General features: G+C 44.8%; 46 protein-coding genes (1 of these 46 running past the window's edge). 22 read left to right on the top strand and 24 right to left on the bottom strand.

The annotated features are described in order from the left end of the window. A protein-coding gene (gene arfB / locus WD077_08235) for an alternative ribosome rescue aminoacyl-tRNA hydrolase ArfB (GenBank protein ID MEX0967213.1) crosses the window boundary here: on the top strand, nt 1-308 show its 3' portion. Its footprint begins 91 nt before the window's first position; 308 of the gene's 399 nt are visible here — the last part of the coding sequence; its start codon lies beyond the left edge, outside the window; its stop codon occupies nt 306-308. 456 nt (nt 309-764) lie between these two features. Here the strand turns inward: arfB and WD077_08230 are convergent, their stop codons facing one another. Continuing rightward, complete coding sequence (locus WD077_08230) at nt 765-7,205, bottom strand: immunoglobulin-like domain-containing protein (protein MEX0967212.1); 6,441 nt, start codon at nt 7,203-7,205, stop codon at nt 765-767. Nucleotides 7,206-7,592: 387 nt separating this feature from the next. Here WD077_08230 and WD077_08225 point away from each other — a divergent pair, with 387 nt between their 5' ends. Beyond that, a complete protein-coding gene (locus WD077_08225; GenBank protein ID MEX0967211.1) occupies nt 7,593-8,837 on the top strand; it encodes an S-adenosylmethionine:tRNA ribosyltransferase-isomerase in 1,245 nt (414 codons plus the stop codon). 93 nt (nt 8,838-8,930) lie between these two features. Here WD077_08225 and WD077_08220 read toward each other — a convergent pair whose 3' ends face one another. The 3 genes from WD077_08220 to WD077_08210 are packed head-to-tail and all read right to left on the bottom strand — an operon-like array spanning nt 8,931 to nt 12,973. Beyond that, entirely contained in the window at nt 8,931-10,556 is a 1,626-nt protein-coding gene (locus WD077_08220) for an asparagine synthase-related protein (protein ID MEX0967210.1), read from the bottom strand. A gap of 3 nt (nt 10,557-10,559) precedes the next feature. Next, nucleotides 10,560-11,672 (bottom strand): CapA family protein, encoded by a 1,113-nt coding sequence (locus WD077_08215; protein ID MEX0967209.1) that lies wholly within the window; start codon nt 11,670-11,672, stop codon nt 10,560-10,562. Next, nucleotides 11,654-12,973, bottom strand: a complete 1,320-nt coding sequence (locus tag WD077_08210) for an oligosaccharide flippase family protein (protein ID MEX0967208.1) — start codon at nt 12,971-12,973, stop codon at nt 11,654-11,656. Before WD077_08210 ends, WD077_08215 begins: the two co-directional genes overlap by 19 nt. A 44-nt stretch (nt 12,974-13,017) precedes the next feature. Between WD077_08210 and WD077_08205 the strand changes: the two genes are divergently transcribed. Then, a complete protein-coding gene (locus WD077_08205; GenBank protein MEX0967207.1) occupies nt 13,018-14,646 on the top strand; it encodes a hypothetical protein in 1,629 nt (542 codons plus the stop codon). A gap of 90 nt (nt 14,647-14,736) precedes the next feature. Here the strand turns inward: WD077_08205 and WD077_08200 are convergent, their stop codons facing one another. Beyond that, on the bottom strand, nt 14,737-15,264 hold the full coding sequence (locus WD077_08200; protein ID MEX0967206.1) for a dihydrofolate reductase family protein: 528 nt from the start codon (nt 15,262-15,264) through the stop codon (nt 14,737-14,739). 136 nt (nt 15,265-15,400) lie between these two features. Here WD077_08200 and pheT point away from each other — a divergent pair, with 136 nt between their 5' ends. The 4 genes from pheT to rny all read left to right on the top strand — a co-directional run bounded on the left by pheT (nt 15,401) and on the right by rny (nt 20,101). After that, on the top strand, nt 15,401-17,815 hold the full coding sequence (gene pheT, locus WD077_08195; protein MEX0967205.1) for a phenylalanine--tRNA ligase subunit beta: 2,415 nt from the start codon (nt 15,401-15,403) through the stop codon (nt 17,813-17,815). Between the two features lie 2 nt (nt 17,816-17,817). Beyond that, nucleotides 17,818-18,135, top strand: a complete 318-nt coding sequence (locus WD077_08190) for a hypothetical protein (GenBank protein MEX0967204.1) — start codon at nt 17,818-17,820, stop codon at nt 18,133-18,135. Nucleotides 18,136-18,138: 3 nt separating this feature from the next. Next, the gene (locus WD077_08185; protein MEX0967203.1) at nt 18,139-18,435 is read left to right on the top strand and encodes a cell division protein ZapA; all 297 of its coding nucleotides are present in this window, start codon (nt 18,139-18,141) and stop codon (nt 18,433-18,435) included. Nucleotides 18,436-18,541: 106 nt separating this feature from the next. After that, nucleotides 18,542-20,101 carry a ribonuclease Y gene (gene rny, locus WD077_08180; GenBank protein ID MEX0967202.1) on the top strand — a complete coding sequence of 520 codons (1,560 nt, stop codon included), beginning with the start codon at nt 18,542-18,544 and terminating at the stop codon, nt 20,099-20,101. A 40-nt stretch (nt 20,102-20,141) separates the two neighbouring features. Here the strand turns inward: rny and WD077_08175 are convergent, their stop codons facing one another. Both WD077_08175 and WD077_08170 read right to left on the bottom strand, forming a co-directional pair. After that, nucleotides 20,142-20,549, bottom strand: coding sequence for a response regulator (locus WD077_08175; protein ID MEX0967201.1), 408 nt, complete (start codon nt 20,547-20,549; stop codon nt 20,142-20,144). Then, complete coding sequence (locus WD077_08170; GenBank protein ID MEX0967200.1) at nt 20,550-21,800, bottom strand: PAS domain-containing sensor histidine kinase; 1,251 nt, start codon at nt 21,798-21,800, stop codon at nt 20,550-20,552. Between the two features lie 458 nt (nt 21,801-22,258). Between WD077_08170 and WD077_08165 the strand changes: the two genes are divergently transcribed. Continuing rightward, complete coding sequence (locus tag WD077_08165) at nt 22,259-23,020, top strand: MBL fold metallo-hydrolase (protein MEX0967199.1); 762 nt, start codon at nt 22,259-22,261, stop codon at nt 23,018-23,020. Between the two features lie 5 nt (nt 23,021-23,025). Next, nucleotides 23,026-24,627, top strand: a complete 1,602-nt coding sequence (locus WD077_08160; GenBank protein ID MEX0967198.1) for an NFACT RNA binding domain-containing protein — start codon at nt 23,026-23,028, stop codon at nt 24,625-24,627. A gap of 68 nt (nt 24,628-24,695) precedes the next feature. On the opposite strand, the gene WD077_08155 is transcribed toward WD077_08160, so the two are convergent. Continuing rightward, the gene (locus WD077_08155) at nt 24,696-25,256 is read right to left on the bottom strand and encodes a L,D-transpeptidase (GenBank protein ID MEX0967197.1); all 561 of its coding nucleotides are present in this window, start codon (nt 25,254-25,256) and stop codon (nt 24,696-24,698) included. A gap of 720 nt (nt 25,257-25,976) precedes the next feature. Between WD077_08155 and WD077_08150 the strand changes: the two genes are divergently transcribed. Both WD077_08150 and WD077_08145 read left to right on the top strand, forming a co-directional pair. Next, a complete protein-coding gene (locus tag WD077_08150; GenBank protein MEX0967196.1) occupies nt 25,977-26,582 on the top strand; it encodes a fumarylacetoacetate hydrolase family protein in 606 nt (201 codons plus the stop codon). A gap of 39 nt (nt 26,583-26,621) precedes the next feature. Beyond that, entirely contained in the window at nt 26,622-28,391 is a 1,770-nt protein-coding gene (locus tag WD077_08145; protein MEX0967195.1) for a M23 family metallopeptidase, read from the top strand. Nucleotides 28,392-28,934: 543 nt separating this feature from the next. On the opposite strand, the gene WD077_08140 is transcribed toward WD077_08145, so the two are convergent. The 7 genes from WD077_08140 to WD077_08110 form a co-directional block, all read right to left on the bottom strand. Then, nucleotides 28,935-30,326, bottom strand: a complete 1,392-nt coding sequence (locus WD077_08140; protein ID MEX0967194.1) for a T9SS type A sorting domain-containing protein — start codon at nt 30,324-30,326, stop codon at nt 28,935-28,937. A 205-nt stretch (nt 30,327-30,531) separates the two neighbouring features. Beyond that, nucleotides 30,532-30,738 (bottom strand): Smr/MutS family protein, encoded by a 207-nt coding sequence (locus WD077_08135; protein MEX0967193.1) that lies wholly within the window; start codon nt 30,736-30,738, stop codon nt 30,532-30,534. Then, entirely contained in the window at nt 30,739-31,059 is a 321-nt protein-coding gene (locus WD077_08130; GenBank protein ID MEX0967192.1) for a type II toxin-antitoxin system PemK/MazF family toxin, read from the bottom strand. Between the two features lie 10 nt (nt 31,060-31,069). Beyond that, nucleotides 31,070-31,282, bottom strand: a complete 213-nt coding sequence (locus WD077_08125) for a hypothetical protein (GenBank protein MEX0967191.1) — start codon at nt 31,280-31,282, stop codon at nt 31,070-31,072. Between the two features lie 151 nt (nt 31,283-31,433). Next, complete coding sequence (locus WD077_08120; GenBank protein MEX0967190.1) at nt 31,434-33,878, bottom strand: Smr/MutS family protein; 2,445 nt, start codon at nt 33,876-33,878, stop codon at nt 31,434-31,436. Between the two features lie 198 nt (nt 33,879-34,076). Beyond that, nucleotides 34,077-34,997, bottom strand: coding sequence for a hypothetical protein (locus tag WD077_08115; GenBank protein ID MEX0967189.1), 921 nt, complete (start codon nt 34,995-34,997; stop codon nt 34,077-34,079). Between the two features lie 126 nt (nt 34,998-35,123). Then, nucleotides 35,124-36,395: a hypothetical protein gene (locus WD077_08110; protein ID MEX0967188.1), complete on the bottom strand. Its 1,272-nt coding sequence runs from the start codon at nt 36,393-36,395 to the stop codon at nt 35,124-35,126. 235 nt (nt 36,396-36,630) lie between these two features. On the opposite strand from WD077_08110, the gene WD077_08105 reads away from it, so the two are divergent. Together WD077_08105 and WD077_08100 are read left to right on the top strand one after the other, a co-directional pair. Next, nucleotides 36,631-37,869, top strand: coding sequence for an AAA family ATPase (locus WD077_08105; protein ID MEX0967187.1), 1,239 nt, complete (start codon nt 36,631-36,633; stop codon nt 37,867-37,869). Nucleotides 37,870-37,871: 2 nt separating this feature from the next. Further along, nucleotides 37,872-38,405 (top strand): DUF4276 family protein, encoded by a 534-nt coding sequence (locus WD077_08100; protein MEX0967186.1) that lies wholly within the window; start codon nt 37,872-37,874, stop codon nt 38,403-38,405. 69 nt (nt 38,406-38,474) lie between these two features. Here WD077_08100 and WD077_08095 read toward each other — a convergent pair whose 3' ends face one another. The 3 genes from WD077_08095 to WD077_08085 form a co-directional block, all read right to left on the bottom strand. Beyond that, entirely contained in the window at nt 38,475-38,999 is a 525-nt protein-coding gene (locus WD077_08095; protein ID MEX0967185.1) for a hypothetical protein, read from the bottom strand. Between the two features lie 255 nt (nt 39,000-39,254). Next, nucleotides 39,255-40,409, bottom strand: coding sequence for a hypothetical protein (locus tag WD077_08090; protein ID MEX0967184.1), 1,155 nt, complete (start codon nt 40,407-40,409; stop codon nt 39,255-39,257). 118 nt (nt 40,410-40,527) lie between these two features. Further along, on the bottom strand, nt 40,528-42,189 hold the full coding sequence (locus WD077_08085) for a T9SS type A sorting domain-containing protein (protein ID MEX0967183.1): 1,662 nt from the start codon (nt 42,187-42,189) through the stop codon (nt 40,528-40,530). A gap of 293 nt (nt 42,190-42,482) precedes the next feature. Here WD077_08085 and WD077_08080 point away from each other — a divergent pair, with 293 nt between their 5' ends. After that, complete coding sequence (locus WD077_08080; protein MEX0967182.1) at nt 42,483-43,121, top strand: class I SAM-dependent methyltransferase; 639 nt, start codon at nt 42,483-42,485, stop codon at nt 43,119-43,121. Nucleotides 43,122-43,126: 5 nt separating this feature from the next. After that, complete coding sequence (locus WD077_08075; protein MEX0967181.1) at nt 43,127-44,761, top strand: glucosaminidase domain-containing protein; 1,635 nt, start codon at nt 43,127-43,129, stop codon at nt 44,759-44,761. Between the two features lie 88 nt (nt 44,762-44,849). Here the strand turns inward: WD077_08075 and WD077_08070 are convergent, their stop codons facing one another. Then, complete coding sequence (locus WD077_08070; protein MEX0967180.1) at nt 44,850-45,959, bottom strand: hypothetical protein; 1,110 nt, start codon at nt 45,957-45,959, stop codon at nt 44,850-44,852. 63 nt (nt 45,960-46,022) lie between these two features. Beyond that, nucleotides 46,023-48,137: a DUF1538 family protein gene (locus WD077_08065; GenBank protein ID MEX0967179.1), complete on the bottom strand. Its 2,115-nt coding sequence runs from the start codon at nt 48,135-48,137 to the stop codon at nt 46,023-46,025. Nucleotides 48,138-48,389: 252 nt separating this feature from the next. Here WD077_08065 and WD077_08060 point away from each other — a divergent pair, with 252 nt between their 5' ends. The 7 genes from WD077_08060 to WD077_08030 all read left to right on the top strand — a co-directional run bounded on the left by WD077_08060 (nt 48,390) and on the right by WD077_08030 (nt 54,361). Continuing rightward, nucleotides 48,390-50,138 (top strand): M14 family metallopeptidase, encoded by a 1,749-nt coding sequence (locus tag WD077_08060; protein MEX0967178.1) that lies wholly within the window; start codon nt 48,390-48,392, stop codon nt 50,136-50,138. A gap of 210 nt (nt 50,139-50,348) precedes the next feature. Continuing rightward, on the top strand, nt 50,349-50,849 hold the full coding sequence (locus WD077_08055) for a nodulation protein NfeD (GenBank protein MEX0967177.1): 501 nt from the start codon (nt 50,349-50,351) through the stop codon (nt 50,847-50,849). A gap of 371 nt (nt 50,850-51,220) precedes the next feature. Continuing rightward, a complete protein-coding gene (locus WD077_08050) occupies nt 51,221-51,478 on the top strand; it encodes a hypothetical protein (protein MEX0967176.1) in 258 nt (85 codons plus the stop codon). 225 nt (nt 51,479-51,703) lie between these two features. After that, nucleotides 51,704-52,315 carry an ATP-binding cassette domain-containing protein gene (locus WD077_08045; GenBank protein MEX0967175.1) on the top strand — a complete coding sequence of 204 codons (612 nt, stop codon included), beginning with the start codon at nt 51,704-51,706 and terminating at the stop codon, nt 52,313-52,315. After that, on the top strand, nt 52,302-53,027 hold the full coding sequence (locus WD077_08040; protein ID MEX0967174.1) for a hypothetical protein: 726 nt from the start codon (nt 52,302-52,304) through the stop codon (nt 53,025-53,027). Before WD077_08045 ends, WD077_08040 begins: the two co-directional genes overlap by 14 nt. A 360-nt stretch (nt 53,028-53,387) precedes the next feature. Then, complete coding sequence (locus WD077_08035; GenBank protein ID MEX0967173.1) at nt 53,388-53,744, top strand: helix-turn-helix transcriptional regulator; 357 nt, start codon at nt 53,388-53,390, stop codon at nt 53,742-53,744. Then, complete coding sequence (locus WD077_08030; protein ID MEX0967172.1) at nt 53,726-54,361, top strand: hypothetical protein; 636 nt, start codon at nt 53,726-53,728, stop codon at nt 54,359-54,361. Before WD077_08035 ends, WD077_08030 begins: the two co-directional genes overlap by 19 nt. 242 nt (nt 54,362-54,603) lie before the next feature. Here WD077_08030 and WD077_08025 read toward each other — a convergent pair whose 3' ends face one another. The 4 genes from WD077_08025 to WD077_08010 form a co-directional block, all read right to left on the bottom strand. Further along, nucleotides 54,604-55,506, bottom strand: a complete 903-nt coding sequence (locus WD077_08025; GenBank protein MEX0967171.1) for a class I SAM-dependent methyltransferase — start codon at nt 55,504-55,506, stop codon at nt 54,604-54,606. A gap of 23 nt (nt 55,507-55,529) precedes the next feature. Beyond that, nucleotides 55,530-55,991, bottom strand: a complete 462-nt coding sequence (locus tag WD077_08020; protein MEX0967170.1) for a 3-oxoacyl-ACP synthase — start codon at nt 55,989-55,991, stop codon at nt 55,530-55,532. A gap of 349 nt (nt 55,992-56,340) precedes the next feature. Next, nucleotides 56,341-57,057 (bottom strand): RDD family protein, encoded by a 717-nt coding sequence (locus WD077_08015; GenBank protein ID MEX0967169.1) that lies wholly within the window; start codon nt 57,055-57,057, stop codon nt 56,341-56,343. Nucleotides 57,058-57,060: 3 nt separating this feature from the next. Next, entirely contained in the window at nt 57,061-57,456 is a 396-nt protein-coding gene (locus WD077_08010) for a VOC family protein (GenBank protein MEX0967168.1), read from the bottom strand. Between the last annotated feature and the right edge of the window lie 215 nt (nt 57,457-57,671).

The raw sequence follows: 57,671 nt of genomic DNA, 5'->3' as shown, positions 1-57,671 counted from the left end.
CGCGGGTTGAACTGCTTTTCGATGTGGAAGCATCTCAGTTGCTTACAAGCACACAAAAGCAGCAGATAAAGGAAAAGCTCGGCAACCGCATCAATAGTGAAGGAATCCTGAAGCTTGCCTCGGAAAGCCAGCGAAGCCAGATACAAAACAAGAAACTGGTAGTAGAGCGTTTTTACGATCTGCTGGAAAAAGCACTTCGAAAACGAAAAAGAAGGGTTCCCACAAAAGTCCCCCGCTCTGTAAAGGAAAAGCGGCTGCGGGAAAAACGCATTCAGGCAGAAAAGAAGGAGCGCAGAAAACCGGAATAACACGCATAATAAAAACCCGTGTTTTCTGATCATAATTAATATTTGCAGCACGGCATACAGTTCTCCCGGGTTCAGGGGCAAATCATCCTAAGAAGCGGTTCTTAGGAACACTCAAGGGATTCCTTCAGTGCGTTTACCGTCCTTTTTCTTTCAGCCCGTGCCACGAATGCAAACACGGGCTCCAACCATCGTAATACCCAATAAAAATTTCCTTCTGCATAATGAATAAGTCTTGTGGATCCATTGTGCGGTTCAAGCTGGTAGCCGAGTGCTGAATTATGAGTTTTTGCTTGTTATAATGGCTGACCGTATCCTTTTCAGTAAAGCGGAAGCTTGCTCATGGTGGCGATTACAAACCACCACCCAGCCGATTACAAGGGACAGCACAAAAAAAGGCCGCACCAGGAAAATTCCCGGTACGGCCTTTTGAATTCAGGTAAGGATCAGTGAAAAATGCTATTTCACCAATACTACCTTTTTTATTACTACATGAGCGTCTGAAGTTACCCTCACGAAATATACCCCGGCAGCAGCACTGCTCATATTCACAGGATAAATTACGTTGGATGTGCTCATGCGTTCGTCCAGCACCATTACTTCAGCGCCAGTCATATCAGTAATGCTGACCCTGGTACGGCTGTTGGCTTCAGGTGTATTCACCTCTACAGAGAAGTTACCATTGGCCGGATTAGGATAAACCATGATCTGAGGCTTGTTGGCGTCATGATCAGCAACTCCGGTTGTAGTATCCCTTACTACCACAATTACCCGCTGGAGAACTGCAGATTTATTACCGGATGGATCTTCCGCCTGGTAGGTACGGGTGAAGCTGCCTTCCAATAAGGTATGGGTAAATGAACCCCCATAATGGATTTGGATATCTGCACTGTCATAATAATTATCATTCAGTGTAAAGTCAGGATCAGAATACTCAGCCCATCTGTAAACTGTATCCACCAGAGGCAAATTCAACGAGATAATCGGTGCTCTGATATCCACTACGTTTACAACTCTTATTTTCTGAATGACGTTACCAGATCCATCTTCAAAGGTGTAAGTGATCAGGTAAGATCCAAGCATACTTACATCCACATTATTAGTGATGTTAACATCTACATGTGCACTGGAATTATCTGACAGATTGTAACCGGGATCTACAAAGGCCACATTTACTTCCCAGTCAATGGTATCACCTTCAAGAAGTGTTGCAGTTGGAGCCACGGTATCCTGAACAATTACCACTCGTGTATCGCAAACAGGTCCGTTGCCTTCACCATCGGTTACACAATAATTAAGGACATAGGTACCAACCATTGCAGTATCCACCATTCCGATTACCTGCACGTTCAGGGAATTATCATAGTTATCACTATAAGTGACCCACTCTTCTGTATAGCTGGTATGAACATCAATAACTACGGTATCCGAGCCATTGATACTGATCTGAGGTAAAGTCCTGTCAGCCACTACTACAGTACGGGTTTCAACTGAAGTATTGTTATTGGCATCCGTAACAGAATAGGTAAGCACATAAGAACCTACGATAGCCGTATCAAGTGAAGAAACAATAGATACCTGAGAGGTAATATTGCCATCACAAGTATCAGTAGCTATGTAGCCTGGCTCCATATAAGAAGTATGCACTTCAATGGTATCAGGATCGTTGCCAATCAGTGAAAGAGCAGGAGCAATAGTATCCATTTCAACGATCACCTTTCTGACTACCCTTGTCGCAACGTTCCCACTTTGGTCGGTAACGTCATACCATACTTCATGCGTACCAACCGAGCTGGAATCAACATTATTGGTAATTACGATTTGATTCGAAATATCACCATCCACATTATCCAGTGCTGTGGCACCTTGCTCTGAGTATTGGAAACACTGCTGGAGATAGGTAGTATCATTACCAATCAGAGTAATCACCGGTGGTTCATCATCAGGTAGCAATATCAACTCATAATCTTCATACTCGCCAAAGAGGTTAGGACCGCAGGGCAAATTGTTGTTGCTGCCACGATTCGTTCCAATCCTCAAGCGGGTAGAACCCTCCTCGGCTGTCAATGGAATTGAGAACGTATCAGTCCATGAAAGCGTAAATGCGGATGCTTCGGATGCCACGAGTTCGCCTGCATCATCAAAATCGCCATCGCGGTTAAAGTCAATCCAAACGGCACGGTTCATTGCACTTGTTGCGAAAATTCGCTCCAGTGAAATCAGGTAATCCGAACCCATAGCGAGTGTAGCAGAATGGGTAGCCGTATAGTTAGTATACTCCTCCTCCCCGATATTAGAAATATTGTCCAGAAGAACATTATGATTCAGAGTAGTAAGAGAAACCCTGCTGATGCCGAGTTCGTTATTCAGACTAATCACCGCAGGTTTGCAGTAGCTTATGACCTGGATCACCTGCTGCTTCAAAATGCTATCAGCTCCCAGCGGATTAGTTACAACCAGTTCAACATCATAAAATCCCGGAGCATTGAAGGTTAGTTCAGGATGCCTGCTTGTATTGGTTGTAGAATTCACGAAGAAATATGTGGAAGGACTGATTTTCCATTTATAATCCGTCACACAATAGTCAGTGAGATCCGTTAACTGCACTAGCGCACCAATGGCCGGTTTTGTATTGCTTACATCAAAATCAGGATTTGGTGTTTTGCTTGCGTTTTCTACAACAACCCATTTGGTAACGGTATCTATACCTGCACAATTTGAAATGTGCAACCTCACAGGATATGTACCAACACTTCTGAAAGTATATTCCTGATTCATGGTGCTGTTTTCAAATGCGCTGTCAGCAAGCACGTCCCATCTGTAAGTGAGATCGTCCCCTGTGGAATTGCTTCTGAATTCAACCGGAATGTCAACACAAATGGTATCTGCCGAAAGGAAATTGGCCTGAGGTTGCGCAAATTGCCGGGGAATGGTCCGCCAGGTTGCTTTGAATCCTGCTCCCGTGGTGAAAGTTGACGCATCTGTCTCAAACTCAATGTACATACGGCCTGAAGAGGCAGTCAGAATCGTTCTTACGCTGCCGTCCGTGATGTTGCCATTCATACCCTTAGAAAAATTAATCTCATCCCAGAGCGGAGTCCCATTACTAGACGTTCCGTCATATACACGCAGGTAATCACCGGTGTTGAGCTGGAATTCATTAATAGCCAGCTCCACATCTCCACCACAGGAATTAATGGTGTAATAGCACATGTTAAAGCCATTTTTACCTGCTGAATAATTGCCCAGCGGACCGCCATCATCATACAAGATCCCTTCCTGATCATCCGTATCAAATGGGAACATGCACATATTAACCGTGTTCAGGATTACTATATAATCTGTAAAGCAAACGGTATCCGATCCCAATGCATTGGTAGCAACCAGGCAAATTGAATACTTTCCGGGATACTCAAATACGATGGATGGGTTTTGACTGAATTCGCTTCCTGAAGAAAAGTGATAGGTTGCAAGTGAAAAACCAAAATTGGGGTCATAAATAGAATCCGGAGAAACTATCCATTCCCAGGATGATGGCCCGTTTTCAGAAAGATCAGTTAACTGGATAGATTCAAAAACAACTCCTTCTGTTTTATCGGCAATAAAGTCAGCTTCAGGAGCTCTCGTTGGTGCTGAAACAATTACGGTCTTGGTTATACTGTCAATACCGCTGCATCCTTCTGTCACCAATTTTATATCATAAGTACCTGCACTTGAAAATGTGTGCTTAAAATGAAGGGAGCTTGACTGATGGCTGCCATCCAGATACCAGTTATAAAAGTAATTATCACTTTTAGATGCGCTGTTATAGAAGTCTGTACCACTGTTCAGCCATGCCGTATCAGGTGCAAGGAAGCCTGCCACAGGTGGAGGCACGGGGTAGCGCGATTCATCCGCACCCATAGTTGGAGCCATGAGGCATCTTGGGTCACCATCTATATCTTCGGTAATACCCAGGCTTGCCCCTGTAGGGAATGGCTTGCCGAAAGCAAGATGAAGATCACTGGTGCTATTGTAATTGGCATCCTCAGCAGTAGAGTTTTGGTTATACTGCGGCTGCCCGGTTTGCCAGTCCGCCAATCCCTGGTATGTAGCTCCATTGTAATAAATGGCAGTAGATGACAGGCTCTCATAGTTGTTGTAATCAAGCGCTATCCAAGTGGGATTATAAAAGTAAAAGGTATAATAATTCGCAGCAGAGGCAGAAGCATGGCTGAAATTATTATTCCGCATATCCCAGCTTCCATATTGGATCATAAAGGCATGATAAGAACCCGGCAAATGCAACAGGCTGTTATGATAAAACTTCACCTTTGTCGCGTAAATTGCGTAAAGGGTGTAGCCATACGTATTAGTCATATTGCCGCCTAACATATTATTTACTGCCCAGGTAGTATCTGTGGAAGTAGAATTAATATAATTCTCATAGTACCACATCCAGGGAGAATAGTTATACCCGCTGATCGTGTTTCCGTTGTACTTAGAATTATTGTTGTAAAAGGCATACATCCCATACCCGCTGGTCGCTATAGTTGCACCAAGCAGTTTGTTTCCAATTACTTCTATATCCTGATTGTACCACAAGTACATACCATAGAAGTAGTGGTCATCAACTATATTTCCTATAAAGCGATTACCCTTTACACGGCCGTTGGATGCGTTGGAAGCACCTGCGCAGGTAATGCCCATATATCCGCCATAGACTTCATTATTCTGTATTAGGTTATATGTATTATCGGTTGTCCCTGAGTTATAGGAATTACCGATCACTATTCCAACCGAAGTTGTGCTGGTAGAAGACCCTACATCAATAATATTATCCTTTATTGTATTGTTAGCAGAACCACCGGTAATCTTAACACCGGTTGAATTGGTTGACGCTTCAATACTTACATCCTGAATTGTGATGTAGGATACGCCATCCAGTGTTACGGCAGCCGCGCCACCACTCTGCTCAATAAAGACACTGTCTTTGCCTGCACCTTCAATAGTCACCGTATTGGTGGAAGAAAGACCAAAAATTGGATCAATCTTTATGGTTTCGGTATAGGTTCCGGGCCTGATCTGGATCGTTACAGGTCCGATCAAACCGCATTTGAGTTCATCCAGGGCTCCATTGATAGTGGTATGATCCCCGTTCCCAGTTGCATCAACCACTATAGTTCCGGAGACACCATCACAAACATCAATGCATTTCTGATCGCTGTTATCAGGATCGCCACTTATCTGTTGAGTGATCCTTACACAAACTGTGTAGGTAGCAGAAGTGCTGATCGTAAAAGGCCGTGTAAAGGTAAAAGATTGCCTCGCCCCCGGTACAAGAGATGTGATCACCAGCGTATCTTCTGTCCAGTTGGTACCGCCATCATAGGAATAAGCCACTTTAACATCCGTACTGGATAAAGCCATTTTTCCTTTATTCCGGAAAGTGGCTTCTACCACGTTATTTCCATTCAGTACCAGTGATTTTGGATTGTCTAGCGTTTCAACGTCCAGATCATAGTCACCAACATAAATTTCATCAGCTCCAATATCCACCAAAGTATCAGGCGAGTATGGGCGTGGATCTCCATCTATATCAAATGGAACCGCTGACAGTTCGATCCCTTCATTATTGAGCAGTTGCCCGTCAGCATGCAGATCCGTTATGCTCACATACTCAGGATCTACGCTGATGGTGTTCTGATTAAGGCCGGTTCCTGCCTGCAAAGCAGCTAAGCTACCATATAGAGCGTTCCAGTATGCATAGCCATTGGTTCCTGAAATATAGAGATTGTTATATTCCATTCTGGAGAACGGAGTACCATTAACATAAATTCCATAGTACTGAGCTGTGATCTCAGCAGAATTATTGACAAAATGGTTACTTCCTCCTTGTTGAAACATAAGGCCGTAGTAGGGATTACTACCATATAAGCTGTTATGATAATAGAAGGTCCGGTTCACCTGGTAATTGTATATTACATACCCTGGTTGCGTGGATGAAATCATGTTATTGGTTACATAGCTGGTATCTGTTGAAGTAGCATTCCCGTTAAAGATATACAGGCCATATACCCCGCAATCCAACAACCGATTTTCGATAATTTGATAATTATCAGCATACTGCATCAGGATACCAGCATAATTACCAATTGCGGTATTACCTTCAAGCAAGAAATTCTGACAATAATACGGAGCAAATGCGTAAGCATACTGATACCCAGGGCTATGAAGAATGTTATCCTTCAGTTCATAATTCCGTTGATACCAATAATAGAAACCGTAGGAATAATATTCGGAAATGTCATTCCCAATGAAGGAATTGCTGTCACCACCACTGCTATAATTGGCATATACGCTGTAGTACCCGCCCTTCATCACGTTATTGGTAAAAGTATTATTATGCGCCCCATTATTAAAATAAACAAGAATGTTACCTCCTGTTCCCATAAATGTCGTGAGGTAGCAATTTTCTACTTTAATGTGATGGCTTGCTCTGTCAATATGAATAGCGGTACCAACGGTATTTGGATCGTCTATGGTCATATCACGGAATGTGATATACCCGGCCGTATCCGTTAAATAAACAGTTGTAGTGGCCGTTGAATACCACAATACCGTGGAGTACATTCCTGCACCCTCAAACGTGATTGTGTTTGTAGCCGAGGCCCCTGTGATTTTAGTGATCGTGATCATCTCATTGAATGAGTCAGCCGAGGCTTGAAAGATTACCGGACCTGAAACTCCGAAGCTCTCCAGGTCGTCCACTGCATCATCAAAAGTCGTGTAGTTACTCGAACCGCTCCCATTCGGATCAATGGTATACGTTCCGGACATCTGGGCGTTCACAATTCCCGAACTGCCAAGCAGCAAGAGAAATGTTAGAAGCCAACTTTGAAAAGTAAATGATTTTTTCATTAGGTTGAATATTTTAAAGTTTTACAAAAAGACACATCTGAAAAGAAAATGAAATTTTCAGCTAATTTCCTGAGAATTATACTCATTCATCTTCTAAATATTTCGCAAGTTAAATGAAAATGTAAACTAATTCCCTTCGGCATGTTAAATTTTTCGCTGAACCAGCGAAAGTCTGACATTCTACACGGCAACAATATAACGCCTCCAAATAGTTCCCACGAATCCGAAAAAAATTTACCAGGCATAAAATCCTCACGATCAGCGCATGTGGGTAATGCACATCCCGCCTATTTGTTCGCGAATAGAATCACACTGGGACCAAAGTTCACAAATGCAAGATTAATAGTCCTCATGACTTCTAGGGGATTTGCCAAATACCAAGGCAGAATGAGCCAGTACCTTTGCCTGATGCATTTTGATGAAAAGCTGAAAATATCGGATTTCGACTATTCGTTACCCAACCACCGTATCGCACGCCACCCGCTCCCGCAGCGGGATCAGAGCAAATTGCTGGTATACAGGAATGGAGAAATTGAACATCAACTCTTCCGTGACCTGCCCGGTTTGCTACCGGTTCACTCACTATTGGTCTTTAATGATACCAGGGTTATCCATGCAAGAATGTCCTTCCGGAAAGTTACGGGCGCACACATTGAGATCTTTTGTCTAAAGCCTCTTCAGCCAACGGAGATACAACAGGCCATGCAAAAGCAAGGGCATTGCAGATGGGAATGTATGGTGGGCAATCTGAAACGCTGGAAACAGGATGAAGTGTTGGAACTGGCTATCCGCACGGAAACCGGAACCTTGATATTATTGGCAAAAAGGATTGGTGAGAACGGAAAGACGGTAGAAGTTGAATTTACCTGGAATCCGCCTGAAATGCATTTTGCCCAGGTGCTGGCTGCTGCCGGCCAAATTCCCCTGCCGCCCTACCTGAACCGGCCACCTGACGCATCAGACAGCGAATCGTACCAGACCGTATATGCAAAGTCTGAGGGCGCGGTGGCAGCGCCAACTGCCGGACTGCACTTTTCCCATGAACTGATGGATGATCTCATCAAAAAGCATGTGGTCTTGGATAAAATTACGCTGCATGTGAGTGCAGGCACCTTTCAGCCTGTGATTGTGGAATACGTTCACGAGCATCCAATGCACGTTGAGCAATTTGTCATATCCCGTAAAAACATTGAGAATCTGCTAAGGCACACTGTAATTGCAGCCACCGGCACCACTACACTGAGGGCATTGGAGAGCCTTTACTGGGCTGCATTCCGGATGGTTCGTGAGCAGGAGGTGAAACTGCAGTTTCATATTTCCAAGAATTATCCCTACCAATTTGCAAAAGATGAATTGCCACCCATGCACCAACTCATGGAAACTTTGCTTGATCTTATGCATAAACAGGGGGTGGACCAGCTTACCGGCCAAACCGAGATCATGATTGTTCCCGGCTACCATTTCCAGGTTTGCGACCTGCTTATTACCAATTTCCACATGCCGCGCTCCACGTTGCTGCTGCTCATTGCTGCTTTTACCGGAAACGACTGGAGAAAAATCTACGAAGAAGCTTTGCGCAAGGATTACCGTTTTCTCAGTTATGGCGACAGTTCAATACTCTGGAGAAAATGAACGTCTTTTTACCATAATAAATAGTTACAATATAATTTCAATAAATTACTTTTCATAGAATGGTCTTGCAGTCTATAAATCTACATCTTCGATTCACTGCGATTTCTTAAAATGTTCCTCCAACGCCTCCAGGTGCCATAGTGCATGGACGAAATTCAAATCCTGGCGGCTACCCGGCTTCAGCGATGACTGCAACCGGCTTTGGATCATTTTCGCCAACAGCCCGAAATTATTGGGGTCAGCAACCCGACCCGGGACAAACAGCGGCTTCAGCAGCTTGCGGGTGCTGCGGGGCAATTGAGCTTTCAAATATGAGATCAACCTTTTGTGGCCTAGCCTTTCATCAAAGGTTTTACCGGCTATGCGCACGCCCATCGGAGCAAAGACCCTGTCATCCAGGAATTCGCGATAGAGCTTCTGACCCACTCGCTGCGATTCCGGAATCCTGTACCACAACTGCATCCAGGCATCATCCCATAGCGGCATTCGCCATTCATATCCGAAAAACTCCGACACCCGGTTGGCATTCACGGTGTATTTCGCCTGGCGATTGACGGTTATCCAGTGCTCCAGCACACTCTGAAACCCCTCCTCATCGTGGATGGAGAACGGCTCTAATTCCCTGAGCAACTGCGCCAAGGTTTCTTTATAATGTATGTCACCTGGCCGCAGATTAAAATGTTCTGCTGCAATAAAATCCGCAAGTGATTCGGACGTCAGTTGCCATTGTTTAAGGCGGTAAGGATCCGGAATAAAACTACCTGCCAGCACATCGCCAGAATAGCCGGGAACAATAATAGCTTCTTTCGGAAAATGCTCCCGGTGTTGCAATTCATAAAGTGCAAAGAAATCCTGCTCGTGGGGTAGTGAAGCCGCATCAGCCGCGAATTCACGGTAGGCCGCACCCACCTTTCCGAATAATGGCTGAAAGGCTTCCCCGGTATACTTCACGAAAAACCAGGGAAAACCAAGCTGCTCTGCCACGCGTTTTGCACGCCTCGCCTCGAAGCTGTTTTCGCGGCCATAGGTATAGCATACCACGGGCTCATACTTCAGCTTCCTGAGCATCGCTGCGATAAAACGCGAATCGTAGCCACCACTCAGCGGCACTGCAATTGGCCTCCCCGCTGCCGATTTCACCAATCGCTCAAAAATAGCCTGGCCCGTCACCTCAAGTCTCTCCATCAATTCCTGCTTTACTTCCGGAAAATAGGGTCCGTGCAAATGCCTGAAATAAACATGCTCCTGCACTGCATTCGATGATTCTTCTATTTCCACAAAGCATCCTGCCACTACTTGCTTAATTTCATCATTGAGCGTATCCGGCCCGGATACAAAACCCCTCTGCTCAAACTGATGCCGAATATGCGGTTGAATATAAACCGGCCTTTCCGGGAAAATAGAAAGGGAATCATCCGTAATAAAAGCTTCACCGCTGTTCATTTTATAAAATAATGGAAATGACCTGATTTTATCAGAAACAATAAAAAATTTATTATCCTTTTTTATTACGATAGAAAAAAATCCATTAAGATTTTTAAATAATTGTATTAATTCATTAACATTAAATTCTTTATTAAATATCTTAGATAAAAGCCAATTGTGCAAATCCCCATTTTGCATGAAATTCCCATCCGGGTCAAAAGCAAAACCTTTTACGGCCAGACCATCGCTTCTGTGCCATCGCCACATCTTTTCCTTTGCAAGCACCAACTGCATTTTCTAATTTCTTAATTTTTTATATAAAGCCTCCTTTATGGCTCCCATCACCAATGGCCGTTGATTTTCGTCACGAAGCCACCTGACAGCGGTTTTCGCCTTTTGCAAAAGTCCTTTGTTGCCTTTGGCTCCCTCACCTTCCGTTTCACCCAGGGATCGTTTATTTCTTTTGGCCCAAAATACACGGGATGCCTCCTTCCGCCATTTTTTACCATAATCCGAGAAATCGCTCAGTTCCTCAAGCACCGCCCGGAATTGCGAAGCATCGCCTTCTTCCACAATTCCTTTTTCAATATTTAATATTAAAGGTAAAATATGAAATTTAAATTGAGTTTTTGAAAAATGAAATATCGGCAGCATCCCCTGGTTTACATATTGAAGATTTTGATGTTCCGCCAAATGAAAAATAAAATTACCTAATGACCAGAAAATATATTTTCCGTTGAATTCTTCAACACCCTGTACTACGTGAGGATGGTGGGCCACAATAAAATCCACCGGCAATTGCAATAATTTGCGAAGCAGCCTGCGCCTTGTAGGCTGCGGAAACCGTGTGAATTCCTCCCCGCCATGGTAATTGAGCACCACCCAGTCAGCCGACTGCCGGGCCTGCTCTGCTTGTTGCCGCAGCAATTTGTGATGACCCACATAAAAAACTCCCGGCTCATTTTCCGAAGCCATCATCCCTTCCTTATGCGCACAGCCAATCAGCGCTACCGTTACCCCATTTTTTTCCAGGTAAACAGGTTGCGATGCTTCCGCTGCATTTTTTCCTGCTCCAAAATGAGGCAGTTGTTTTTTATTTAATATAGAAAACGTTTGTAAAAGACCTGCATTTCCAAAATCCATAATATGATTATTGGCCAGGTTAAATACTTGTATATTGTTTGATGCAAGCGCATGCACTGCTTCAGGGGGATTCGCAAGAACAATCCCAGGTTTTACTGGCGATAAGTCGTGGCATAATGCACCTTCCAGGTTCGTCACCACAAAATCCAACGAAAGCAATTTCTGCTGCACGCTCGCAGAAAATACCGGAAGGCCCTGCCGCAACCGTTCATGATAGTTTCCTGAGAAACAGGTATCACCCGTAAATGCTATTTGGACCCCTTCCATAATAATTTAAATGATGCAAAACGAAATCCGCTTATATGCAGTATGTAAAGCAAAAGCATTATACTGAAAACCACACCCACAACCGAGTACCCGGCCACCGTATTTTCCGCGCTCCAGTAATATCCGCCTAAAATCAAAATTCCCAACCGGGCAATAAAAAGCAAAATATTATAAAGCAATTCGTTTCTAAGTTTCATTTTAATATTTAAAACATAGGATAAAGGATTTAGAATAAAAAGCATCAGCGTCCAGGGTGCGAGGTATTGGATAAAGTAAGCAGCATCCATCCATTTTTCTCCGAGCAGGAGCACGGTGAGTTCCACCCCCCAGATCATGATCACCAGCAAAGGCACCAACCCCATCAGGAAGAGGTTGCGCACATTCCGCCAGATGAAAAGCGGGAAATCGGACTGTCGCTTTTGGTGCAGTTTTGCGGCCCGCTCATAAAATACCTGCCCATAGCTCTGCGCCACCAGCATTACCGGAGCGGCCAGCAGCCGAAAAGCCATGTTGAAGCTACCCGCCACCGGCAGCCCGAAATACAGCCCAAGCAGGTAAACCGGGCTTTGCCGGGAGGCGGTGTTTAATACTGCGGATGTAATTGAATAACGTGGAAAATAGCTGTATTCCCGGGCCTGTAATTTCATTGCACGAACGGAAAAATTTTTAAGAATATCTTTTTTATAAATCACAGCAGTAATAAAAAGATAAATGACCGTTCCCAATTGTCCTGCGACAAATCCATAGAGCAACCCTTTACCGGTTTCGCCTGCCAGTCCCATCCCGATAGTTGCCAGCCCCATCAACAGTACCTGGAGTATTTTCGAGATCGTCAGGTGCCGGTATTGTTGCAACCGGTTCATCAGGTTGGTGAGCGGCTGTATGGCTCCGATAAGGAACAGCGATAACGGAAAAAAGAGGAAGTGAAAAACCATTATGCCATTTTCCGGAAAAATCATTTGGGGAATACGTACAATGTAGATCATGGCTGCAGAGAAAACCGAAAGTGCTAAAGCAATGGAAAGGCATAACCGCACAAGATCATCAGAAGCGGCCTCCTCCTTTGGGAGCAGTATGCTGAGATCATATCGGGCATTGGACATATCTGCGGCAATGAGAACGGTGGCTGTATAGAGTGCAAAATAGCCAAAATCTTCGGGTGTATAAAGCTGGGCTACAACGAAATAAATTCCAAAGTTTGCCGCCTGAGCCAGGGCAGACCCTGAGAAAAGAGTAAAAATGTGGCGGAAAAAGCGGGAACGGAAAACCATATCAGACCTGAATCGTGCAAATTTGCGCAAATCGAAGCAAATTCCTCAATAACGGCTATCGGCCATACCGGATTATGAAAACATCCAAACTGCTGTGGCTCCTTTTGGTCCCTGCTACAGCCCTTGCCCTGATCACGCAAATTCTTTACGGGCATCTGGGGTTTAACCCTACTGATGAGGGCTTTATCCTGGCCATGAGCCGGAGAATCCTGGATGGCCAGCTTCCCCACCGTGATTTCATTTCGATCCGCCCTGCGCTTTCGCCCCTGCTTCACGTGCCGGAAGTTTGGCTGGGCGGCAACTATACTTTCTATCTCAGTCGCTTCCTGGCCCGGCTGCAGGTTGCCCTTTCCTGTTTCCTGTGGGCTCTGATATTTTTCCGCCAATTCAGGCTCCCGGATAGTTGGCGCGTATCATGGGTACTGCTCTCCGGCTTCATTTCTTACCTTTTTTCCACCTACTATTTCAACCTGATGGCCTGGCACACGCTGGACGGGCTTTTCCTGGTGACAGTGGGCTTCTTCCTGGTGAGCGAAAGTAGATGGCGGATTGCAGGATACTTTGTGCTGGGCCTGTCCTGCCTTACGAAACAAAACTTTCTTGCGGTACCCCTGGCGGTATGGCTCATCACTGACATCAGGCGTCCGTACCTTCTTATTATTGCGCTGGTTCCGTCTATCCTCTACCTTTCATTTATCATATACGGGGGAGGTGCGCAGTTTCTGTGGCAGCAGCTTTCGTCAGAAACCTCACTACTGGAAACCGGTATTTTCAGGTATCTCGCCAACTTCTGGTTTTGGGGCGGAATGGCAGCTATTGCCGTTCCTGCCTTTATTCTGCGACACAGGCCACGGCTGACCGGCTGGTTCTTTTACGATCTGTGGATTTTGCTGATGCTATTTCTCTGCGCAGCCATGTTCTACGGAAAGTATGAGACGAAACCTGCATTCCTGCTGGCAGGCTGCTTCACGAGCGCTGTCATCCTGTATGGTATTAAAAATGACTGGCAATCCCCGGCTACAAAAACGGCCATCATCGTGCTTGTTACCGGATGGACGGCTTCAATTTCAGTAGGGATGAATACTCCGGTACTTTTTGCCGGGCCTTTGCTGGCCGGGCTTTTCCTGCTGACGGCTTCCATTTTCCAACTGTCGTTCAATCCCACATTTTACTATGGAAGATTACGCAAAGGAATCCTGGTTCTGCTGCTGCTCATCAGTGCTATGACATACCATGAGGCCCGGCTTCGGAATATTTACAGAGATCTTCCAGCCCGGCAACTGCAATATTCTCTGGATGGTGTGCTTCCGGGCGCTGCCGGTATTTACACAAATTCCACCACATATCATTTTCTGAAAAACCTCACAGACGTAGCTGAAAATGCCGGATTCAGAACCATCGCAGTTTTGCCGGAAACTCCTGCCTTCTGGGTAAAACATTCGCAGCTAAACCCCATGAGTCTGGACTGGCCAGCCGGACTTGAGGTGCAAAACTCATCCATTTTGCAAAGGCTTAAAAATGACCTGGATTCATTGCCGGAGGGCAGTTGGGTCCTGGCGCAGAAATACCAGGCGGCACCGCTTTCATTTACCAAAGAACCGCTTGACAGCCAACTTCAGAAATATGGAATAATAACATACCTGCGCCTACACTGGCAAATAGAACATGAGAGCGATTATTTCCGGATATACACGAGACGTTGATATTTTGGAGCTAATTTCAACAATCTGAGGTGCGGGCCAAAAAGGAAGAATGCCGCATCGCTGTCCAGGATTCTTCCTTTTTAGCATAAGCTAATCATCAGCCCGTATGTAATGCATTTGCACAAGGCCTTTGTCAAAAGTTTTTACCCTCTTCAATTTCAGTTTCTGCGCTGGCCTTTCATCTTTAAATAGTCGTATCCCCTCGCCTGCCAAAAAAGGGATAATGGAAATTATAAATTCATCAATCAGCTCATTCTTTAATAATTCATTGACTATTTCAGCGCCCCCGTCACAGAAGATATTTTTGCCTGCCTCGCTCTTTAATCTTTTGACTAATTCAGTCAGGTTGCCAGTATAAAAAACCGTTCGGCCCTTATCAGGTCTTGGAGTTCTGGTTATGATATAAGCATCTTTATCCTTATGCGGAAACTCCGCATGGTCAAGCACCCAGTCATAGGTTCTTCTGCCCATGATAACAGTGTCAACCGAAGAAATAAAATCGTGGTAGCCATAATCTTCGCCCTCTTGCTCAACAAGAGAAAGAAACGATAGATCGTCATTGGGTTGCGCAATGTATCCATCAAGGCTTGAGGCTATGTAAAGAATTAATTTTCTCATTTTCTTTTTATTAATTTTTATGACATTATCCTTTTCCTTCAACATTGATAATTCCAACTGGAATATCGTATACACCACTTAATTGGCCTGCACCATCATCCTTTGTCCCTAACTTCGCGCAAAATTTTATCAACCCATGAAGATCAGCTATCGCTGGCTGAGCGACTATATTGAGCACTCCAAAACGCCCCATGAAGTGGCGGATTTTCTCACCCATACGGGCCTCGAAGTAGAGGATGTGCAGGATTATGCTTCCTTGCCGCATTCCCTGGAGGGCGTAGTGGTGGGAGAGGTCACCGATGTGAAACCGCATCCTGATGCAGACAAACTTACAATCACTAAGGTAAATGCCGGGACTGGTGAACTCCTTCAGATCATTTGCGGTGCACCAAACGTAAAGGCAGGACAGAAGGTAGCTGTAGCCTTGGTAGGAACTACTTTGTTGCCTGCTTCGGACAAACCGCTTAAAATCCGTAAGGCTAAAATCCGGGGTGTGGAAAGCGCTGGGATGATCTGCGCAGAAGATGAACTGGGACTTGGCAACGACCACAGCGGCATCATGGTGTTGAACGAGGACCTGACGGCAGGAATGCCCCTGAAGGAAGCCCTGGAACTGTATGAAGATACGGTGCTGGAAATCGGGCTTACCCCCAACCGGGGAGATGCTGCTTCCCACATCGGTGTGGCCAGAGACCTGGCGGCCTATCTCAGGAAAAAGATAAAGTACCCGGACGCAGGCCATTTTAAAATAGAAGAGGAATCTTTTAATATTAAAATAAAAATAGAAAACCGCCAGGATTGTCCACGCTATGCTGGCGTGGTTCTGAGTAATGTAAAAGTAGGCGAATCGCCCAAATGGCTTCAAAACCGGCTGAAGGCAATTGGCATGCAACCGGTGAATAATGTGGTGGATGCCACCAATTTCGTAATGCTGGAAATGGGGCAGCCGCTGCACGCTTTCGACATCCGGCAGATCGCGGGCAATGAGATTGTGGTAAAACGGGCAGAGAAAGGAGCAAAATTCATCACCCTGGATGGTAAAACGCGGGAACTGACGGGCCACGAGCTTATGATCTGGAATGCAGAAATTCCCGTGGGAATAGCAGGCGTGATGGGTGGAGAAAATTCAGAGATAAAGGATGATACCACCACTATCTTTATTGAGAGCGCCTTTTTCGATCCTACCGTGATCCGCAATGCTGCCCGGCACCACAAGTTGCATACGGACGCTGCTTTCCGTTTTGAGCGCGTGGTGGATATTGAAAATACCATTTATGCCCTGATGCGGTCCGCTCTGTTAATCGGGGAAATAGCCGGTGCCAAAGTCAGCTCCCGGATCTTTGATGAATATCCATACCGGATTGAAAGGCCGGAAATCCGGTTTTCATTTCAATATCTGAATAAACTTACAGGCTCTGAAGTGCCGTCTCAGGAAGTGGTGGAAATTCTGGAACACCTGGAATACCAGATTCTCCACCGCGATAAGGAAGGACTGCAGGTTGCAGTGCCGCTTTACCGGGGAGACGTCACCCGGCCGGCAGACCTGGCGGAAGAAGTGCTCCGGATCTATTCGCTGAATCGCATCAGCTTCAGCAATAATGTGAAATCCGTTCTGGCCTATACTCATGGAGACAACAAGGAAGATTGGAATGAAAGTACCGCCCGTTACCTCAGCAGCAATGGATTTTTCGAGATCCTTTCCACTTCCCTCAGCAATTCTGAATACCTGAAATATCTGCCGGAAAATGAACAGGTGGCGCCAGTAGAGATCCTTGAACCGCTGAGCGAGGAACTTGACATTATGCGGACAACAATGCTTTTTTCAGGACTTGAGGCATTGCGCTATAATATAAACCGCCAACAACGCGACCTGAAGCTCTACGAATTTGGACGTACATACCGCAAAGAAGGATTTGAATATATCGAAGAACAGCACCTGGCAATCTGGATTACCGGCAACTTGCGTTCGCTTGCATGGAATGATCAGGAGAAAGAGGCCGATTACTATTTTGCCAAAGGCATTTTGCAAATGATCCTGAAACAAAGCGGGATGTCTTCCTTTGAATTCGACAGGTTAAAAGCCGGTTCATTGGCTTATGGGCAATTCCTTGAACTAGAGAAAAAATCCTTCGCGAAAGTGGGAAAAGTGAAGCCGGAAATTGTAGCAGCTTTTGACATTGGCCAGGATGTATTTTATGCGGATATTGATCTGGACCTTCTTTATCAGCACCAGCGCGGGCAAAAAGTGCATTACAAGCCAGTCAGTAAATTTCCTGTGATTTCGCGCGATCTGTCGCTGCTGTTGCCTTCATCTGCGGTATACGAAGCAGTGAAACAGGAGATCGTAAAGGCCGCTCCGAACATGATCAGCGAAGTGACGGCTTTCGATGTTTATACCGGCAACAAGGTGGAGCAGGGCAAGAAATCTTATGCTGTTCGAATCATTTTCAGGGATGAGGAAAAAACGCTGAAGGATGCCCAGATAGACCGGGTGGTGGAAAGGATGATCGAAAACCTGGAAAAGAATCTCAATGCCAAAATCAGGAAATAAGGATGGGGCACATCGAGGCACTCAGCGAAATTCAAAAAAAGATAGAACAGCTTGGAATGGAAAACCGCAGGCTGATGGAAAAACTGGAAAAAATAAGCGCTGAAAAAAATGAGCTTGAAGAGCAACTCCGGGTACTCGAAGGACAAGAGAACCAATTAGAGAAGAAAAATCTAAATTTGCAAATAGCCCAAACCCTTAAAGAAGGGGCCGGGCTGCATGAAGATTCACAAAAAACCGAACAACTGAAAAACCATATTGACAAACTGATGAAAGAGATAGACAGGTGCATTCACCTGTTGAAATATGATAATGAGCTATAACTGATGGAAGAAGAGGTTTCGATCAAGGTAAATATAGCAGACAGGGTATTTCCGCTTACGGTGAAGGTGAGCGAAGAACCTAGGGTAAGAGAGGCTGCAAAAAGGATCAATGAGAAAATCCGAGGCTATAAAGAACAATTTCAGATAGAGGAAAAGCAGGTACTTTTATCTATGTGTTGCCTGCAATTCGTTACTGAACTCCTTGAATCAGAGGGCCGGCAAAAATCAGCCGATATCGAACTTAGCCAGGAGATTGCCGGTATCCATACCTTGCTGGACAAATATCTTCCCCCGAATTAGAATTATCATTTTTCAAGTGGCAGATCGGCCACGGATGGAGTTTCCGCCTGTCCCGGAAATCATCATTTTGTGATGGTTTAATAATTAAATATTTAAAAGAGATACAATGGAAATCATATTGGGTATTGGGATAATAGTGGCTTTGGCAGCCGGCATATTCATCGGGAAATCCCTGAGCAAAAGCAATCTCAAGCATCAGGAAGAATCGCTGAACAAGCGTATGGAGCTCGAACTGCGGGAAGTAAAGGAAAAGGCTGAGATCATCAGGAAAGAAATAATTCTTGAGGCAAAGGATGTTGCCTTGAAGCAAAAGGAGCAGCAGGACAGGGACTTGAATCAGCGCAATAAAAACATCGTGGCCACCGAGACCAGGGCGAAGCAAAAAGAACAGACAGTGAATAAACGGCTGGAGGAAATAAAGCGCAAAGAAGACGACCTGAACCGCCTGCAGAGCAAGCTTGACCAGCAATCAGAAGTGATTACGATACGAAAGGAAGAAACCGATAAACTGCACCGCCAGACAGTAGAGCAACTTGAGAAAGTAGCCGGTTTAAAGGGAGAAGATGCCCTCAAGCAGTTGATAGAGTCAATGAAGGAAGAGGCCCGGAGCAAAGCCAAAAGCTACATAAAAGACATCCTGGACGAAGCAAAACTTGGAGCCACCCGCGAAGCCCGGAAAATAGTGATGCAAACTGTGCAACGCGTGGCAACAGAGCAAACCATTGAGAATTGTATTTCAGTATTTAACATTGACAGTGATGAAATGAAGGGTCGCATCATCGGGCGCGAAGGCCGCAACATCCGGGCGCTGGAAGCAGCCACCGGAGTGGAGATCATCGTGGATGATACCCCCGAAGCCATCATCCTTTCCGCATTCGACCCGGTGAGGAGAGAGACTGCACGACTGGCGCTGCACCGGTTGGTAAACGATGGCCGCATCCACCCCGCACGCATAGAAGAGGTAGTGGCCAAAACCAAGAAACAAATTGAAGAGGAGATCATAGAAATCGGAGAGCGAACCTGCATTGATCTTGGCGTTCATGGCCTCCACCCGGAGTTGGTGCGGCTTGTAGGCAAAATGCGCTACCGCTCCTCTTATGGCCAAAACCTGCTTCAGCACAGCCGCGAAGTAGCTAACTTCTGCGCCATCATGGCCAGCGAATTAGGGCTGAACCCGAAAATGGCTAAACGTGCAGGACTGCTCCATGACATCGGGAAGGTTTCTGACGAGGACCCTGAAATGCCGCACGCACTCCTCGGAATGAAAATAGCCGAACGCTTCAAAGAACATCCGGCTGTTGTGAATGCAATTGGCGCTCACCACGATGAGGTGGAAATGACGGACCCTATTTCTCCCGTAATCCAGGTTTGTGATGCCATTTCGGGCGCAAGACCGGGTGCAAGACGGGAGGTATTTGAATCTTACATTAAACGGCTGAAGGACCTTGAAGCCATTGCTCTTTCCTATGACGGTGTGCAGAAAACTTACGCTATTCAAGCTGGTCGTGAACTTCGCGTTATTGTAGAAAGCGAAAAGGTGCCGGATTCAAAAGCGGATGAACTCGCATTTGATATTTCGCAGCGCATCCAAAGTGAAATGACCTATCCGGGACAAATTAAGGTGACAGTGATCAGAGAAAGAAGGGCAGTTTCTTACGCCAAATAATTCCATCGCATTTATTGAAGATTCCGGAGGGAAAAGCCCTTCAGCGCTTCTGGGCAGATTGCTCCAGCACATTTTCGAGTTTATGATAATTGAGCGGTTTGGCAATGTATCCCGCTACATTAAACTTCATGGCGGCAGCCTTGTCGCGTTCGTCTTCTGAACTGGAAAGAAAAATGATCCGGGTTGCATCCATCTTGACTTCAGGAATTTGCTGCAGCTTTTCCAGCATCTGGAATCCGCTCATTCCAGGCATATTTACATCGAGCAATAAGAGGTCAGGATAAGGAAATTTTCCCTGAGAGGCCTGGCTCAGGTATTCAATTGCTTCAGGGCCACTGTATACGCTGTCAATCTTTCCGGCCACTTCCATTTTCTCCAGGATAATTGTGTTCAGGTAATTGCTGGCATTATCATCATCTACGAGAAGGATGCAGTCTACTTTGGTCATTTATTCCACAGCTTCAAATGTGACGGTAAAGGTAGAGCCTTTATTCTCCTCGCTTTGTACCTGGATGGTGCCCCCATAATTTTCAACGATCTTCTTTACCATATACAACCCAATCCCAGAACCTTCCACATGATTATGCATTCGTTTAAACATTGCAAACAACTTCGACTGCTGATCAGGGTTCAGCCCCAGGCCGTTGTCGCTGATCCTGAGTACAACCCTGCCTTTTTCCAGGGTTGTTGAAAGCCGGATATCCGGCTTCCGGTCAGGATGCCTGTATTTAATTGCATTTGAGACAAAATTATAAATTATACTTCTAAGATTTTTACGGAAATAATGAATAGACGGCACCTGGAAATCAGTGGTAATCTCAGCTCCTGATTCATTGATCATGTGCTGCACATCTATCTTAACATCCGTCAATTGCTGCTCAAAGGATACATCCTCAGCCATTTCTTCCAGATCCTTCTGTACGCGCGTTATTTCGGTGAGGTCCTGGATAGTGCTTTTGAACTTGGTAATAGAACGGGTCATCATCTCAATGATCTTCATTTCCGGCCCATCAAGCTTGTCTGCCACATTACTTTTTAATATATCCATAAGCCCTTCCAGATTGGATATAGGCGAACGGAGATCATGCGAAGCTGCATAGATAAAATTATCGAGTTCGCCATTCATACGGCTCAGTTCCTTATTGGTTTTGCGGAGTTCCTCGGTACGCTTATTCACCCGGCTTTCCAGTTGCTGGTTTGCCTCCCGGAGTTGCTTTTGGGCACTCATCAGCTTTTTTTCATATATTTTCAACTTCGTAACATCAGTTGAAATACCCACCACGCCCACAATTTCGCCTTCTTCATTCCAGAAGGGAACCTTGTCTGTTTGCAACCATACGTGCTTTCCATTGCGCGTGGTTTCTTCCATAATATTAAAGACAGGCAATCCGGTCTGCATCACCTCGATATCCGCGCTATAAAATTTCTCGGCATCCACCTCAGGAAACAGTTCCTGGATTGACTTATTCTGGATATCCTTTGGATCTTTTCCCAGCGATTCCGAATAAGCCTTATTAAACCCGATAATCCGGTTATACCTGTCTTTCCAAAAAATAAGTGCAGGAAGCTTATCTACAATATTATGAAATATCTTACCAAGTACCTGCTGCTCATTCTTTACATGTTCCAGTTCTTCCACCTGTTGTCGAAGAAATTGTATTTCCTGCTCAAGTTCATCATACGTGGGCTTCGTAGGCATATTCTTAGGGGTAAGTATCATATCAAAGTTTCCCTTATAAATATCAATAACCATGAAAGTGTTGAAAACCGGGATAATGCCCTGATGTAAGGTTTTAACAAATAGGGTACAGAGATTATCAGAAGGAATATAATTTGATGCAGGTAAAAAGCCAGGAGACAGGCGCACTCGGCTCTATCAGGGATATAAAGAATCTATGTCAGGTTCATATACTTTTATTGCCTTGCTTTTCTTCCTGATTCAATACTTCGCAGAAATTAGAATATTTAAGAAACAGGAAATACAGACCGTAATGTGCATTATACACACGTTATCCACGTAATACCTATGTAAGGAACACGCGTGTTTTTATGTAGAACAAGCGTAAGAAAATACAAAAAAATAAACAAAGCCCCTGTTATGCGTTCAGGAGTAGATTCTTTTCTTAATTTTCGCGGACAGGTTCAATCATTACTATTTTGAAAATTACATTTTTAGGAACCGGAACTTCCGGTGGGGTGCCGATGATCGGCTGCCATTGCGAAGTTTGCCGATCCACCGATCCGCATGATAAACGCCTCCGGACCTCTGTGCTGATAGAAGAACAGGGAAAAGTGCTCGTGGTGGATACCGGCCCGGATTTCAGGCAGCAAATGCTGAATGCCGATGTTGGCCACCTGGATGCGGTCTTGTTTACCCATGAACACCGTGACCATACTGCCGGGCTGGATGAAGTACGCGCCTTTAACTTCCTGCAGCGAAAACCCATGGATGTATTTGCCACTCCGCAGGTGCAGGATAATCTCAGAAAATCTTTCGCCTACATTTTTGCGAATTGGTCTTATCCCGGCATTCCCAAGCTGGAAATGCACCTTATTGGCAAAACGCCATTTACCGTACATGGCATTAAGGTAGTGCCGGTGGAAGTTACGCATTACAAACTACCGGTTACTTGTTTCAGAATTGGCGATTTCTCCTACATCACGGATGCAAACGCCATTGCACCCCAAGAATTAAAAAAGCTGGAAGGAACCAAAATTCTCGTCCTCAATGCGCTGCGAAAAGAACAACATATTTCTCATTTTACGCTGGAGGAGGCCATTACGTTATCCCGGGAAATCAATCCTGAGCAAACCTATTTTACCCACATCAGCCACCAGATGGGGTTGCACCGTACCGTAGAAAAGGAACTGCCGCCCAATATGCACCTGGCCTATGACGGACTTCAACTGGAGCTGTAGCTGCCATGGATGATCTCGTAAACAACTTCTTCCTGCTAAGAAAGCTTGCTGAGCGCCTGAACCAGGAGCTGGCCGAAACATTTCTTGCTGATTCCTGGCAAATCGGTAAACAACATATCGTTTTTCATTTTAAAAACAAAAACAGGGAACTGTTCCTGAACTTATTTTTTCTGCCGGATAAAGTTCTGATCTCTCTTCCTCCTTCATTTACACCACCTGTAAAAAATGCGCAGCCGATTTTCCGCGAAGTGCAGGGGAAAAAGGTTAAGCAGGTACAGGCCTATGAAAATGACCGCAGCTTCCACATCCGTCTTCAGGGAAACCTGATGCTGATATTTAAGCTGTATGGACGCCATGCTAATATTATATTGTTGCAGCAGGGAGAAGCAAAGGAGTTGCTACGGCCAAAACTTCAGAAAGACCGGACGCTGAACCCGGAGGAAATGCATTATCCTGTGGTACTGGAACAGGAGCAACTGCAACAATTGATGGAGCAGCCGCTAAACGCTGAATCCCTGGTAAAACTAAACCCGGCCTACACCCCTGATTTTGCCGCTGCCATTGATGAAAATTTTACAGAACTGCCACCCGCCCGCCAGTGGGAAAAAATAATGGAACTTGAAAATTATCTCAGGGACCCGCAGTTTTATTTATTGAAAGGAGAACCTAAACGCGATGACGATCCCGGTTTGCGGCTATCGCTGTTTGCGCTTGATATTCCGCTGTGGGAAAAGACAGACGTTGTGGAGGCGCTGAATAGCTACACCACTGAATACCGGCACCAATACCGCCTGCTCACGGCCAGAGGCGCTTTGCTGAAAAAACAGTACGAGAAAAAACGCAGACTGGAGAAGCAATTGAAAAGCGGCACCAAAGACCTGCAGCGGCTGGATAAACGCAGAAGCTATCATCAACTGGCCGACCTGATCATGGCCAACCTACACCAGATAAAAGGAGGCGCTGACAAGGCTGAGGTATTTGATTTTTATGAAGGAAAGGATCTGGTAATCCCGCTGAAACGTGAAATGAGTCCTCAGAAAAATGCGGAGAAAATGTATCAGAAAGCAAAGCGCCAACACATAGAAGTGGAAAAACTAAAAGAAAACATTTCCCGGCTGGAATCAGAACTGGCAGATGTAAATTCGGAAATTAAAAATATAGAAAGCACAACCGATTATCGCCAGCTAAAGAAGCTGGGAAAACAGGAAGAAAAGAAAGCAAAAAGCGAAACCCCGGCATTACCTTATAAAGAATTCAATTTTTTGAATTATAAAATTTTGGTAGGGAAAAGCGGAAAAAACAATGATGAATTGACCTTTAAAGTGGCTTCTAAAAATGACCTGTGGTTGCATGCAAAAGACTTTGCCGGATCGCATGTAGTTGTAAAGACGAAGAATGAAACGGTGCCCCAGCCAGTGGTTGAGGCTGCTGCCCAACTCGCGGCCTGGCACAGCAAAGGAAGAAACCACGGCCTCTGTCCGGTAAGCTATGTTCAGCGGAAACACGTGCGCAAGCCTAAAGGCATGGCCCCCGGAAAAGTAATCGTAGACAGAGAATCAGTAATTCTCGTGGTGCCATCCTCCGAGCCCGGTAAAGGGAACTCTTGAATAAAAGTCACATTGTTTCAATAAAAGACGCCTCATTTCGACTTTGCGAACTCTTTTTTGGTAACGGATTATTTTTCGATTACGATGGTTGTTCCCTGCTGAACATATTTATATAATTCGTCCACATCATCATTCTTTAATGAAATGCAGCCGAGCGTCCAGTCCTCTTTCATGGTAATTAAAAAGTCGCTTCCGGCCGGGACCCCATGTATCCCGACTTCTCCTCCAATGGCAGATTCTGCCGGAATGCTGCCACCGGCCTTTGCCGCCTCGTGTTTTTCCCATGACGCATCATTTGGGTAATCAATCCAGATAAACTTTGACCAGCTCCGGTGCGGGTATAGGTCTCGTATTTTGAACGTGCCTTCAGGTGTGCAGCCGTCACCTTCCCGCAGCTTGTCATCGGTGGGATTAAACCCCAATACAACAGGATAACGTTTCAACAAGTGTGTATCTTCCATCAATGCAAGCACTCTCTTCGACTTTGAAATATGGATCCAGGTCTTCGTTTTATCCACCTCCAAACTGTCCAGATTCACATCGGGAAACGCTTCTTCATTGCTGGTCGAGATGCCATCTCCGCAGGCAATGGTAAACAATAGAAGCAAAGGAACGAGGAGCTGATGCATTTTTTTCTTTAATCTGATCATGGAGCTATAACGAAAAACCTATCAAAAATTGTCTTTGATTTAAAAAGGTATTTAATGCATTCCTATAAGGTTTGTGCTTAATTTAATTATTACTAGTTTAAAACCAAATATTTCTATGCTGCGATACCGGTTTTGTAAATGTCGATTATTTTAATCCAAACAACTCATTTAAAAAAATGACAATAAAATAAAATGGCACCTTTTCAGGAGTCAATGTAATTGGCCGGCTGTATCCTGATATAATCCTTTCATTAATAAGATTCCAATAGAGCATGGCTCTTTCTCAGTTCTTGCTATATTACCATATCGAACCTATATCAAGTATCTTCCAATAACCTTATTTTTATTTTTCTTAAACCTTAATAACAAAATAAACAAAAGTAACCCAACCTTATTTTTTACTGCTGTGTATGAACGCCTAAAGCTTTTTATTAAATAAGGTTGGACTGTGTAAGCGTTCACGGGTTACTAAGGTTTATTCTGAAAAATAAGATTTGCATTCTTTTATCGCAGTTCGCTTTTCCCTTATCCATAGCAGACTCACCCCTTATTGAAAATCTTCATTGCCGGTTGTCGTTTTTTTCTAAACTCTTTTGCTCATCTCAGAGTTTGTCAATTCATACCCAGGGTCAGAGGCTGGCATATCGCCTCTCCATTTACCTTTGGGCATTTTTGGATGAATATTAAATTTTTGCCACAATGAAAATATTTTGCATCGGAAGAAACTATGCAGAACATGCAAAGGAGCTTCAGAATGAGGTGCCGCAGGAGCCGGTGATCTTTATGAAGCCGCCTACCGCCCTGCTTAAATATGGGCTGCCCTTCTTTTTACCCGACTTTTCTGATGATGTGCATTATGAAGCTGAGCTAGTCCTGAAGATCACGCGGCAGGGAAAACACATCCAGGAGAAATTTGCGCACAAGTATTTTGACCATATTTCGCTGGGTATTGACTTTACTGCAAGGGATATTCAGCAGCGACTGAAACAAAAAGGCCTGCCCTGGGAAATTTCAAAAGGGTTTGACGGATCGGCTGCCGTTGGCGATTTCGTACCGCTGGAAGATTTCCCGGCACCTATAACTTTCCACCTCGAAATTGACGGGAAAACTGTGCAGCAAAGCGATACTTCTTTTCTGCTGTTTTCATTTTCACGCCTCATCTCCTTCATCTCGCAGTATTTTACACTGCAAACCGGGGATCTCATTTATACCGGTACACCCGCGGGAGTTGGTAAAGTTTATGTTAACAATCATTTAACGGGGTACGTTGAAGACCAAAAGGTTCTTGATTTAATTGTAAAATAACCTTTTTATTTCCTGATCTTTTTATAATTATTAATATTTATGAAATTCAGATTTGCTGCAATCTTTCTGCTTCTCATTGCATTTTCATTCTCCAATCGAAATACGCGTTCTTCCTCCGGTTATCCGCAGGACTACTTCAGTTCACCACTGGAGGTGCCGCTGTTGCTCTCTGGAAGTTTTGGCGAATTGCGCTCCAACCATTTCCATTCAGGCATTGACTTCAAAACGCAGCAACGGGAAGGATTAAACGTATTGGCCGCAGCAGATGGCCACGTCTCCCGCATTAAAGTTTCTCCGTGGGGTTTTGGCAATGCGCTGTATGTTGATCATCCTAACGGCTATACCACGGTATATGCGCATTTACAGCGATTCAATGATACCATTCGGGAATACGTAAAACGCCAGCAATACAGGAAAAAAAGTTTTGCCATTGAATTATTTCCCGGCAGGGCATTTCCGGTAAAGAGAGGTGAAGTGATCGCCCTTTCAGGCAATACCGGAGGTTCCGGAGGGCCGCATCTGCACTTTGAAATTCGCGACACCAAAAGTGAATACCCGCTTAATCCGCTACTGTTCAATTTTAAAGTACCGGATACCAAAGCCCCGGAGATCCGCTCCGTCAAGCTGTATCCGCTTACACCGGAATCTTTTCTCAGGATTTATTATGATTATCCTGCAAACAAAACTTTATTTGTTAATAGCAAAAGTGTGAAAATTCCTGTCAGGCAAAACAACAAGGGTTATTATTTGCATAATATTAAAAAAATTCAGGCTTTAGGAACGGTGGGTGTAGCAGTGGAAACCCTCGACTACCATGACGGCTCCTGGAACCGGCTGGGCGTATATTGCATTGAATTGCAGCATAATGATAAATCCAAGTACATCATGCGCATGGAGAAATTCGGATTTCACCAAACGCGCTATCTCAACAGCCATATTGACTACGAGGAAAAAGAGCGGTCCGGGGAAAAATACCAAAAGACTTTTGTAGACCCCGGCAATTTTCTTGAAATTTATGACTCATTGGAAAACCGGGGCAGGATTGATATTTCTTCTGATTCGCTTCATCATATAAACCTCACCATAACTGACGCATATTCCAATCTCTCAGTCCTGCAATTTGATATTGAACGTGATACCCTCGGACCCGTTTCGGAGCCGGTGCAAAAATTTGAAGGCTGCCTGAAAACAATGCCCTATCAGGTTGAGAATTTTCTGGAAATGAACGAGATCAGGATGACGATCCCCGCATTTACTTTTTATGACACGGTGTGTTTTCAATACCAGGAATTGCCGCTTCCGGGTAAATCATATTCTTCATTGCATCAGGTTCACAACCAATACACACCTTTGCAGAAGTACTATAATATTTCGCTGAAGGTAAAAGAACTGCCAGAGCAATATCAAAACAAAGCGATCATCATGAACCAGAGCAGCAGCGGCCGCAGGTCATCACAGGGCGGAAACTGGGACAATGGCTATGTTACCACACGCACCCGCAGCTTCGGCAAGTTTTATATTGATGTGGATACCGTGCCGCCAAAAATTAATGCGCTGAATATTCATAATAATGCAGACATGAAATATAAGCGCAACATCCAAATACGCGTAAACGACAACCTCTCCGGCCTCAACGCTGGTAACGGCTACATTGACGGAGAGTGGGTGCTTATGGAATATGACGGAAAACTCAACCTCTTCACCCACACATTTGAGAAAAACCTGGCGGCCGGCAAGCACACTTTCCTTTTTGTAGCTAAAGACGAGAAAAGCAACGAGAGCCGGGTCAGTTATAATTTTGTGCGCTAGGTTGTTTAAAATGAATAGCATGATGCCAATGATGAGCCCAGGCAAAGGCCCACCTGCATACCCACCACCCCCTGGAGCGGGGCGACTGGAAACAGCCAACCCTTTTGGTTATTTCTGACCGGAGCGCAGCGGAGAGAAGAATCTGGTGAGCTAATAACCTATCGAGCAGCACTGGACAGGATCATTCACTATCGCTCTGGATGACGTTATTTGAAGCGTAATTTCTATACTATATGTTAAACATAGAGCCGGCCTCACCTTTGAAGCGGAAAAATCATCAAATGGAAATGAAACCAAAATAATTCTACCTTTCCTCATTTACCGATTCCCCATCTTCAAGTGAACAAACATCCTCTTCCTTGTCTTTTAAAAAATCCCGCGCGGTAATATTGGCTACTGCCCTCAATCAGTTGCTATCCTCATCCTCCTCTTATCCCTCTGCCGAAAACCATCAGGAAGACAAATCTTACAAATCACGATGAACAATATATTTAAATTTTTAAACTGACAATAAGTGGTCATCAAATTCTATTACAAGGGCCACTACCTCGCAATCAAAATCTTTTTATTAAATTGATCGTTCTCGGTATCAATACAAACAATATATGCCCCCTGATCCAGGTTTTGAATATCAATACCGATTCCATTAACAAAAGGTCCAACTAAGTTCTTAACCACTCTGCCTTGTAAATCCATAATCCGTATGCGCACAACAGAGTTCAAATCTCCGGTCAATAAAATGTTGTCTTGAGCTGGACATGGTGAAAGTTTAAACCTAAACTCATTCTGTTGCTCGTCAACACCCACAGATCCACGACCATAGACATAGGCTCTTTCCTGATCATAAGCTCCAATAATAGCTTTTGTGCCATCTTCAGATAAGTCAATAGCAGATCCAAAACGTGCGAAATTGGTTATAACACTTGGTGTTATCTTATTGCCCACCTGACTCCAGTTGCCACTTTGATAATGAAATTCCCAAGCTGCACCAAGAAAATTGTTATCTGCTGGGCCTCCTATTAACAGCACTTGTCCATCTTCCGAAACCGAAACAGCCGCTCCCTGTCCTGCATTTCCTGTAGCACCGGTACCCATTTGTTTCGTTAAGCCTCCTGAAATAGTTGTCCCATTAAAAGTATAAGTCCAAAAAGCACCTTGCCCGGCATCATCACCTTGTCCGCCAACCACGATCCTGGAGCCATCAGAAGACATAGAGACCGAACTGCCAAACTGCGAAGCACCGGTATGACCATTTGGCCGAAGTACAGTGAGCTGAGCCCAGTTAGTGCCATTGAAATGATAGGCTGCTACTCCTCCAGTATCATTCTTATCATGGGGCATTCCTACTAATATCAGATTTCCGTCTTCGGAAATAGTCATCAGTTGTGGTCCTTCTGGCCCGAAGGTGGTGGTTGCAGGTATCTTAAGGCCAGCAGCTAAATTCCATGTGGTGCCAGCATTCGAAAATATCCATAGGCTATCAGAGCGCCTGACTGCGGTTACAGATCCGTCTCCGGAATAAGCCACGCCATCTCCGGATTTATATGTCAGAACACTGCTCATCGCAGGGATATTCTTATAGAACCGGGCATAAGAGCCTGTAGATGCCCCGGCCAATACCATACTACCGTCATCAGTAATATCAAGGGAAGATCCTAAATAATCTCCTGCCAGGGCAACTAGGGTAAGCCCCTTTTGGGTATAAGTGCTGCCATTTTCTTCGAAAAAACCAATGGCCCCTCCTCTGTCATTTGCACCAGGAGCACCTATAACCACAATACTTCCATCATTGGCAATACTAACGGAAAAGCCGGTTCTTGTAAAAGTGCCGCCTATTGGCCCAAGAACAACAATTTCGGTTAATTGGGCATTCCCAGCCGTGAAAGTGCTAAGAAAGATTAACAAGGCAGGCAATGTCTTCATAATTCGTTTCATAGATAGATAGATCGTTTTAAAATTTTAGAATAGGCCGCTAAAGTATGACGAAAAATCCACACTCAAAGCTTATCCATATTTTTCCTGCAAGGGTTATTGGCCATTGGCCTGAAAGCACAGTACAACCCAAATGATTCTGCTCCATTAATAATCTAAAGGGATTTCCCTGATTTGACAAACCTTAGCTTTCCAACTCACTTATACCTCACTCCCGCATCTCCACCAGCGTAATCCCTTCCCCACCCTGCATCTCGGTTTCCGCTTCGTAGCTGCTCACCTGCTTGTGCTGTTTCAGGAGGTTGCGGATGGCGGGGCGGAGGATGCCGCTAACTCCGAACAATAGTTTCGACCATATTTCATAGATCATTACTCTATCCCCGGAATGCTCAGGGTTTTTGCGTTTATACTTCAACTAATCCTCAATAGAAAACACTATTGCTAATGCCACTTTTATCTTATTCAAAATTTCATTCTCTATTACACCAATCTTCTTCATAAATCTCTGTTCAGAAATAGAACGAATTTGGAAGCAGTCAGCGGATGATGTTTTGAAAAGTTTATTCCTTGTCGTAGGAGCAATTTTCACCATCCATGGTGCAATTTCATAATGATCCTTCCAGTCGGTTAAGGGAACAATAATTTTTAGCGGAAGCCTCCCGATTGAATTATTATTTACGATGATTCCGGGTCTTTCTTTTTTGATTTCAGCACCAATTGTGGGGTTAAGATTGATTACTCAGATTTCACCTTGCTTCATAGAATTTATCGAAATCTATTGCGGTGAACGCGGTTAAATCCTGATCCGACTGATAGTCCTGCATCAAAGTTTCTACGGCTTTTTCCATCCGCTCTTCCATCTGATTTTTTCGAATTGACTTGAGCGTTTCCTCTGCAACCTTTATACGTTCTACCACCGGAAGTTTATTGATCTCCCTGAGAATGTCTTTAGTTCCCATGTTTCAAAGATAAGAAGAAATGACCCGCATAATAATAGCACCGGATTCTTATCTCCTCCATCCCCCAATCACAGCCAAATGCTGTCGGAATAACTTCATTAGTGAATTACGATCATCAATTGTAAACCGTACCTCGAAATTCAAAAGAACCTCACTCCCTCATCTCCACCAGCGTAATCCCCTCGCCACCCTGCATCTCACTCTCCGATTCGTAGCTGCTGACCTGCTTGTGCTGCTTCAGGAGGTTGCGGATGGCGGGGCGGAGGATGCCCTCGCCTTTGCCGTGGATAATGCGCAGGCGCTTTTCGTTGAGGAGGTGGGCCTGGTCAAGCCATAATTCTACCTGGTTCAGGGCTTCTTCCGCACGCTGGCCTCGGACATCAATAGAGGGCGAAAAATCCTGGGCGGCTTGCATGTAATTATATCGAGCGCCCCTTCCTGGGGAGGTGTCTTTGTCCGCATCTTCTGATACCTGGAGTTTGTTTATGTCCACCAAGGTTTTGATGCTGCCGAACGAGACGAGTACTTTGTTCTTGCGCACTTCTTCCACAACACCCGTCAGCGGGTTGCTGCCCATCTTCACGCGGAGGCCGGGCTTTACATCCTCCGGCTTCACGTTTTTCAGTACTGGCTTGGGTTTACGGATTATTTTCAGGTCTTTCTCTATTTGCTGCTTCTCCCGGTTCAATACATCCTTCGCTTCTTTCACAATGTCTCGTGACTCCTGTTGTGCCGTGCCTGTTTTCTTTTGTTCTTCGCGAATCTCCCGAACCAGGTTTTCAAGCTTTCGATTGGTTTCGTTCAGGTGTGCCAGCGCCTTCTGCTTGTTTTCCTCCAGTATTTTATGCCGGTTTTCTTCCAGGTCCTGCTTCAGCTTGGTGTAAGTAGAGATCAGGCCATCCAGATGTTTTTCCTTTCCGGCAATGGCCTTGTCCCGCTCCTCGTATATCTGCCGCTCCTTTTCGAGGGAAGTCAGCATTTCTTCCATTGAGCGGGCACTTGTGCCTGCCAGCTTCCGTGCAGCATCAATCAATTTCTTGCTCAGCCCTATTTTATGGGCGATCTCAAAGGCATAGCTGCTGCCCGGTTTCCCGGTCTCAAGTTCGTAGGCAGGCGAAAGCGTTTGGTGGTCGAACCGCATGGCTCCGTTCAGCAGGCCGGGCGTGTGTTCTGCCAGCATTTTCAGGTTGGCGTAGTGCGTGGTGGTGATGCCGTACGCCCGTTTGTGGTTCATTTCTGTGAGAATGGCTTCGGCTATTGCCCCGCCAAGTTGGGGGTCAGTGCCGGTTCCGAATTCATCAATGAGGAAGAGCGTACGGTCAGAGGCGCGGCTGAGAAAATTCTTCATATTACTGAGGTGGGAAGTATAGGTGCTGAGGTCGTTTTCTATGCTTTGCTGGTCGCCAATATCAACGAACAACTCACGGAAAATTCCCATACGCGAATTCGGTTTTGCCGTTACCAGCATCCCGCTCTGCATCATCAGTTGGAGCAGCCCCACCGTCTTTAAACAAACCGATTTACCGCCAGCATTTGGTCCGCTAATTACGAGGATCCTGTGTTCGTGTTCCAGCTTCAGGTTAAGCGGAACGATGGGGGCGTTCTTGGCCTGGTGGCTAAGGAACAGCAGCGGATGGAACGCCTCTTTCAGGTCAATGACCGGCTCCTTTGCTATTGTGATCATATTGGCACCAATGTCCCGAGCAAACCTGGCCTTGGCCCGGATAAAATCCAGCCTGGCCAGGATGCGCTGGTAGCGCTTGAGGAGATCATAAAAGGGCCGCACTGAAGCTGTAAGTTCCCGCATAAGGCGATATATCTCCCTCCGCTCCTGTTGCCGCAGGTCAAAGACCTCATTGCTGATCTCGGTGGTTTTTTCCGGCTCAATGTATACGATGCGGCCGCTGGCGCTTTCATCATGGATGATGCCTTTTACTCTGCGTTTGTGCTCTGCCAATACGCTCAGAACGCGCCTGCTGTTCTTTATGCTCTCCTCTCCTTCTGCCAGATAGCCGCCAGCCCGCCCCTCGCGCAGCAGCGAATTAAACTTGCTGCTCAGCTCGCGCTCCTTCCCATCGATTTCACGTCTTATTTTCGTCAGCACTGGCGATACGTCCGGGCGGATGTTGCCTTCGTTGTCCAGCACTGCCAGGATCAATTGGATGATCTCCCTTTGAAAAGGATCTTCCGCAACCAGCTGGTATAGTGCCGGGTACATTTCTTCTGTTTCACTCAGGAAAACATAAATGCCGCGACAGGTGAGGCTCACGTTCAGCACCTCCAGCATTTGCTCAATGCTGAGCACCGAATTCTCCAGCGGCAACACCTTTAACTGTGCTGAGAGGTCGAGGTAATGATCAGCGGGAAAGTTGCCTCCCGACTCAATAATGCGCTTGAATTCATCTACCTGTTGCAGGCGTGGGACAATTTGCCCTGCCCGGGTATATACCTTCAACTTTTGCAACTGCGCCACACCTAAGCTTCCCAGGCATCGCTGCGCTATAAGTTCCAGGATTTTCTGAAACTCCACCTTGTCCTGCGCATCCGCAGGAAGGGTGGTGATGTACTCGGATTTAGTTTTATGGTTGTTGTTCACTTTAAGTTGCTTGCTTGAATAGACACGAAGACACAATGATTCGAAGTGTTTTGTTTAATAGCATCATGCAGATATAGCAACGATTAGTGTACCAGCGTTGGCACTGCCCCGGCTTGTAATATTATCTATCTACGTTTTATTAGGACGGAGAGCAGAAAATATATGGAAGCTGAGAAAGGGCATTAAAGGCGAAACAGTCTATTTTATTTCCTTTAATAGGCTTTTTATATCCTTTGCATCTACCGCATAAGATGCAGGGGTATACACATGATAAATAATTTCGCCATTTCCAGAATTTATCACCGTAACAAATTTATCGGTACTTCCCTTCACATAAACCAAATAATAAAATGACTGATCACTGTTCAATATCATTTCATTTAGATCTTCATTGGAAAGTACTTTATAATTGTATTCATACTTGCCCATAAGCTCACTTTCCGATCTTTTCCGCTCGGTCCCGCTAAATGAACCCCACTTCAGAAGGGAGTATTCCGGAATATATAATGTTTGACCTTTTAATTCTTTTAAAGCTTCTGCATTTGAAGTTTCCTCATATAATTTGCGTTCTTCTCCTATCTCTAAATATTTAGTAAGCATTTGAAGCTGATTTTTTAAAAATCCTGGTCCCCAATTTCGAAGATGATCTTCTCCATGATACTCCATTTTAAACACATCTGTGTTGTTAATCAGAAGGTGGCGATCAGGAAATATTTCAATATGTGCCAGCTCTTGCACCTCTATGTCAGCTATTTTCCTGGGCTTTTTATTCAAATTTTGATCCTCAGGTTTCCATAACGATAAATAGAGATGAGTGCTTCCTGAAAGTTCTGAAGATGTTGCATACCATTGAAGTCCAAGAAAAGTATTATTTGGCTCCATATAATTAATGATCTCATCGTATCTGATAAAATCAATAGGAGACAGAGTCCAGTATTTCTTATAAATGGCAATAAATGGTTGACTAGCCGGGGCCTCCGGATCATTCATTAAAACATAGGTAGTTCCGCCCTTCAACTGGTCTTTATCAAAATCTTCGGATATAAATACCTGAGATTTAGTTGATGAAGATATTAGCAAGCCATTGAGAACGACAAAAATTAGCAACAGATTTTTCATGATTTTTTTGCGCAATATCAACAATAATATTGAATGATCCCGGAAGAAGGTCTCAAAGATTCACTAATTTTTTACTTTGTGTGGCTTAGCGCCTTGCTGACTTTGTGTCTGCCACAATATCAGTCATTATTTTTTCCAGACTGCTTTCATCCTTTGGGGGTAAAGCACGAGCTGGATAAAATTTAGCTCAAGGTGGTCCAGAAAGTAAGATTTTCCCAACGATTTAATTGACAAGGCCGGTGTATAACGGACATTGGTGCGGAGGATAAACCATTCCACATCAGTGGGTCGAATATCCCATCCGGCCACTATGCTATACGAGATTTTTTCCTCGCGGATATGGGTTACGGTGTTTCCAAAGTCCTTTTCTTTTAATTGAATCGTTTCGAAATTGGCGCCTGCACCGGCAAACGGTACAAAGCCTTTATAATCCCATAAGAATTTAAAAGCTTCCAAAGAGAGCGCCTTTCTTTTAAGTTCATGTCGCAGGCCATAGGCTTCCTGGTAAAATCGCATCGGCCTGAAGGCTAACCGCAGAGCAAGATCCGGTTTGCGGAAGTAATAGCCAACGGCAATATCGGGAAAGACGGTAATGGGCAGGGGTGCCATCAGGTAGGGGCGTTCTGTTTGCAGAAACGGTGAGCGGGAAATGGGAAAGGAGGAGGAAACGCCAATGCCAAACGAGAATGCTGAAAGGGCATTCCGGCTTTCATATTTCGCTTTTAACTGCTGCTGAATGGCCCTGCTGGTTTCGCTTCCGGCATGGCGGGTGAAGTCGAGCAGGTATTTGTATTTTAGCGCCATTCCGACTGGAGGGAAATTCAGGCGCACGAATTCATTCCTGCCGGTTGGGTAGTCCCAGGAATCTCTGGGCAGCCACAAGAGGGAGGCTTCGATGATCCTGTATTTCCCGGTGATATAGCTTATGCCTCCTTCCACGCCCAAAATTTGACGGTTGAGGAGCGGCCCTTCTTCTGTGGGGTTTTTGTTTTGTTGCTGATAGCTGATGCTGCTCCAGTTTATGCCTGCAAATGGCCGAAAGCTGTTTTGGCGAATTTTTATTGGATAATACCGCGCACCCGTCATAATGCCGGTGGAGAGATTTGTTGCGGCTGTTTTCCCTGGTAATTCAACACCGGGCAGGAAGAAAGAGACATAGAAATCGGCCCGTCCCCAAAAGTGCATTCCTCCCATATCAAGATAGGGAGTCAGCTTGCCGGGCAGGCGGACGGTTTCCGTTGCGCTGCCATCGCGAATAGTGGTGCTCCCGGAGCCGGGCAGGTATTGTGCGCCTGCACCAAAATAGGTTTGCGCAAAGGAGTATTGATCGTTCTGTGCCTTTGAATAAAAGGTAGTGGCAAATAGCGATAAAAAGAGTAAGACAACCGGCTTTCCCATGTTTAGAGGTCTGGATTAAGAATATGACAGATGTGTCAAATTTATGATCAATTGCGGCCTGGAAAATATGCCTGGGACAGGACACCGAATAAAGGGACGAATTGCATGTTCAATTCTCCATTTATGGCCCTTCTTACCGTACATGGAATTGCCCGGTTAATGTACTTACTTTGAAGCTTTCAAAGGTAAATGCGAAAAGAAGCTAAATTCTTCCCGTTTATAAAGACACATGGCTATGTTCAAGGAAATACATCTGACCAACTTTTTCAGTTTTCAGGAGGGGGAGATAAAGCTGGAGGCTGATGTGAATCTGCTTATCGGGATCAACGGTTCAGGGAAATCCAACCTGTTCAAAGCGCTTGATTTGTTGAGGAGCGGAATGAAAGGAGGGCTTGCTGAAATTATCCGGGATTGGGGAGGCTTTGACAATATCTATTGTAAGTGCCCTGGTGAAACAGAGCATCCCAATAGTATAGGATTGAAATTTATATTGGATAAGAATTTTCTCTCACGCTTTAATTATTATTTTCAGGACGACATTGAGTACACAATTATTCTCAGGAAAAAACCTTCTTTTGATAACTATGACATCGTAGAATGGGTAAATTCAATAAAAGATAATGGGCAGGATTTCACGCTGTTAAGTTTTCAGCATGGCTGCGGATGGATTTATGAGAAGAAAACAAAGAGTGAAGAAGTCGAAGAGGAATTCGAACAATACGGAAGTGGGAATTGGCACCGGGTCAACTATGACGACAAAGAACCAGAGGAATTAGTACTCTCCACAATTGATGACTCTGACCGGTATCCTGCACTAACGGCACTAGCGAAAGCACTGCGCTCAATTGATGTATACAATTACTTTAACACCAAAACGGATAGTCCGCTTCGCACTTCAATAAAAGCCACCGGAGAAGAAAAGTTACAACGGGAAGGGGAAAATCTGTTTCCTGTTTTAAATACGCTTGATATAAAACATCCAAGAGTTTTTGATCAACTTAAGGATCATTTGAATATCATAAATGAACAGTTCATTGATTTAAAATTCCAGCAATTCGGGAGCGGAGTTTTTCAGGCATATTTAAAGGAAAAGAACCTGAACAGCGCCATTCATGCGGCACAAGTTTCAGATGGCACATTGAAATTTCTTTGCTTACTTGCCATACTTCTCAATCCATCACGGGGAGCAGTCATTTTTATTGACGAACCTGAGAAAGGCTTACATCCGGACATGCTGAGGGAAATTGCATCTATTATTCTTAATTCAGCCAAAGAATCACAAATTATCATCGCAACCCATTCCCCTCAGTTGCTCAATTTCTTCAAAGTGCGGAACATTCGTGTTTTTGAAAAAGACGAGGAAAATAAAACCATTATCAAAACATACAACGAAGAGGATTTTAAAGAATGGTATAATGAATTTGCACCGGGTAACCTTTGGGAGAAAGGTGAGCTTGGAGGTGTAAGGTTTTAAGAATGGTTCAGGTAACGATCATATCAGAAGGAGCAAAAGAACTAAGAACCGGATTTGGAGTTCTTTTCCGCAATATTTTTAAAAATCATAAAATTAAAATCTTACAGCTCGGACCAAAGGCAGAAGCTATCAAACGCTTCAAAAAACGAAGTGGGATGACAGCGGGTAATTTTATTCTGCTCATTGATCTTGATGCCCCGATTACTAAAAAGGAGCAGCAGTTAGCAGGCATGTCCCTTTCTTCATTTAAAGAAGATGTTTTCTTCATGGTTCAGGAAATGGAAGCTTGGTTTCTTTCTCAGCCGGAGGTATTGACCGATCACTGGGGAGAAGATCTTTTCGGTGCTTACCGGAATAAGGATGCGATGATTATAAATAATCCTGCTGCTGAGCTTCAGAGAATCACAAAGCGGTCCAGGCACGGAACTTACCATAAGATATCCGATGGCAGTATTTTGCTCGGAATGATTGACCCTGAAAGACTTGAGGTAGATTTTCCTGATTTTAAAGAATTGGCCAAGCGTATAAAAGGATAAATAAGTAACCTCCCAAATAAGTGCTTTACCTGAGAAAAGCTCATTCATCCAGTTTCAATTCAGGTAATTCTATTTTCTGAAAGTCTCTTTCGCCTTTTCTTTCAGTTCCCGGAGCAGATGGTGTTCTTCTTCTTTAGCGCTCATCAGGTCGTAAACTGCACCGGCTGCAAAAGCGTATACGGCATGGTGGCCTCCGTCAATGGCCAGGTTCTGGGGTTCCATTTCTGTGGCTTGCGGAGCGTCCGTCATGTTTGGCACCATTGCCAGTTCAGCCGCCCATATTGCAATCCAGTGTATAGCTGAGGCGGGCAGCCCTCTCAGGCCGGCCAGTTCCATCGCGCCCCGCATCAGGCCCCATGAGGTTCCGTAGCTCCAGTGCATTACCTGCGAAAACCTGGCTTTCCCTTCAGGATTGCGGGGTTGGACGCCCAGCACTTTTCCGCCTACCCTGCTTGGTGCTTCGCTGGCACCGCTGCCGGTAATCTGTTGTTGCATCATTTGGGAAATGGTGATGGCGGCTGTTCCTGCAAGGCCGGCAAGAAGTCCCTTGCCAATGGCCATTGCTAATTTGTTGACGATTCGGTCGTTACTCATGTCTTGGCGTTTGATTATATGTTTAATCCAAAAAATGCCAGGCCGGAAATGTTTAGACTTTACCTTAATTTTCTCAGTAGCGTAAGGTTTAAACCCTACGCTACTGAGCTACTGAGCATGGCGGGTGCGACTAAAAAGCAACTGCCAGCAGAACAATTGAGTGCCTTTCCATTAAAATACCAGTAGAATCTTCATCCTTTAAGTATTTAATAAAATCGCTGCTTGCCATTAAACCTATTCAATAATATTATCCTTCTACTTCACCAACAGCTTTCTTCCCGTGGCCAGCGTATCGCCTGTGGCGGATATAAAACTGTATATATAAGTACCGGAAGTGAAATCCTGCCGCTGTATTTCTATGAAAGGATTGCTGGTTTTATCATTCACTTTCACTTCCTTCGATATTTGACCTTTGGAGTTCACAAATATGATCCTGCCTGATTCTGCGTTCCGGGGCAGCCGGTAATAAATTCGGGAAATTCCTGTCATGGGATTGGGCTGTGGTGATGAAAGGAGGTCGGAGATTTCAGCGGCAGGCTGAGGAACTCCGGTGGGAATGAGGCTGCACACGTCCAGCGTATAAAGCTTCCGGCCAAAGCCGAATAGTTCCTCGTCAGTGATATATACACGGCAATTGTCCAGGAAATCTATCCCTTCTTTTTGGGTCATGGCAATATCAAATGACAGCATTTCACCGGAAAAGAAATTGCTGCCGGAAAAGCCTTTAAAAACATAAATGCGCGAGTAGCTTAGCAGCACCAGCATTTTATTATCGTTGCTCAATGAAGCTGCGGTCACCTGTCCGCTCATGGTGTTCGCATCCGTAAAAAAGCTGTCACGCAATACCGGTGTCTGCATTCCTTCTTTTACAGGTAATACATAGCGCTTGGTGTAACCGGTATTAGGAACAGAGTAGTTTTTTGTAAAAAGATGGATCGAATCATTGAGCCACACCATAGCTTCCACGTCAAAGTTTTTTGCGGGAGCGGGCGGAGGATAATCGTTCTGGTCAGGATAGCTGTATTCGATAATATCTGCGATAGTTGTATCGCTGCTGAGGGTTACAGGATTGGGAATTATGTATATCCGCAGATACATTCGTTTATTGTCGTTATTCCCAAATTCGCCTATGTATAAATTTCCATCATCGTCTTCGGCAATGTCTTCCCAGTCTTTATTGCTGGCATTGCTGATGTGCAGCGTCCGGATCAGTTTTCCGGTGCTGTCAATGCAGTAAATATTCGGATGATCGCCACCGTCATTGTGGCTCCAGAATTTATTCGCATCAACCGTAATAAGGCCCGATGATTCCTTAATCGCATCCGGCAATGAAGCCACCTGACGGGGATTAATTACCTGCGCAGTACCTGCCAAAGGCAGCAGCAAAATCAAAAGAAAAATGTATTTCATGTCAGCATTTAATTCAATTCTAATTTAAAAGATTAATTTTTTTACTTAAAACCGATGATTGGGGTAAGAGATATTGGAGGCTAAAAACCATAATAACCCAGGATTTAAATCCGGACAATTACCGTTTCAAAAATTTCCCGGTTAATTCTCCTCCTGAGTGGTTATTAATATTAAAAAAATAAAAACCAGGTGGCAGTGAAGCCGCAGAAATAATATGCTCTTTTTGTCCTGCCTGGATTTCTTCTGTCCTCATCTCTTTACCAAGAACGTTGTATATCCTGATGGCTGAAGTTTCATTTGGAATTTCAGAAAAAACCAGGGATAAGTTTTGATTTACCGGGTTTGGAAATACCTTAATTCCCAAGGCGGAATTTGTTTCTTTAATTCCGGTGTACCTAATACCCGCGGTGTCAAGGGTATACATCATCAGGAGCACCATCATTTCATCATCTGAGGTTTCTCCCCAACCTACCGGAGCCGGACCGGTGTTTATATACTTTGCTTCGTGGATAAGGCCATTCTTAATATCCAGTTCCTTCAGGGGTTCGAAATACATTACAGGCGGGTGCTGATAATCATAACTTCCACCCGTGCAGCCGGGAATGCCTCCCGGGCAGGATGCATCGAAAATATGCGTGCCCCGGTCGCCATTGGGCAACCGTTCAAAAATATCGTAGTCAGTGCCATATTTATGAGTATGTGAGGAGAGCGCCCACATAAAGATATTTTGCTGTGAAGAGGCATCTCTCACCGCCTGGCTGAAGGTATGCTCTGTGCCATCATTCGGAATATTAATGCTCGTATTGGCCTGAAGTGCAGTATACATGGTGTGCTCGGCTGTGCCTGAAGGCTGCGTAAAAATATTGATATAGACATCGCAGGCCATTACTCTGGAAGCTGAATAATTGATGTAATGCGTATTGAGATCAAGCTTGCTGCCGGCTTCCCAGGGGAATGCCGTATTGTGGGGCAACTGGACCGTATCCGGTTCCTGATTGGCCACTACGAATTCCGTGTAGAAGTGGGCATTCGCTTTTCGTAGCCCGTACGGACGCTGGTTGTCCATTCCGTTCAAATAATGAAAGAGGATAAAATGGTGCGAATATCCCTCGCCCATGTGGGTTTCCACACGCGTCACCTCTATGTCGTTTTCAAGTTGCGGGTCGTATTTGCTGAAATATTCTACCTCTCCCTGGCCCTGTCCTGCCGGTTCCACAAAGAATGGCCCCAGGTGAATCTGGAAACCTTGGGAAGGAGAGGGCGGAGCCGGAATGGTGCTCAACGGACGAAAGCCTTCGCCATTGTAGTAGCGCCTTATCAGATTTGTGTCCGCCACATTTCCGGTTTCGGGTGCTCCCATCAGGATCCATTGTCTTATCAACTCTATTTTTTCATCTTCCAGTGGTGTCCCATTTTCGGGCATCGAACTTCCTTCCTGCGTATGGAGGGTTACATCCGGTTGAAGGCCATTGTTTATTTTTTTAAAAAGAAAGCTTTTGTACGGATGGCCGGGAAATACGCGCTTCAGTTTTTCCTGCTTCGCAAAACCGTTATCCGGCTCAGCATTAAATAAATTAGAATAAACATCCTGCATTTTGGCCTGTAGCGTGGCGCCCTCTCCCACCAGATCTAAATTGGCTTTGGCCTGGCTACCGCTGTGGCATGAACTGAAAGCACAGGAAGTTTGGAATATACTGTATACCTGCCCGTAAGTAGATTGGGCTGAGGCTGAAATATAACTTGCAGCAAGTATAATGACGGGCAGTAAGCACTTTTTCATAAACTTTATTTTTGTGATAGGAAGTTGTGAACAAAGATAATCAAGAACGGGGAATGGCCCTGAATGGTTACAGCTACCGGTTTTTATGTTATTTTTCAGATGAATAAATAAAGATCTGAAGAAAATTCCGGCTATCTGCTGCGCTGCCGGTTTTTACGCATCGTGGCATTTTACACAGATGTTGATAACCTTTAGAATATAAAACCAATAGCTGCGCGCTTAATTGCCGAATTTTGTTGCTTTGAAACGGCATCCCATGTTTTCGTTGATTTTATAAATTTAAAGGAGCACTGATGAAATTTCTTCCGGACCTATTGGAATCTTACGTAGAAGCGCATACCACACCGGAAACGGAGGTGGAGCAGAAGCTTAACCGGGAAACGCATGCAAAGGTGATGTTGCCTCAAATGCTGTCCGGCCACCTGCAGGGAAAGGTGCTGGAGCTTTTCAGCCTTTTGGTGAAACCGCAATTCGCCTTAGAAATCGGGACTTACACCGGCTATTCTGCATTGTCCCTTGCAAAGGGAATCAGGCCGGGCGGAAAGCTCATCACCATTGACATCAATGAAGAACTGGAGGACATGGCCAGGAAGTATTGGAAGGACGCAGGCGTAAACGAACGAATAGATTACAGAATTGGCGATGCGCTTGAAATCATTCCTGACCTTGATGCTAAATTCGATCTTGTTTTTATAGATGCGGATAAGGTAAACTACAGCAATTACTACGATTTAATTTTTGATAAAGTGCGCAAGGACGGGATTATCATTGCCGATAATGTGCTATGGAGTGGCAAAGTTGTTGAGCCGGAACCCGACAAGGATACCCGCGCCCTTATTGCGTTTAACGATAAGATTCACCAGGATGAGCGCGTTGAGAATATTCTGCTCCCCATCAGGGATGGCCTGATGATAATTCGGAAACTTCGTTAAATACTATGAAAAATTATCTGCTGATACTGGCGCTGTTGCTTCCATCTCTTATGGCGAATGGACAGGCCAGAAAATACACCACCGAAGAATATATTAAAATTTATAAGGACCTGGCGATAAGCGAAATGATGAGAACCGGAATACCCGCCAGCATCAAGCTCGCCCAGGGGGTTTTAGAATCCGGTTCCGGAAACAGCGAGCTTTCGCTAAAAAGCAATAATCACTTTGGGATCAAATGTAAAAGCCATTGGACGGGCCGGAAAACATATTATGATGATGATGAAAAAGGCGAATGTTTCCGGGTATATAATAAAGTGGAAGACAGCTACCGCGACCATTCTGATTTCCTGAGTGTTAATACTCGTTATGCATTTCTATTTGAATTTGATAAAACCGATTATAAAGCCTGGGCAAAGGGCCTGAAGAAGGCGGGATACGCCACCAATCCCAGGTATCCTGAGTTGCTTATTGGAATTATTGAAAAATATGATCTGCCACAATATGACCTGATTGCCCTCGGCAGGAAATTGCCTGTCGCAGATAATGAAAACAGTGACGGAATTTCTATTACTCAAACTTTGGTATTTAATGGAATCCCTGCCGGGCGCGTTTTGCCGGGCGAAAACATGCGCACGTTTGGAGAGCGCCATGATATGCGCGAATGGCAGGTGCGGAAATACAACGACCTGGAAAAAAATGCAAACATCATTTCCGGATCTATCCTGTATCTGAAACCGAAACGGGGCCGGCCCGCACACAAACAGCATAGCGTGCAGGCGCAGGAGACCATGCACTATATTTCGCAACTTCATGGCATCCGGCTAAAGAAACTCCTGCGGAAAAACCGAATGGCAGAAGGGCAGGAACCCGCAGTGGGCGAAACCATCAGCCTCAGAAAAAAGGTGAAGCAGCCGCCAAAACTTACCAATCCTGATTTAATTAAAGAAAAGAAATATGTGGGGCTGGAAAATGCTGTGGATGAAAACGGCAGCAAACCGGATAAAAAACAAAAGCCGCCAAAAGATCAAAAGAAAAGGAAGCCTGAAGAAACTCCGGTGAAGGAAGTGCCACGGCCTGAACGGCCGAAACCGGAAGAGACCACTGCAAAAGTGGAAACAGAGGAATTTAAAGCAGTGAAGGAAGAGGAAATTACCATTGCCGAAGAGCCTCAACCGGCCGAACTGGTGATCCCGGAACCTGACAACCGCAATGATAAACCGGCAACCGTTCCGAAAGAGACGGAATTAACCGTAGAGCCTGAACCCGCTCCGGAGGAAAAGGCAGCCCCGGCTACCGCAGAGCAGACACCCCAGGCAGATCCGCAAACGGACACAGCGGGATGGAAAATGCACACCGTACAGCAGGGAGAGAGCCTTTATTCCATTTCTCGGCAGTATGACATTAGTGTAGCTGAACTCCGGGAAATAAATATGATTGTGGGCAACGATCTCAAAATGGGGCAGCAGTTGAAGGTGCAACTTCCCGCGCCTGCACCAGAACCGGTCTATCACGTGGTAGAGCAGGGCGAAACGCTCTATGCCATTTCCCGCAGGTTTGAAGTGAGCATGGGCACGCTGATGGACCTCAATGATCTATCCGGCTTCGACATCTCCGTAGGCCAAAAGCTGCGAATAAAATAACCCCCAAATAATCCCTCCCCCACTAATTCACTGATCACTGATCACTAATTCACTGCTCGCTGATCACTGATCACTGCTTCACTGATCACTAATTCGAATAAGTGTATGCCTTTTTAACTTTTTGGGTAAATAAAAACCCCTGGCTGTTTGCACCAAATGCCCCTTCACCTTCCAATGCCGCAGCTATTGGTTCCACGCTTTGTTTTGCCACTATCATCCTGCAAATCTCAAGGGAAGGTAAAAACCGGGCTGCTGCTTCTCCGTTGCCTTTAAATTTCATTGCGCTCAGCGTGGCTCCGGAAGCCCCGTTTTGCATGGCAACCTTAACGAGGTCAGCACCGTATCCCTCGTTACAGACCAGATTCAACTCAGTTAAGTCCTTCAGATAATTCAGGTTTGCTGAGGCTATTCTGTCCACCTTCGATTTGCGCCACCCTATGCCGCCTTTTAAGGAATCAATCGCTGAAATGATCTGCTCTTGTGACGCTACCTGGCCGCTGGCGCCTGTTGAAATTTTTGTATTAACAAAACCGTAGCGAACCGGAAAATCATAAATAAACCCTTTGCCGGGCTGACTCAGTTTCCCTTTTATGATCATCAGCTCCATTACGGCCTCCACGTCATACTTGCTCATCATCAGGGTGATGATCTCCTTCTCGGCTGGAATAGTGATGCGAAGCAGTCCCAGTTTATCGCGGAATCCCGTACCTGAACCGTACGTTAAAACCGGAACGCTGATACCGGAATCCAGCACCAGGTAGGCAATTTCATCTCCGTGGCCCCGCTGCACAATACAGGAAATTCCTGACAGATCTGAATGAGGCACAAAGGTTCCATCATGCTCATACCTGAAATCTGAATTCCTGATAATATCATCATGCTGCCTCAAAATCCCTGATTCTGAGGAATATACCGAACCTTTGCCGGGTGTGGCAAAATTAAGCTCGTCATCTATTAATTTTAGTGCATTTATTTCTTCTTTGGGAGAGACAAAAAAATTAAGCACTTCAAAAGGATCATTTATTAATTTCTTTTTATCATCAATAGAGAAAATCGCTTTTTTATCCTTCAGCATGTTTGCTCTCCCGTTTTCAATATAAACAGCACGGATGCCATTGAAAAAAAGTTTCTCCACGAGGCTGGTGATGTATTCTCTGTTTACCACCGCATTGATCCTGATCATGGCATTTTTTACCATTTTTCTTATTTATTAATTAAAATATAAAAATCAGCAGGTTCCGGAAATCGTAATTTTAATTTTCTATACTTTAACTGCTTTGCTTTCGAGTTCCCGCATGAGCTTTTTTCTGCGGCTGTTCACTACAAGGCCCATCGTTAAAACACTAATAATAGGACAAACGGAGGCCATAGAGAGAATGCCGAATCCCTCAACCACACCTACCTGCCCGCCAATGCCAAGCCCCATCGCCAGAACGAGGGGAACCGTAATGGGCCCGGTCGTTACACCGGCACTGTCCCACCCGATATTGGTATATTCTTCAGATGATAATTTCGTGATTAACATTAATAACAGATAGGGAGGAATAAGCATCCAGAATAAAGGAATATTCCAAATAATCTTGGCTACGCCCAAAGCAAGTCCTACGCCCACACCAATGGCAACCGCCTGCATAAGGACCGATTTCGGAAATGTTCCCACAGTAATTTCTTCAACGGTAAGGCCCAGGGCGTTTAGTGCAGGCTCCGCCAGCGTAGCGCCATATCCCATCATAAATGCAAAAAGTATTACCACGATCATTCCTCCAACTCCGCCTGCCACGCCAAAGAGCGGCCCTCTTTCCGGAATATACAGATAAGTCTTTTTCTTCTCATCATAATATTGCTCATCAAAGGGAATGGCTTTATATTCCTTGTCCTTCTTTGCATAAAAAAATTTATTGATGGAGCCATCTTCCTGCAGTGCTTCATTTACCAGGCTTTTATCAAAGTTTTGAAGTAGTGTTGTTTCATCCTTTAATTCAATGGTACTGAAGGACGCTGGCAGGTTTTGGCCTACCTGGCCTCCCAGCCGGGACAGGCCCATCTCAATGCCGATGTTGAATATGGCCATGCCGATGAGCGCGAAACCTATTCCCAGAAATATCTCGTCAGGTTGGGGCAGCTTGTCCCTTATTACTAAAAAGAATATTAACAATAAAAATAACGTGAGCGGGATAATTGCCTGAAATGCTGCAATGCTGTTTCTTGTAATTACATCCCAACTGTTTAATGATGGCATTGTATAATTACCTCCACGGCTTTTTCTGAATTTCTGCATTTCTTCAGGACTGCCAAAAACCAGGTTTATTACCTGGGCATTATTACTGGCTGCGGCCCATGTTTTAAATCCGGTTTCCTCCGGCCCGGCAACCACAGCCTGCAATTCTTTATCAGCCTTTACCTTGCTGAGATAGGCCAGGAACTTTTCCTGATCATTATCGAAAATTTGCATGTAGACAGCGGGGTCTGTATGGGAAAGCATATATCCGGTATAGGCATCATAGCTGTCAAAAAGCCCGGTTACTTTCGGATTATCATGCTGGCGGGCAAATTCTGCTGCCGATAATGGTTGCGTAATGGAGGAGAGATAGAACATGCCAATTCCCAACACAGCTATGATGGGAAACAACGAAGCCAGCGTAACCGCGCCAAAACCTGCCGCTCCCTGCTCTGAACCGCTGCCGGTAATCCGGCTGATGCCGATACCCAGCGCCAGCACAAGCGGAACGGTAACCGGCCCGGTCGTTACACCACCGCAGTCCCAGGCCAGGCCCAGCAAATAAAATAAGTTCGGATCTAAATGCGCATACAGCGACATGACGGAAAGCAGTCCCACCAAAATATAAATAAATGGCTTTAGCGACCAGTTATAAATATATCGCAACATGCCAAAAACCACGGCAAGGCCAACGCCCACTCCTACAGACATCACCAGGATATCCGCATATTTATTCAGCATCAGGAAAAGGAGCGGAGCTTCCCACGCCTTAACAGATGAGCCGGCCATCTTCAGAACGCCAATGGCAGGCTCGGCAAAAGTGGCCCCAAGCCCGAGGATAAATGAAAAAATAATGATCACCGGAAGCTTTGACTTTTGCGGCAATTTGATTCCGATGATCTCCCCGAGCGGCATGAGCCCCAGCATGAGCCCCTCCATAAAAAATGTGAGCCCGGTAATCACCAGCACCAACCCCACAGATATCCAGGCTGCATCAGCGATGGCAATTCCGAGCACCAGCACCTGAAACAAAACGAGGTACGCGATGATCAGGGCAACCGCCTTTATTTGCTCAAGAAAGCGTTTCCGGGCATAAAGAAATATCATCATGAATGCTTGCCGGAAGCCGACCCTGATCCGTTTCGATGCTTTGTTCATGTATGTGCGTTGCCGTTAACTTGTTATTCGGCCAAAATTAATTAAACCAAGATTATACGATAAGAAAATTGAGCGGTGTCCGGTAGCTCTGAGTTTGGAACAAAAGGTTTCAAAAGGTTTTTCTTAAAATTTCAATCATTTCTTGAAAAAACTTTAAGATTTAAAATACAATATTAATGTATTCATTACGCTGAAAGCTTCCCCATCTCAGTAACTATGGTAATTTTCGCTCCTTAAAATTAAAACCGGCTTATGCGCATATTACTCTTTTCACTTCTCCTCGTCCTTAGCGGAAGTATTGACTCTACCACGCCTTTCGAGAAAAGCAACGGCCTCGAAAGCGCTACGTATGACGAAGCCATATCATACTACCGGCAACTCGACTCTACCTACAGCGAAATAAAACTCCTGGAATATGGCCCAACGGACGTAGGAAGGCCGCTTCACCTCGTTGTTATTTCCAGCGATGGCGAATTTAATCCGCAGAAAATAGAGGAAAGCGGCAGGCGCATTTTGCTGGTAAACAATGCCATCCATCCCGGTGAACCCTGCGGTGTCGATGCTTCTATGATGCTGGCCCGCGACCTGATGGAAAAGAAGGAAATGCAGCGGCTTCTGCAAAATGTGGTGGTGTGCATTATTCCCTTTTATAATATTGGCGGGGCGCTGAACCGAGGTTGCTGCAGCCGGGCCAACCAGGTGGGTCCAAAGGAGTATGGCTTCAGAGGCAATGCCCGCAATCTGGACCTCAACCGCGATTTCATCAAAGCTGACAGCCGCAATGCCCGCAGCTTTGCAGAAATATTTGATGATTGGAAACCGGATATTTTCGTAGATACGCACACCTCCAATGGCGCGGATTACCAGCACGTGATGACGCTCATCAGTACGCAAAAGGACAAACTACACCCGGTGCTGGCCACATACCTGGAAAAGGATCTTGAGCCTGCGCTTTATAAACGGATGGCGCAAAAGGGCTTTCCGATGACGCCTTACGTAAATACGCTGGCCACAATTCCGGATTCAGGGCTGGTGGCCTACCTGGAAACACCACGATACTCAACGGGCTATGCTGCGCTCTTCAACTGCATCGGTTTCACGTCCGAGGCCCACATGTGGAAACCCTACAAGGAACGGGTGGAAGGAACCTATCATTTCCTTGAAAGTCTGCTGGAAAAGATGAACATCAACCACAAGGAAATCGGCTTGCTGAAGGCAAAGGCCGATCTGCTGTCATCCCGCCAAAAGAATTTTCCCCTCCGGTGGGAGCTGGATACATCACAAAAGAAGGACATCATTTTCCAGGGCTACGAGGCCACATGGAAAGAAAGCAAGGTGACGGGAACAAAGGTGGAATCATACGACCGGGAGCGTCCTTATCAGCGGAATATTCCTTTTTATAATAGCTACAAATCCATGGATTCAGTCACGGCCCCGGTGGCCTATCTCATTCCGCAGGCCTGGCAGGAGGTAACAGAGCGGCTGATGATCAGCGGCATCCGCCTCAAGCAGTTGCTCCGGGACACGGTGCTGGAAGTGGAGTACTATCGGATCACGCGCTATGATACGCGACCCCGCCCTTACGAAGGACATTATCTGAATTATGATATCGAGACCTCCGTCCATACGGGGGAAATCACGTTTTATCAGGGCGATTATGTGGCGTATGTAAACCAGCCCGCCAACCGTTTCATCGTGGAGACGCTGGAACCACGCGCCCCGGACAGCTATTTTGCCTGGAATTTTTTCGATGCCGTCCTTTCCCAGAAGGAATATTTTTCGCCATACATTTTTGATGAAACCGCTCACCGGATGTTACAACAGAATGCAACACTGAAGCGTGAATTTGAGCAGCGGAAGGAACAGGATTCCATGTTTGCCAAAAGCCCGTGGGCGCAATGGTATTTCATTTACCAACAATCAGAATTATATGAACCGAGCCATAATCGCTACCCTGTGTACCGGCTTATTACAGATGCATTGCTGCCGTTGCGCGAGTGATGTTCCCTTCGTCCTTCTAAACGAAACGTAATGAAGCGAAGAACCTGATTATTTACGCATTTCAAGATTAACTCCACCAGATCCTTCGGGATGCGCAGGATAACGAGCTTGAAATAACTGTATGCCTTTTCTACACGGAGAAGTTGTCGCAGAGGATCCCATCTTTCCCCTAAATTTGAATGTTCAATTTAAATTAGAAAAGCAGAACAAATGGAACTTTTTCTCGTCCTTACACTCCTCATAATGGGGCTGGCCCTCATTCTAATCGAGGTATTCTTCGTTCCCGGTACCACCTTCGTTGGCATCATCGGGTTGGTGCTGATGGTGCTGGGCATTGTGCAGGTATTTGCCAATTATGGATCTACATGGGGCATTGCAGTGAGTACGGTAGGTTTGATCATTTCACTTACGGCCATTATAATTGGATTCAAGAGCGGAGTGTGGACAAGCTTTTCCAACAAAGAAAAAATAACCGGACGCGTGAACCTGCTGGAAGAAGATATTGTCAGGAAAGGCGACAAAGGCGTTGCGGTTTCAGACATCAGGCCTGGCGGAAAGGCCCGGATCAACGATTTCCTGCTGGAAGTAAAGTCGCTGCGAGGATTCATTGATGCCGGCTCTCCCATTGTAGTGAGCAAGATTGATGTGAATTCGATTACCGTGGAAGAGGTGAAGGAAGGGGAAGAGGAGGACAAGGCATTAAATGCTTAAGTTTTACTATCGTGCTCACACAGGGAACGTTACAAGTAATAGAGCGAATTCTTGATTTTCAGAAGTTATTAAAGAACTATATTTTATCGATTAGACAAGTTCATAAAAATTAGAACAGAACAACATGATTCATGTTGTCCTGTCATTCCCGCGAAGGCGGGAATCTCCTGCCCCGTGGAAACTTATGCAGAATGTACAACAGCAGGCACCCGTGCAGGAGATTCCGGATACTTCGAGAAAAATGAAATTCCGGAATGACAATAAATATAAAATAAACTAATTGGATTTTGTCTTTTACTACCAGCCCAATATCTCTACAATTTTCCTTTGCCAACGAAGTTTCCAGTCCGAAGAAGCGGCCTGCCTGTCCTATGCTAAACTTTTTCAAAGACGATACGGTGGTGATCCCAAATGCCGCGCTCGAAAGCAACACGGATGGGCGCAATTTTCAGGTTTTCGAGGCGGTTCCTCATTTTAGCATCTGTGAGAAATTGTGGGACCAACGACAGGTAAGCCTGGTATTTTTTCCAGCCAAAGGACTTCAGCCTTTGCCGCCAAACTTTTATCGTTTCTATATAATCTTCCCGGCCGGAATGGCTCGTTACGAGTTTAAAGCAGGGCTGGGCTGAACATGTTAGATGGAAAAGAAATATTTCACCTTTTCGGGGTTCACTGAAATCGTTCCCTGGTTTTGGGTATATTCCTTTCATCACACGAAAAGCTTCGCTGTTGTCGTAGAATTGCTATTTTTGCACTTGTCTAAGAGAAGGAACTTTTTCAATTAAGTTTTTAAGTTTTTAACAGAATTAACGACAGTTCTTCAATGAATTGCTCTCTATTAAATTGTGAAATAAATGCTATCGCTATATATTAATGCAGAAGAGATACTGGTTAAGCGTAAAAGAATACCAGTGGGCTTAAATATCAGGCTAACCTCTGGTGAAGATTTATTGATTAGCGGTGCTAATGGGTCTGGCAAAACAATGTTGTTTAAAGCCCTGGCCGGACTTATTCCTTTCACGGGCGAGTTCAGAATTGAAAATGAAAAGGAGCCAACTCAAAACCAGAATCTAATTAGTTTTTGTATTGAAAACTATTTTGAACCCAATCTCACCGCAAGCGATAATTTGGCAATTGCCAGATATATTAAAAATGATAGAACCCAATTTATAAATAATCTTATGGAAGGATTGAATTTCAGTACTCAATTAAATAAGAAATGCGGAAGTTTATCTGCTGGCAATAAGAAAAAATTACACATCATTGCCGCCTTTGTGGGGCAGCCGAAGATGGTTTTTCTAGATGAACCTTTTGCAAACTTAGATGAAAATTCAGCAGGTTCATTATTAAACTGGTTTAAAGATCATCTTAGTCACGGAGGCATTCTTATTTACAATGACCCTGCCGCTGACAGTGTGGTTAGGGCGAAATACAGCTATAAACTTCCGGGTCATGAGGCTTCTTAGGGTTTCCCTGCTTCTAAATAAAGTTTCAAGAAATGCCGTTTTCTTCGGAATTGTCTGGCTACTAATGGCTTTGTTTATTTTAGCAAATGCCTATTCCATTAAAGGCTCTCCTGAATTTACAGAACATTTCAACTATGAACGAAGTATCAATGCTTCTTTAAAGTTTACATTTTATGGAGTGCTGTTGGGTATGTGGGTCGCTTATGATTTGGCCTCATTATTCCGGAATGGTATGATTAAGCAAATTCTGGTATTAGGATATTCAAGGCTTCAGCTTCATCTTATGCTATTGGTAAATGCTGCAATAAAAGTTCTGGCCTTGCTGCTTTGTCTTACTGGTACCGTTCTTATTATCAATTTAATCCTGTTCAGCAATTCCTTTGATTTTTGGTATATATTTAATTTCAATTTGCTCTTTCAGTTTTTTGTATTTAGCCTTTATGGTAGCATTGCCCTTTTTTTTATTAGTCTATTCAAGAGTTATCTGGGGTTAGTATTTATTATTATCTATAATTTTTTAGAGCATTTTTTAATAGGCTTTTGTTTGAATATATTAGAAGTTGACTTAAGAAATTATTTACCTCTTAGCTTAACTCAAAACATTTTAAATGAAACCTCAAATGGTTACGAGGATTTTTTCATTTTTGCGCTTTATTTGATCGCCTTTCCTATGGCCTCGTTTCTTCTTATTAAGAAGAGTAAATTCTACTAAATCCCCCACCTGGTGCGAGCATTTGCCCGTACCTTCACGTCAGGTTGATGCAGCAGCTAATTTGGCAATAGCAGCAAATATTCTTACTTTTCACTTAGCTGATGCACGTGTCTAACGACAGCGTAAGGCGTGCCTTGTTTGGCGATCTACAAAGCCTCAGCCCCAATCCTACGCTGTCAATTCTACCTTCAGCAAACCTTTCATACCAGCATAATCCCGGGCTGAGCTATAGCGGTAGCGTACCGGTCTATCCACTATTTCAGCTTCTACAGGACTATTGTGAATATAATCAAGCTTTGGTCAAAAAAAATCCAGTTTACATTAATTCCATGCCCAAGATAATTAGGTATGTTTGCATTAATGAAAAACAACTCTTTTATAAAAGGAACCCTGGCCACTTTAATCCTTAAATTGCTATCGGACAACGGGCAGGTGTATGGCTACGAGGTCATTCAGAAAATTAAGTTGATAAGTGACGGGCAAATGCTCATTACCGAAGGAGCATTATATCCGGCCTTGCATAAGCTGGAGCAGGAGGGGCTTTTGACTACAGAAACAAGAATGGTGTCGGGGCGGCAAAGAAAATATTACTCGCTAAGTGCCAAAGGGAAAAAAGCCACTGCCACCAGATTGCAGCAGTTGCAGTCATTTCTTGGACAGGTGCAGTTAATTCTTTCGCCTAAAAAACCATATAAAGTATGGAACCGGAAAAGTTAGAAGTCATAAAGAAGTACCTCAGCTTTAATGATGTTAAATATTATGACGTACAGGCTGAATTAATTGACCACTTTGCTTCAGCAGTTGAGACAATGGAGAAAGAACATCCTGAGCTATCCTTTGAAGAATCCCTCTTTCGGGCGCACCGGCAGTTTGGCGGTCAGCAAGGCTTTCAGGTTTATATTGATAATACAGAAAAGAATGTAAGAAGAAAAACGCTCAAATTAATTGGAAATGCCCTTCTCAGCTTTTTATCGTGGCCTTACGCGTTATTTACTTTTTCGCTGGCAGCCGTCTGGCATTTCGTACTGCCCCTTATAAGCAATAAAGAATATTATGTATTGGGTTTTTACGGTGCTATGATTATTGTGACGGCCACAAACCATTGGCGTCTGAGAAAGGTGAACATTTTCTTGCCTAAACGTGCCTGCAATATTATGACATTCATTGTTTATATTTTAATAGCGGGGCCGATGATGTTATTTCTGGCCAATCAGGGAAATCATTATTTAAGTGTAGTGATATTTGCATTTAGCTCCTTGTTTTTGGTCGTTTTTATAATGCTTCCAAAACTTACAATTGAAGAGACCAGGAAACTTTACCCGCAAATAGCATAGAATTGTCCTGTCCTTCCAGCGAAGGCGGGAATCTCCTGCCTTGCGGAAACTTAGGCAGAATGTACAACAGCAGGCACCCGCGCAGGAGATTCCGGATATTTCGTGAAAAATGAAATTCCGGAATGACAATAAATATAAAATAAACTAATTGGATTTTGTCTTTTACTACCAGCCCAATATCTCTACAATTTTCCTTTGCCAACGAAGTTTCCAGTCCGAAGAAGCGGCCTGCCTGTCCTATGCTAAACTTTTTCAAAGACGATACGGTGGTGATCCCAAATGCCGCGCTCGAAAGCAACACGGATGGGCGCAATTTTCAGGTTTTCGAGGCGGTTCCTCATTTTAGCATCTGTGAGAAATTGTGGGACCAACGACAGGTAAGCCTGGTATTTTTTCCAGCCAAAGGACTTCAGCCTTTGCCGCCAAACTTTTATCGTTTCTATATAATCTTCCCGGCCCGAATGGCTCGTTACGAGTTTAAAACAGGGCTGGGCTGAACGGATAATATGCTCTATCCCATAAGGCAGCCATGATCCTGGAAATTCATTCATGATCAGCGCCATCAGGTATTCCTTTGAGTTTTTATCTGCATTAATATCAAATTCATCGAGGCTTATCATTCCCTTTCCAAACACCATGGTTTGCACAAAACATCGTCCACCAATGGGCAACAGATCGCTTACAGTTTTAAAGAAATCCTGGTATACCTGATCCTGCCGGCCCTCCTTGTAATCCTCCACAGAGCAGAAATGCTCGAACGAGCCGATGGAAGCCACAGCATCAAAAGTCCCGAAATCCTGTGAGGTTATCGTCCGGCAATCCTGGATGTAAACTTCAAACCCCTGCTGCCTACAAGCCGCATGTTGCGCTTCTGACAGCGTGAGGCCAATGCCTTCAGCCTTGATCTTCCGCAGATAATTGAGGAATGGCCCCCATCCGCAACCAATGTCCAGCACCCGGCTTCCTGCGGTAATATTTAACTGTTCTGCAATAAATCTGTGTTTCCTTTCCTGGGCTTCCTCAAGACTGAGCGAAAAATCCCCGTCATATTTTGCGCCTGTAAAATCGGCCATCTCTCCAATGCTGAGGCGCCATATTTTATCCATTGTGCTATACGAGTAATCAATATCAGCTTTTGATGCCATGCATTCATCCTTTTTTCCGCGAATTAAATAATTTCCTGAATCAAATATTCTCTCCCGTTAAATTCAAATTTATCCCCAACCCTCTTGTCTTTAAACATCTGGCCAATGGGAGAAGCCAAAGATATAGCATAAACCACTTCATCGTTCACTGTAATTTTTCCAAGTCCGATGGAGATAAAATACTTTCCATGGTTGGTAACCACGAAGCTGCCCGGTTCGATTTCCTCTATTTCCCGGCTTATATTGAGTCGGGTAAGCGCTTTTTTCAGTTCGAGTGCATTATTTAATTGAGTGTCATAATTCTCCATCTCAATTTGCATCATCGCTCTGCCCGTTTCATATTGATCGCCCGCAGAGCTTTTTGTGTCGCTATCGCGGGATTCTTTTGCAGACTCAAGTGCCCGGCTCGCTTCCGCGATCTTTCGGTCCAGCAATTCATGCAGGTGCCGGAGTATTTGTTCTTTAATTCCTGTTTGGGAGTTCATCGGTCTTTTATGTTAATTCATTTGGCAGAGGCAAACAACGGCAATAGAGGATGGTTCAACCATTCCCGGTTTTTGTTTCGGGTGGTGGAGGAGCCGGAAGAAGTTTCTTTTGTTACGGTAACTTTTTTTATGTATGATGTTCGCCAATGTTTTTTGTTTATCATTTCATTAAATTCATAGTTTGAATTATCATTACTAAATAATTAATGATTTAACTTTTTTATAAAAGTATACATACCAGTAATTTCTGTGCTTCTCCGGGCTTATGAATAAATGATGTGCCTGTCCCATTCTACGTTTTTTTGTTAAAGAATTATCACCCGTTTGGCTGATAATTTATACCGTGCCACTACCTCGTCAGCACTACATAGTCCCAGATCAATTTTTCTATAAATTGGGCCGGGTCAGATTCCTTCGGAGTGATTCCTGATTCCTGCCGGATTCTCTCCACAAGTTCGGTCATGGCCGCGCGGTGGGCGGGATTATTATATTTCCGTGTGCGGTCAAGCACGTTCTTGATCAGCAACATGTCCTTTTCCGCTAATCGCCTGACTTGCGGATAGGTGATCTCATGCGGTTGCGATTCGTTTATGGCAAGCACATCACGTAGCGAAACCCTCAATGAAGGGCGAAGTTTTATGACCGTGGTATGCGACAGCCTGCCACCCAACCGCTGATTGTTTGGGGAAGAACTGATGAGCATAGCTGCCACACCACCCAGCGTAAAGTAAATGTCAATGATCCTGAAGCTCCAGCGAATGAGGTAATCCCCGATAGTGGCTTCCCTCCCACTGATCTTCACCACCTTTGTACTCAGCACCTTTTTTCCCAGCGTTTGCCCGTCCATAAGGATCTCCGAGGCCAGCGTATAAAAGAAAAACAGCAGGGAGATAAGCATTATCACCATGTTCTGGCCTATCAGCGAATGGGCTATAAGAATGAGAATACTGCCGAAAAAGATGATGATGAAATCAATCAGCCAGGCGAGGATGCGATCGCGGAGGGGCGCAAGCTCATATTCTATAACTACCTTTTGCGTTGTGGTGATCCTGATGGTTTTGGCCATCGTTTACTGCTTCTTCAGGTTTTCATCCACAGGTTCCCACAGCTCTACCTTGTTACCTTCGGGATCCAGTATCCATCCGAATTTGCCATAGTCATAATGCTCAATTTCGCCCACTATTTCCACGCCCTCCTTTTTGAGTTGCTCCATGAGCGCCTCCAGGTCGTGTACCCGGTAGTTGAACATATACGGCTTGGTGCTGGGTGCAAAATATTTGGTGGTCTGGCTGAAAGGGCTCCAGGCCGTGTGGCATGTTTTGCCAGGATTGCCTTTTTCGCACCATTCAAAGAGGCCGCCATACTCATCTGTTTTTATGTCCAGATGGTCGGCATACCATTCCTTCATATTTTCGGGGTCCTCGCATTTAAAGAATACGCCTCCCAATCCTGTAACTCGTTTCATGCTCTCTTGTGTTTTTGTTGAGGGCAGCAAAGTAGCCGTTGTATGTCATATTTCCTAAAGTATAAGCCCACAATTTCAATCAGCAGCCTTTATGTTTGCAGTTCATTAAAATATAAAGACTTATGAAATCATTGAAAATTACAGGGAGCGTACAGTGGTCCTTAGGATCTGTAACGAAATAACCTGTACATTTGAAGAAAAACAAATGTATGGTT

Source organism: Bacteroidia bacterium (genome assembly GCA_040880525.1).
Classification (GTDB): domain Bacteria; phylum Bacteroidota; class Bacteroidia; order CAILMK01; family JBBDIG01; genus JBBDIG01.
This window is presented reverse-complemented; position numbering and strand designations above follow the sequence as displayed.

Coding starts and splice junctions, on each gene's coding strand:
- WD077_08170 (MEX0967200.1), bottom strand. CDS start 21,800: ATGCCTACGAAGCCCACGTATGATGAACTTGAGCAGGAAATACAATTT.
- WD077_08045 (MEX0967175.1), top strand. CDS start 51,704: ATGCTATCGCTATATATTAATGCAGAAGAGATACTGGTTAAGCGTAAA.
- WD077_08095 (MEX0967185.1), bottom strand. CDS start 38,999: ATGAGTAACGACCGAATCGTCAACAAATTAGCAATGGCCATTGGCAAG.
- WD077_08160 (MEX0967198.1), top strand. CDS start 23,026: ATGGATGATCTCGTAAACAACTTCTTCCTGCTAAGAAAGCTTGCTGAG.
- WD077_08070 (MEX0967180.1), bottom strand. CDS start 45,959: ATGGTAAAAAATGCCATGATCAGGATCAATGCGGTGGTAAACAGAGAA.
- WD077_08190 (MEX0967204.1), top strand. CDS start 17,818: ATGGGGCACATCGAGGCACTCAGCGAAATTCAAAAAAAGATAGAACAG.
- WD077_08015 (MEX0967169.1), bottom strand. CDS start 57,057: ATGGCCAAAACCATCAGGATCACCACAACGCAAAAGGTAGTTATAGAA.
- WD077_08090 (MEX0967184.1), bottom strand. CDS start 40,409: ATGAAATACATTTTTCTTTTGATTTTGCTGCTGCCTTTGGCAGGTACT.
- WD077_08215 (MEX0967209.1), bottom strand. CDS start 11,672: ATGGAAGGGGTCCAAATAGCATTTACGGGTGATACCTGTTTCTCAGGA.
- WD077_08140 (MEX0967194.1), bottom strand. CDS start 30,326: ATGAAACGAATTATGAAGACATTGCCTGCCTTGTTAATCTTTCTTAGC.
- WD077_08025 (MEX0967171.1), bottom strand. CDS start 55,506: ATGGCATCAAAAGCTGATATTGATTACTCGTATAGCACAATGGATAAA.
- WD077_08200 (MEX0967206.1), bottom strand. CDS start 15,264: ATGAGAAAATTAATTCTTTACATAGCCTCAAGCCTTGATGGATACATT.
- WD077_08035 (MEX0967173.1), top strand. CDS start 53,388: ATGAAAAACAACTCTTTTATAAAAGGAACCCTGGCCACTTTAATCCTT.
- WD077_08145 (MEX0967195.1), top strand. CDS start 26,622: ATGAAATTCAGATTTGCTGCAATCTTTCTGCTTCTCATTGCATTTTCA.
- WD077_08230 (MEX0967212.1), bottom strand. CDS start 7,205: ATGAAAAAATCATTTACTTTTCAAAGTTGGCTTCTAACATTTCTCTTG.
- WD077_08010 (MEX0967168.1), bottom strand. CDS start 57,456: ATGAAACGAGTTACAGGATTGGGAGGCGTATTCTTTAAATGCGAGGAC.
- WD077_08125 (MEX0967191.1), bottom strand. CDS start 31,282: ATGGGAACTAAAGACATTCTCAGGGAGATCAATAAACTTCCGGTGGTA.
- WD077_08080 (MEX0967182.1), top strand. CDS start 42,483: ATGAAATTTCTTCCGGACCTATTGGAATCTTACGTAGAAGCGCATACC.
- WD077_08030 (MEX0967172.1), top strand. CDS start 53,726: ATGGAACCGGAAAAGTTAGAAGTCATAAAGAAGTACCTCAGCTTTAAT.
- WD077_08050 (MEX0967176.1), top strand. CDS start 51,221: ATGCTAAACTTTTTCAAAGACGATACGGTGGTGATCCCAAATGCCGCG.
- WD077_08115 (MEX0967189.1), bottom strand. CDS start 34,997: ATGAAAAATCTGTTGCTAATTTTTGTCGTTCTCAATGGCTTGCTAATA.
- WD077_08020 (MEX0967170.1), bottom strand. CDS start 55,991: ATGAACTCCCAAACAGGAATTAAAGAACAAATACTCCGGCACCTGCAT.
- WD077_08055 (MEX0967177.1), top strand. CDS start 50,349: ATGGAACTTTTTCTCGTCCTTACACTCCTCATAATGGGGCTGGCCCTC.
- WD077_08040 (MEX0967174.1), top strand. CDS start 52,302: ATGAGGCTTCTTAGGGTTTCCCTGCTTCTAAATAAAGTTTCAAGAAAT.
- WD077_08205 (MEX0967207.1), top strand. CDS start 13,018: ATGAAAACATCCAAACTGCTGTGGCTCCTTTTGGTCCCTGCTACAGCC.
- WD077_08155 (MEX0967197.1), bottom strand. CDS start 25,256: ATGCATCAGCTCCTCGTTCCTTTGCTTCTATTGTTTACCATTGCCTGC.
- WD077_08220 (MEX0967210.1), bottom strand. CDS start 10,556: ATGCAGTTGGTGCTTGCAAAGGAAAAGATGTGGCGATGGCACAGAAGC.
- WD077_08085 (MEX0967183.1), bottom strand. CDS start 42,189: ATGAAAAAGTGCTTACTGCCCGTCATTATACTTGCTGCAAGTTATATT.
- WD077_08065 (MEX0967179.1), bottom strand. CDS start 48,137: ATGAACAAAGCATCGAAACGGATCAGGGTCGGCTTCCGGCAAGCATTC.
- WD077_08060 (MEX0967178.1), top strand. CDS start 48,390: ATGCGCATATTACTCTTTTCACTTCTCCTCGTCCTTAGCGGAAGTATT.
- WD077_08225 (MEX0967211.1), top strand. CDS start 7,593: ATGAGCCAGTACCTTTGCCTGATGCATTTTGATGAAAAGCTGAAAATA.
- WD077_08105 (MEX0967187.1), top strand. CDS start 36,631: ATGTTCAAGGAAATACATCTGACCAACTTTTTCAGTTTTCAGGAGGGG.
- WD077_08100 (MEX0967186.1), top strand. CDS start 37,872: ATGGTTCAGGTAACGATCATATCAGAAGGAGCAAAAGAACTAAGAACC.
- rny (MEX0967202.1), top strand. CDS start 18,542: ATGGAAATCATATTGGGTATTGGGATAATAGTGGCTTTGGCAGCCGGC.
- WD077_08175 (MEX0967201.1), bottom strand. CDS start 20,549: ATGACCAAAGTAGACTGCATCCTTCTCGTAGATGATGATAATGCCAGC.
- WD077_08075 (MEX0967181.1), top strand. CDS start 43,127: ATGAAAAATTATCTGCTGATACTGGCGCTGTTGCTTCCATCTCTTATG.
- WD077_08185 (MEX0967203.1), top strand. CDS start 18,139: ATGGAAGAAGAGGTTTCGATCAAGGTAAATATAGCAGACAGGGTATTT.
- pheT (MEX0967205.1), top strand. CDS start 15,401: ATGAAGATCAGCTATCGCTGGCTGAGCGACTATATTGAGCACTCCAAA.
- WD077_08110 (MEX0967188.1), bottom strand. CDS start 36,395: ATGGGAAAGCCGGTTGTCTTACTCTTTTTATCGCTATTTGCCACTACC.
- WD077_08150 (MEX0967196.1), top strand. CDS start 25,977: ATGAAAATATTTTGCATCGGAAGAAACTATGCAGAACATGCAAAGGAG.